General features: G+C 54.3%; 46 protein-coding genes and 1 tRNA gene. 24 read left to right on the top strand and 23 right to left on the bottom strand.

All coding sequences use genetic code 11. The features are described 5' to 3' along the window. Positions 1-67 precede the first annotated feature (67 nt). On the top strand, positions 68-1,741 hold the full coding sequence (locus HP566_RS11695) for a ShlB/FhaC/HecB family hemolysin secretion/activation protein (RefSeq protein ID WP_249977442.1): 1,674 nt from the start codon (positions 68-70) through the stop codon (positions 1,739-1,741). A gap of 103 nt (positions 1,742-1,844) precedes the next feature. On the opposite strand, the gene HP566_RS21750 is transcribed toward HP566_RS11695, so the two are convergent. The 10 genes from HP566_RS21750 to HP566_RS11645 all read right to left on the bottom strand — a co-directional run bounded on the left by HP566_RS21750 (position 1,845) and on the right by HP566_RS11645 (position 16,777). Further along, positions 1,845-3,653 (bottom strand): sensor histidine kinase, encoded by a 1,809-nt coding sequence (locus HP566_RS21750; protein WP_249977441.1) that lies wholly within the window; start codon positions 3,651-3,653, stop codon positions 1,845-1,847. Between the two features lie 92 nt (positions 3,654-3,745). After that, positions 3,746-4,456 (bottom strand): response regulator transcription factor, encoded by a 711-nt coding sequence (locus HP566_RS11685; protein ID WP_249977440.1) that lies wholly within the window; start codon positions 4,454-4,456, stop codon positions 3,746-3,748. 109 nt (positions 4,457-4,565) lie between these two features. Continuing rightward, positions 4,566-5,540, bottom strand: a complete 975-nt coding sequence (locus HP566_RS11680; protein WP_249977439.1) for a branched-chain amino acid transaminase — start codon at positions 5,538-5,540, stop codon at positions 4,566-4,568. Then, complete coding sequence (locus tag HP566_RS11675; RefSeq protein WP_249977438.1) at positions 5,537-6,640, bottom strand: class II histone deacetylase; 1,104 nt, start codon at positions 6,638-6,640, stop codon at positions 5,537-5,539. The genes HP566_RS11680 and HP566_RS11675 overlap by 4 nt, the downstream gene beginning before the upstream one ends. Further along, positions 6,637-7,677 carry a histone deacetylase family protein gene (locus tag HP566_RS11670; RefSeq protein WP_249977437.1) on the bottom strand — a complete coding sequence of 347 codons (1,041 nt, stop codon included), beginning with the start codon at positions 7,675-7,677 and terminating at the stop codon, positions 6,637-6,639. Before HP566_RS11670 ends, HP566_RS11675 begins: the two co-directional genes overlap by 4 nt. 45 nt (positions 7,678-7,722) lie before the next feature. Continuing rightward, a complete protein-coding gene (locus HP566_RS11665; protein WP_249977436.1) occupies positions 7,723-8,673 on the bottom strand; it encodes an ornithine cyclodeaminase family protein in 951 nt (316 codons plus the stop codon). Between the two features lies 1 nt (position 8,674). After that, positions 8,675-9,031: a RidA family protein gene (locus tag HP566_RS11660; protein ID WP_249977435.1), complete on the bottom strand. Its 357-nt coding sequence runs from the start codon at positions 9,029-9,031 to the stop codon at positions 8,675-8,677. Positions 9,032-9,143: 112 nt separating this feature from the next. After that, a complete protein-coding gene (locus HP566_RS11655) occupies positions 9,144-9,911 on the bottom strand; it encodes a helix-turn-helix transcriptional regulator (protein WP_249977434.1) in 768 nt (255 codons plus the stop codon). A 113-nt stretch (positions 9,912-10,024) separates the two neighbouring features. Next, entirely contained in the window at positions 10,025-16,414 is a 6,390-nt protein-coding gene (locus tag HP566_RS11650; RefSeq protein WP_249977433.1) for a calcium-binding protein, read from the bottom strand. A gap of 276 nt (positions 16,415-16,690) precedes the next feature. Beyond that, positions 16,691-16,777: transfer RNA gene (locus HP566_RS11645), tRNA-Leu, on the bottom strand. A gap of 114 nt (positions 16,778-16,891) precedes the next feature. Here HP566_RS11645 and queA point away from each other — a divergent pair. The 5 genes from queA (at position 16,892) to secF (ending at position 22,457) form a co-directional block, all read left to right on the top strand. After that, positions 16,892-17,923, top strand: coding sequence for a tRNA preQ1(34) S-adenosylmethionine ribosyltransferase-isomerase QueA (gene queA / locus HP566_RS11640; protein WP_249977432.1), 1,032 nt, complete (start codon positions 16,892-16,894; stop codon positions 17,921-17,923). Between the two features lie 66 nt (positions 17,924-17,989). Then, positions 17,990-19,108: a tRNA guanosine(34) transglycosylase Tgt gene (tgt, locus tag HP566_RS11635; protein WP_425348191.1), complete on the top strand. Its 1,119-nt coding sequence runs from the start codon at positions 17,990-17,992 to the stop codon at positions 19,106-19,108. A gap of 73 nt (positions 19,109-19,181) precedes the next feature. After that, positions 19,182-19,508 (top strand): preprotein translocase subunit YajC, encoded by a 327-nt coding sequence (gene yajC, locus HP566_RS11630; protein ID WP_249977430.1) that lies wholly within the window; start codon positions 19,182-19,184, stop codon positions 19,506-19,508. A 134-nt stretch (positions 19,509-19,642) separates the two neighbouring features. Continuing rightward, positions 19,643-21,496, top strand: coding sequence for a protein translocase subunit SecD (gene secD / locus HP566_RS11625; protein WP_249977429.1), 1,854 nt, complete (start codon positions 19,643-19,645; stop codon positions 21,494-21,496). Between the two features lie 34 nt (positions 21,497-21,530). After that, positions 21,531-22,457, top strand: coding sequence for a protein translocase subunit SecF (secF, locus tag HP566_RS11620; RefSeq protein WP_249977428.1), 927 nt, complete (start codon positions 21,531-21,533; stop codon positions 22,455-22,457). Positions 22,458-22,540: 83 nt separating this feature from the next. On the opposite strand, the gene HP566_RS11615 is transcribed toward secF, so the two are convergent. From HP566_RS11615 to HP566_RS11575, 9 genes are read right to left on the bottom strand one after another with little or no spacing between them, the layout of a single operon-like run. Continuing rightward, positions 22,541-23,752, bottom strand: a complete 1,212-nt coding sequence (locus HP566_RS11615; RefSeq protein WP_249977427.1) for a M20/M25/M40 family metallo-hydrolase — start codon at positions 23,750-23,752, stop codon at positions 22,541-22,543. A gap of 11 nt (positions 23,753-23,763) precedes the next feature. Further along, positions 23,764-25,212, bottom strand: a complete 1,449-nt coding sequence (locus HP566_RS11610) for an amidohydrolase family protein (RefSeq protein WP_249977426.1) — start codon at positions 25,210-25,212, stop codon at positions 23,764-23,766. 60 nt (positions 25,213-25,272) lie between these two features. Then, positions 25,273-26,289 carry an ABC transporter substrate-binding protein gene (locus tag HP566_RS11605; RefSeq protein ID WP_249977425.1) on the bottom strand — a complete coding sequence of 339 codons (1,017 nt, stop codon included), beginning with the start codon at positions 26,287-26,289 and terminating at the stop codon, positions 25,273-25,275. A gap of 24 nt (positions 26,290-26,313) precedes the next feature. Next, the gene (locus HP566_RS11600) at positions 26,314-27,093 is read right to left on the bottom strand and encodes an ABC transporter permease (RefSeq protein WP_249977424.1); all 780 of its coding nucleotides are present in this window, start codon (positions 27,091-27,093) and stop codon (positions 26,314-26,316) included. Positions 27,094-27,103: 10 nt separating this feature from the next. Next, positions 27,104-27,967, bottom strand: coding sequence for an ABC transporter ATP-binding protein (locus tag HP566_RS11595; protein ID WP_249977423.1), 864 nt, complete (start codon positions 27,965-27,967; stop codon positions 27,104-27,106). Continuing rightward, on the bottom strand, positions 27,961-29,412 hold the full coding sequence (allB, locus tag HP566_RS11590) for an allantoinase AllB (protein WP_249977422.1): 1,452 nt from the start codon (positions 29,410-29,412) through the stop codon (positions 27,961-27,963). Before allB ends, HP566_RS11595 begins: the two co-directional genes overlap by 7 nt. A 12-nt stretch (positions 29,413-29,424) precedes the next feature. Further along, a complete protein-coding gene (locus HP566_RS11585; protein ID WP_249977421.1) occupies positions 29,425-30,219 on the bottom strand; it encodes an SDR family NAD(P)-dependent oxidoreductase in 795 nt (264 codons plus the stop codon). A 10-nt stretch (positions 30,220-30,229) separates the two neighbouring features. Continuing rightward, a complete protein-coding gene (locus tag HP566_RS11580; RefSeq protein ID WP_249977420.1) occupies positions 30,230-31,282 on the bottom strand; it encodes an ABC transporter substrate-binding protein in 1,053 nt (350 codons plus the stop codon). Between the two features lie 40 nt (positions 31,283-31,322). Next, a complete protein-coding gene (locus tag HP566_RS11575) occupies positions 31,323-32,057 on the bottom strand; it encodes a cysteine hydrolase family protein (RefSeq protein WP_249977419.1) in 735 nt (244 codons plus the stop codon). Positions 32,058-32,164: 107 nt separating this feature from the next. Between HP566_RS11575 and HP566_RS11570 the strand changes: the two genes are divergently transcribed. Beyond that, on the top strand, positions 32,165-33,073 hold the full coding sequence (locus HP566_RS11570) for a LysR family transcriptional regulator (protein ID WP_249977418.1): 909 nt from the start codon (positions 32,165-32,167) through the stop codon (positions 33,071-33,073). A gap of 13 nt (positions 33,074-33,086) precedes the next feature. Here HP566_RS11570 and HP566_RS11565 read toward each other — a convergent pair whose 3' ends face one another. Together HP566_RS11565 and HP566_RS11560 are read right to left on the bottom strand one after the other, a co-directional pair. Next, the gene (locus HP566_RS11565; RefSeq protein WP_249977417.1) at positions 33,087-33,671 is read right to left on the bottom strand and encodes a TIGR00730 family Rossman fold protein; all 585 of its coding nucleotides are present in this window, start codon (positions 33,669-33,671) and stop codon (positions 33,087-33,089) included. Positions 33,672-33,802: 131 nt separating this feature from the next. After that, a complete protein-coding gene (locus HP566_RS11560) occupies positions 33,803-34,597 on the bottom strand; it encodes an inositol monophosphatase family protein (protein ID WP_249977416.1) in 795 nt (264 codons plus the stop codon). Between the two features lie 143 nt (positions 34,598-34,740). Between HP566_RS11560 and trmJ the strand changes: the two genes are divergently transcribed. The 15 genes from trmJ to HP566_RS11485 all read left to right on the top strand — a co-directional run bounded on the left by trmJ (position 34,741) and on the right by HP566_RS11485 (position 48,925). Continuing rightward, complete coding sequence (trmJ, locus tag HP566_RS11555) at positions 34,741-35,484, top strand: tRNA (cytosine(32)/uridine(32)-2'-O)-methyltransferase TrmJ (RefSeq protein ID WP_249977415.1); 744 nt, start codon at positions 34,741-34,743, stop codon at positions 35,482-35,484. A gap of 134 nt (positions 35,485-35,618) precedes the next feature. Then, positions 35,619-36,500, top strand: a complete 882-nt coding sequence (cysE, locus tag HP566_RS11550) for a serine O-acetyltransferase (RefSeq protein ID WP_249977414.1) — start codon at positions 35,619-35,621, stop codon at positions 36,498-36,500. A gap of 77 nt (positions 36,501-36,577) precedes the next feature. Continuing rightward, on the top strand, positions 36,578-37,045 hold the full coding sequence (iscR, locus tag HP566_RS11545) for a Fe-S cluster assembly transcriptional regulator IscR (protein WP_249977413.1): 468 nt from the start codon (positions 36,578-36,580) through the stop codon (positions 37,043-37,045). Between the two features lie 25 nt (positions 37,046-37,070). Further along, entirely contained in the window at positions 37,071-38,246 is a 1,176-nt protein-coding gene (locus HP566_RS11540) for an aminotransferase class V-fold PLP-dependent enzyme (protein WP_249977412.1), read from the top strand. A gap of 37 nt (positions 38,247-38,283) precedes the next feature. Then, positions 38,284-38,610 (top strand): HesB/IscA family protein, encoded by a 327-nt coding sequence (locus HP566_RS11535; protein ID WP_249977411.1) that lies wholly within the window; start codon positions 38,284-38,286, stop codon positions 38,608-38,610. A gap of 167 nt (positions 38,611-38,777) precedes the next feature. Further along, positions 38,778-39,203 (top strand): nucleoside-diphosphate kinase, encoded by a 426-nt coding sequence (gene ndk / locus HP566_RS11530; RefSeq protein ID WP_159341190.1) that lies wholly within the window; start codon positions 38,778-38,780, stop codon positions 39,201-39,203. A gap of 82 nt (positions 39,204-39,285) precedes the next feature. Further along, positions 39,286-40,470: a 23S rRNA (adenine(2503)-C(2))-methyltransferase RlmN gene (gene rlmN, locus HP566_RS11525; RefSeq protein ID WP_249977410.1), complete on the top strand. Its 1,185-nt coding sequence runs from the start codon at positions 39,286-39,288 to the stop codon at positions 40,468-40,470. Between the two features lie 144 nt (positions 40,471-40,614). Continuing rightward, a complete protein-coding gene (pilW, locus tag HP566_RS11520) occupies positions 40,615-41,319 on the top strand; it encodes a type IV pilus biogenesis/stability protein PilW (protein ID WP_425348189.1) in 705 nt (234 codons plus the stop codon). 30 nt (positions 41,320-41,349) lie between these two features. Then, the gene (locus HP566_RS11515) at positions 41,350-42,315 is read left to right on the top strand and encodes a RodZ domain-containing protein (protein WP_249977408.1); all 966 of its coding nucleotides are present in this window, start codon (positions 41,350-41,352) and stop codon (positions 42,313-42,315) included. Between the two features lie 8 nt (positions 42,316-42,323). After that, positions 42,324-43,439 (top strand): flavodoxin-dependent (E)-4-hydroxy-3-methylbut-2-enyl-diphosphate synthase, encoded by a 1,116-nt coding sequence (gene ispG / locus HP566_RS11510; RefSeq protein WP_249977407.1) that lies wholly within the window; start codon positions 42,324-42,326, stop codon positions 43,437-43,439. Between the two features lie 86 nt (positions 43,440-43,525). Beyond that, positions 43,526-44,821, top strand: coding sequence for a histidine--tRNA ligase (hisS, locus tag HP566_RS11505; protein WP_249977406.1), 1,296 nt, complete (start codon positions 43,526-43,528; stop codon positions 44,819-44,821). Positions 44,822-44,909: 88 nt separating this feature from the next. Further along, positions 44,910-45,569, top strand: coding sequence for a YfgM family protein (locus HP566_RS11500; protein WP_249977405.1), 660 nt, complete (start codon positions 44,910-44,912; stop codon positions 45,567-45,569). After that, positions 45,569-46,750 (top strand): outer membrane protein assembly factor BamB, encoded by a 1,182-nt coding sequence (gene bamB / locus HP566_RS11495; protein ID WP_425348190.1) that lies wholly within the window; start codon positions 45,569-45,571, stop codon positions 46,748-46,750. Before HP566_RS11500 ends, bamB begins: the two co-directional genes overlap by 1 nt. Further along, positions 46,747-48,150 carry a ribosome biogenesis GTPase Der gene (gene der, locus HP566_RS11490; protein WP_249977403.1) on the top strand — a complete coding sequence of 468 codons (1,404 nt, stop codon included), beginning with the start codon at positions 46,747-46,749 and terminating at the stop codon, positions 48,148-48,150. The genes bamB and der overlap by 4 nt, the downstream gene beginning before the upstream one ends. Before the next feature lie 160 nt (positions 48,151-48,310). Beyond that, the gene (locus tag HP566_RS11485; protein ID WP_249977402.1) at positions 48,311-48,925 is read left to right on the top strand and encodes a hypothetical protein; all 615 of its coding nucleotides are present in this window, start codon (positions 48,311-48,313) and stop codon (positions 48,923-48,925) included. A 14-nt stretch (positions 48,926-48,939) separates the two neighbouring features. On the opposite strand, the gene HP566_RS11480 is transcribed toward HP566_RS11485, so the two are convergent. Beyond that, a complete protein-coding gene (locus HP566_RS11480) occupies positions 48,940-49,809 on the bottom strand; it encodes an ATP-binding protein (RefSeq protein WP_249977401.1) in 870 nt (289 codons plus the stop codon). Between the two features lie 99 nt (positions 49,810-49,908). Here HP566_RS11480 and HP566_RS11475 point away from each other — a divergent pair, with 99 nt between their 5' ends. Then, positions 49,909-50,712, top strand: a complete 804-nt coding sequence (locus tag HP566_RS11475) for a M48 family metallopeptidase (protein ID WP_249977400.1) — start codon at positions 49,909-49,911, stop codon at positions 50,710-50,712. A 22-nt stretch (positions 50,713-50,734) separates the two neighbouring features. Further along, complete coding sequence (locus HP566_RS11470; RefSeq protein WP_249977399.1) at positions 50,735-50,992, top strand: hypothetical protein; 258 nt, start codon at positions 50,735-50,737, stop codon at positions 50,990-50,992. A 144-nt stretch (positions 50,993-51,136) separates the two neighbouring features. On the opposite strand, the gene HP566_RS11465 is transcribed toward HP566_RS11470, so the two are convergent. Further along, a partial coding sequence (locus HP566_RS11465) for a hypothetical protein (RefSeq protein ID WP_249977398.1) occupies positions 51,137-51,323 on the bottom strand: 187 nt, incomplete at its 5' end.

The following is a 51,323-nucleotide window of genomic DNA, read 5'->3' as shown; positions in this document are numbered from 1 at the left end:
TCAGTGACATACAGATATCCGTACAACGAGCTATGTCGCTGGCCCAATTACCTAAATGGAATACAAAATGAAACAGAGATACTTTCAGATTATGGTTATTGCTCCCCTCACTTCCACCATCCGCCAGCTTAAGTATACTTTACCACTTTGCGCTGGTGTGTTATCAAGTGGTAACACATTGGCTCAATTGCCGCCTGATGCAGGACAGATACTACAACAAAGCGAGCCACCCGTTGCGAGCCCTCAACCGCCGTCTATACAGCTTAACCTCCAAGGGCAACCACTTTCTGAGGCTGTGCCAGGTGGACAGCGCATCAGTCTGAACGCTGTTCATCTTGAAGGTAACAGTCGCTTCACCACGAACGAGCTTCTCCAACTCGTTCAAGACCAGATAAGCAGCCCGCAGGATTTAGCAGGCATACAGTCAATTGCAAATCGAATCAGTCAGTATTACCGCGATAACGGCTACCCTTTTGCACAAGCTCTTATTCCTGCGCAGTCATTGGCTGATGGGGTACTTGAGCTGCAAGTAGTTGAAGGGCGCTATGGCCAAGTGGCCGCCACCAGCGACAACCCAACTCTAGCCGCAGCTGCCAGCCCCTGGTTATCCTCTTTACGTACAGGAACCCCGATTGAGTCTGCTTATTTGGAGCGCAGAATACTACTGCTGGGCGATCTGCCCGGCATATCGATCACCCCCATTATGCGTCCTGGAATTAATCAAGGTGAGGGCGATTTGGAGGTTCAGGTACGTAGCCGTCAGCGTGTCACAGGTAGTATTGGAGCAGATAACCATGGTAGCCGATTTTCTGGTGAGTACCGTGGCCGAGCTAGCCTTTCAGCACATCATTTAGCGACGTTGGGCGACGAGTTAAACCTCACCAGTCTTTACTCTAACGAGAGTACCTGGCTAGGCGATATACGCTACTCAATCCCATTGGGCACCCATGGTATGCGCGGTGAGCTAAATTATACTTACACTGATTATGCTCTTGGCAAAGGTTTTGAAGGGTATACCGGCACAGCCGATGTGTACGCTGCAGGTATCTACTATTCACTCGTTCGGCGCCAACAATCTAATGTGTCATTAAGCGCTCGATATCTCTATAAAGACCTGGACGATGATATTGAGCTCTTTAACTATCGCCGAGCCACTAGCAGCCATAGCGTACCATTGGGTATACGCTTTGATCACCGGGATGCTTTAGGTGTAGGAGGCATTACCTATGGTGCAGTGACACTGACGCCCGGCACACTCTCCCAAACACAAACAGAATTGGAAGATGCTGACTACGGCTTTACTCACATAACACTGGATATAGCCAGAATTCAGGCACTTGGCAGTGGCTTTGAGCTTTACGGCCGCACCCATGCGCAATGGGCGGATCTTGACAACCTTGACGGCTCAGAAAGCTTTTTTTTAGGAGGACCGTACGGAGTACGCGCCTATCCAGTTGGCGAAGGGTCAGATAGCCGTGGCTGGCTAGCTCAATTAGAGGCTCGTTACCATGTGGGCAATGGCATGGTGCCCTATGTATTCATAGATGGCGGACGCACCCCCAGCGGCGGTAATGACGACAATGCGCGATCACTTTCAGGAGCAGGGGTTGGGCTACGTTACCAGCAGGAACGCGTCAGTTTGAATGTTAGCAGCGCATGGAGGTTAGATGGCGACGATGCCCAAGCCGATGACCAACAACGCGACCCCACCATTTGGGCTTCGGCAAATTATCATTTTTAATGACTCTCGATACAGTTGGCAAGGCTTTGATGGCCACTAAACGAAGCCTTGCCAGTTATAACTTATCCACGCAGCCAAGCCTGTGCAGAGCCGGAGCCGAGTTTTATCTTACTGATGTTCCCCCCCTTCCCCCCTTACTCGGCGTACGTACTACTATGCGAGTGGTACCAGGGTGAGAGTGAACCCATAAATGCCCCGACTGTTCCTTAGCACGGACCTGCATACTTTGAATACCAACGCTAAAACCTGCCTCTTTTACTAGCGACATATCAAAGCCAATACCATCATCTTCAATCGCCAGGAGTAAGCTTTGCGTATTTTGACGCATAGTAATCCTCGCCGTTTTTGCACGACTATGCTTGATAATGTTAGTAAGCGCTTCTTCCATGATACGTGCTAGCGCCATGCATCGCTCTGCGGAGGGAGGCTGCTGCCAACGGGCTGGAACACTCCAAACCAACCGCATACCCAGTTCATCAAATAATGTACTGTAACGCTGCCTAATAGGGGCAATCCATGGCCCGGGCTCTAAAGAGGCCAACTGAGAAGAGGTAAACGCATTATCAATAATATGGCGGAGGTCGTTGCGTAGCAGCTTGAGTGTAGCAAGAGCAATTCGATATGTTTTGGCATGATGAAGAGAGCCTTGATGCCTCTCCATACGAGCGATGGCACTCACCAGCGAACTTCCTAAACCGTCATGAAGCTCACGTCCTAACCTCAAGCGCTCATGAAGTTTTGAGTTAGCGATTTGCAATCGTTGCTGATCTTCCATTTGCTTTTGTAACGTTTGGCGCGCCACCTCAATTTCACTTTCCAACTCTGTGTTGAACGATGTTAGCAGTTGGATAGTGCGTCTGCTAACAAAAGTCATCACTAATGCCATGCATATAGCTGCAGGTAACGTAGCATAGGGAGCCCATATAGTGGGCTCTCCTCTCTCGGTAGGGACAAAAACCCAAGAAAGGTCATGGAGCATAATCACGACAAAAAAAATTAAGGTAACAGAAACAATGACACGCTCCGTGCGAGGATGTGAAACAGTAAAGGTAATAAACTGGATGAACACACTTAAAAGCAGAATAACGAACAGCGGAAGCACCACAACATCAACGACGGGCCTTAAGGAGGGACTCGGTACATAGAGCAGTACTACACTGGCTATTGCCACACATACCCATAAACTGGACTCCAAGCGTGGCGACTGTCGCTCGGCAAACCTCCATAGCAACATGCAAAAGCAAGCAACATAGAACACAAATGCTATGTGGCTAACCTGTAATATCGCCAGTGTACTAGGCAGTGGCCAAGGATCCTGTAACTGTAATACGCCATAAAAAAGTACCCAGGCTAAATTAACAGCGCCATACCAGAAAAACACTTTCAACTGTCGATTCTTCAGCCATACCACTAGACTTGCCAACCCAAAAGCACACGAAACCATAATACTCATCCAGGGAATGCGTACTTTGCTCCACAGCCAAGCGTTATAGGTAGGCATGGCCTCATGGTAGGGCGCAATGACTACGCTACCCAGCCCTGCTGGTATACGCTGGGGAACCCCTTTCACATAAACATGCAGAGTATTCAATTGATCAGTACGGCTAGCTAAGCTTGTTAATATCCAGTGGCGCGGCGTATTTACCCCCTGAGTTAATGGTTCGCTCAACGCAATATCACGATGCAGTAACTGACCATTCACATAGACGGCGCCAGCGGCGTTCAGATAGCTGATCACTAGTGTTAAAGGATCATCCAATTGCCTCTCTTGAAAACAGTCAGCCTGGAATGTCACACGATACAATGCCCACCCTTGATAATCAGGCCAGCGCTCATACCAGTGAAGGTCGGGTAGACTAACGCCAACCCAGGCATCATCAGGCGTATGCTGTGGAACCGGAATAGAAGGCACCCTAGCGACCTGAGCACTAACAACACCTTCACTACAGGACGGCAGGCCGTGCTGAGCGGCAAATAGCGGTGAAGAGGCTAGATAGCTCCAGATTATGAGAGCAGCCCCAAGGAACGTGCGGCAGTAACTGCAGAAACACGGTTGCATACAGTAAGCTTTTGATAAATATTTTTTATATGGCTTTCAACAGTATACTTGGAGATGCACAGACGCTCACTAATTTCCCTATTGCTCAAACCATCTGCCACCAGCTGTAAAATACAAATTTGTCGTGAAGTAAGCACATCATGGCCTTCCGATGTAGCATACGAGTCTTCCCCATTATGATAATCCTCCCCCTTCACTTTACTCGTATTTAAAGGGATAAAATCTTCGATAATACTTCTAGCCAGAAAAGGATCAATTGGCGCCCCACCCCGCATTACACAGCGGATAGAAAGCATGATTTCAAGATCATCCCGTTCTTTTAGTAAATACCCATTGGCCCCTGCTATCAGCGCACCCAATATAGCTTCCTGGCTGCTCATCCCAGAAATGACCAAAATCAGCATAGCGGGGTTGTGCTGGCGAAAGCGTGTAATTACCTCAGTACCACTGCCATCAGGAAGACCGAGATCTACAAGTGCCAGAGAGGGTATCTGACTGTGCAGATACTCCAAAGCACTGCCCACAGACTCAACATGATCAATGGCTGATTCGTGATAGCCAATATCGCACAAAATACGCGTTGAACGTAAACACATTTCTGGTTCATCTTCGACCAGCAACAACGGCATAGGTAGCAACTGCTTACTAGTTGTCATGACACCCTATCCTCGGTATGCGGGACGCGATCAGGTTAATATAGGCGCGATTACTACCTCTTCACATACCTGAAAGCAGTGATTTTGAGCCATGTAAAGAGTTGGGCGACTAACTCACCCCTTTACATGGCACCGCTGTCAGCCAGTGCTGGAACTCTTTAAGCTCGCCACGCACCGCCTGGCGATAGAGACGCTGTAGCTGCGCGATAACACTATGGGCAGCAATCGGCTCACTGGGTGGCGGCGCTCCGGTGCGAGTTCCAATACGACGCCCGTCCAGCTCTCGCAACGGCAATATTTCAGCGGCGGTGCCGGTTAAAAAAGCTTCATCGGCGGTGTACAGCTCGTCACGGGTAATACGCCGTTCCCGAACCTCAATACCCAGTACGTTACGGGCAAGCTGAATAACGCTATCCCGGGTAATGCCCTGCAGGCAGGAGGTGACTTCTGGTGTATGCAGCACGCCATCGCGCAGCAGAAAGACGTTTGCCGCCGACGCCTCCGCCACATAGCCTTCGGGGTCCAGCATGATGGTTTCATCAAACCCGGCTTTGACGGCGGTATTAAGCGCCAGCATTGAGTTTACATAGTGGCCGCTGGTTTTTGCACGGCACAGGCTGATATTGACATGATGGCGCGCCCAGGAGGACGTTAAGGCGCGTAGTCCATGGGTGGCGGCATGAGGGGAAATATAAGGCCCCAGGTCCCAGGCAGCGACCATGATATGGGTTGTCAGCCCCTGCGCTCTTAGCCCTAACCCTTCTGCACCTAAAAAGACCGTCGGTTTCAGATAAGCACTGGTCAAGCCGTTCTTAGTCACGCTTTCACACTGAACCTCAATCAGCTCGGCTTCACTGAACGGTAGGGGAATATCCAACGCATGAGCACTTTCCACCAAACGACGAGTGTGCTCCGCCACACGAAACAGATGGGTACCCGCAGAGCCTGCATAAGCTCGCACGCCTTCGAAGCAGCCCATGCCGTAATGCAAGGTGTGACTAAACACATGCACCTTTGCCTCACGCCACCGTTGCCATTCGCCATCCTGCCAAATCCAACCCTCGCGGTCATATAGTGGTGTCATTGCTTGCGTTGCTCCCACTGTTGGCGCCAATCGTCAATCAGCGCCTGTTGATACGGCTGTATAGCCTGATACCCCCAGGCAGCAATCTCATCGTTTTGCGGGTCGGGCACAGTAATGGCACTGCCCGCCAGGGTTTGGATAACCGCGTGACCGCATAGAGGGGCATAGCCTTCTGAATAGCCACCTTCGTGTACAAACACCAATCTGCCATTGCAACATCGCTCGGCCAGCACTTTCAGTTGGGCGGTCATGTGGGCAAACGCTCCGCTATTGAGCAGCATTTTGCCTAATGGATCTTTGGCACAGGCATCATAGCCACAAGCCACCACGATCAGCTCAGGCGCAAAGGCTTCCAGCGCGGGCAAAACCAGGCGCTCCATGGCGTACTGGTATGCCCCCAGGCCACTGCCCGGTGGTAACGGAAAGTTAAGATTGGCCCCCAGGCCCGGGCCTTCCCCCTGCTCTTCAAAGCTGCCTGTCTCCAACGGATAATTGGCTGCCTGATGAATAGAGATGGTCAACACATCAGGCTCACGATAAAACGCTGCCTGCTGCCCATTACCGTGGTGTACATCCCAATCCAGTATCGCTACGCGCTTAACCTGTCCTAACGCGCGGGCACGCATTACCGCTACCGGAATATTGCCTAACAGACAAAACCCACGCCCCTGATCCGCCTCGGCATGATGCCCCGGAGGGCGGCAGAGCGCGTAGGCATTACTAACCTGCTCCAGTGCCACAGCTTCCACTGCAGCCATCGCCAGCCCCGCTGAGTAAGTGGCCGCCGCCCAACTGCCCGGCATAAAAGGAGCACAATCACCACCATCGCCTCCCCGCCCCCGGTCGCCCTCTTGTAGCGCTTCCAGATAGCGTGGAGTATGGAACCGTAGCAGATCCTCCAGTGAGGCTGGCCCCGGCTTCACCAAATGGAGTTCATCAATAAGGCCACTGACTTCAAGAATATTTTTTAGCCGCCGCTTGCTCTCTGGGCTTTCAGACGCCGCCTGGGGTTGTAAAAACTCACCCGGCGTTGAGAATACGCCTATCGCCCCCTGATCGTGCCAAAAGCAGCGCTCATGCCAGTAGAAACCGGTCTTCATGCCGCCGCCTGCTGATACCCGCGCATAAAAGCGGATAGGTTGGCACTGAGATGCTCAGTGGGATAGCCTCCCTCCTGAATAATGACGGTTGGCAGCGACAACGCCGCCAGCCGTTTGCCCACGCCGATAAAAGCATCCGTTTCCACGGCAAGGCCGGCAAGCGGGTCATCTTTATGGGCATCCAGCCCCAGCGCCACCACCACAGCCTCTGGCTTGTAACGCTGCAGGTGGTCAACCAGTACCGCCAGAGCATCCAGATAGACGTCGCTATCACCGCCGACAGGCAACGGCAGATTAACGTTAGCCCCTACTCCCTCCTCACTGCCCTCTTCATCAGCGCCGCCCCAGAAAAACGGGTAGAAATCGCTGGGGTCGGCGTGTAGCGAGCCTGCCCAAACATCGTTTCTGGCGTAAAAGATATCCTGGGTACCATTGCCGTGGTGCAAATCCACATCAATGATCGCCACTTTGGCATAACGTTCACGTAATACGGTGGCAGCCAGGCCAGCATTGTTGAGCAGGCAGAAGCCGCCTGCCCGCTCCGGCCCGGCATGGTGCCCGGGTGGGCGGCATAGCGCGTATGCAGCGGCAGCGCCGTTTAGCACCTCCTCTGCCGCTGCCTCGGCAGTGGCTGCCGAGGCCAGCGCACCACGGAAGCTGGTCGCGCTTAATGGGCAGGCCATATCGTGAAGATGCCAGCCCGCCTGACCAATGGGGTGCCGTGGATAATGATACCCACCACCGCAGGGATGAATATTGGGTGCGACAAACTCTGCCGCATTGGGCAGCCTCTGCCAGCGCTCATAAATCGTTTCCAAAAACCGCAGGTAGCGGGGGGTGTGGATCTGCTCCAGGCGCTTGCGCAAAACAGGTGAATCCGCCGCCTTCGGCGCCGTCAGCTTCAACCCTGCGCCAGCCAGCCCCTGGGTGAGTAGTTCAGCACGCCGTGGGCCTTCCGGCGAAGGTGCTGGTTGGCCTCGCAACAGAAAGGTGGGCGGCGCATGGTAGGCCTGATCAGGATGATAAAAACACTTCATAATTCGCAGTCCTTGGCAGCTTCTATATCACAGAGCACTGACTGATTATGGTGCCGCGTCAGCATCAGGCAGTGACTCCCACAGCTCAATGGCAGCCGCTAAATCCTCCAGGGAGGCACCTACCGACTTGAACAGCGTGATGGCATCGTCCGAACGTCGGCCGGGCTTGGCGCCTGAGAGCACTTCCTCCAGCTCCGCTTTAATATCGGCAAAGTGGAAGGCTCCCTCATCAATAGCCTGAAGAATATCACCCGCTTCACCTTCGGCACCCGCATAGGTATCCACAAAAACCGCCGAACGGCGCAGGCACTCGGCATCGGCTTCGCGCATCTGCGGGCGGAAAGCACCGATCAAATCCAGATGGGTGCCCGGCGTCAGCCACTCGCCCTTAATCAAAGGCTCGGTGGACAACGTAACGCAACTGACAATATCTGCCTCCGCAACAGCGCTTGCCAAGTCACTCACTGTCCGGGTGTCAAAGCGATCGGCATAGACCTCGGCAATGGCGTTGGCTTTATCGGCATTTCTTCCCCATACCAACACGCGCTTGATCGGCCGTACGCTGGCATGGGCTTCAATCACCATGGGGGCCAGCTTGCCCGTCCCTACCACCAATAAGGTTTCGGACGTTGCTTTAGCCAGTACCTGGGCCGCCAGGGCTGACGCTGCCGCCGTACGACGCCGTGTCAATTCGCTACCGTCGATACATGCTAGCGGCTGGCCGTGCTGGCCTTCACTGAGTAAGTAAAGCCCAGAGATAGCCGGAATACCCTGGTCGGCATTTTGCGGAAACACGTTGACCATTTTGACGCCAATATAGCCTGCCGTTTCCCAGGCAGGCATCAGCAACATGGTGGCCTCTCCATCAGGCCGATGTATGGTGTGGTGATGACGTGAAGGAGACTCCACACCATTGACAAAGACCGAGTGTAGCCGCTTGATCAAGCCATTCCAGGCCAGGTAGCGCTCTACTTCTGCGGCAGCGACAACCCTCATATCAGGCCTCCGGGAGCGCGGCAACAACCATAATCTCTACTTTCCACTCGGGTTTGGCGAGCTTCGCTTCAAGCGCCGCACGCACGGGCGGGCGGCCGGGCACGACCCAGGCATCCCAGGCAGCATTCATTTGATCGAACTCCGCCATACTGGTTACCCAGACTTGCGCCGAGATAAGGTGCTCTTTCGAAGTACCTGCCTGCGCTAACAACTGGTCAATCCGCGCCAGTACCTGCTCTGTTTGGCCGCGCATATCAGCCGTTGCATCATTAGGTACCTGACCTGCGAGATACACGGTGCCGTTATGGATCGCCACTTGGCTCATGCGGGTGTTACTGTCCTGATAAATAACGCTCATTCGGTCTCTCCAAAAAAAGTAAGGGGGATATCGAGACTACGATGACAAAGAGTGATGTGCTAGCCCTAGACTCTGATAAATTTGCCCGAGAGTGAGGCAAACCACCCAATGGCTAACGATCAGATGAGGGGGCCATCTCAAAGTAACGCCGATACGCACGGGAAAAGCTTCCCTGGTCTCGAAACCCAACTAACATCGCAATGTGGCCAAGGCTCAGTGTACTGTGCCTAACCAGGGTGCGGGCATGCTCCAAACGCCTTCGTTGTACATAGGCCAGCGGTGTAACGCCGGTTAGCTCGCGAAAGCAGCTGTGAAAATGCCCTGGACTTAAGGCACAGAGAGAGGCTAGCTGCTCCACTCGTATCTCATCAGCCAGGTGCTGATCAAGCCAGGCATCCAGACGCTCCAGGTCAAGCCGTTCACTGATACAGCGAGCCCCAATCTGGCTGGCTACCTGTTTGGGTACATCCTGCAAGTACATATAGAGTGCACGCAACAGCAGGACGGCAATTTCATTCTGTAAGGCTGGGCACTGCTCCAGTTGATGCGCCAGTGCATGGGTAAGCTGGTTAAGGGCGGGTGGCACGGTGAAAAAGCGCGGTTTATCGAACATGCGTTCTATTTCAGCGCCTTTCTCCAGGATGGCGAGGTGCTTGACAGGAATATCCAGCACCAGTGTGCGGTTACTGCCATCACCCTGATACTCATGGTGGCGGGAAGAGGGAATTAAACAGCCACGGCGCGCCGTGATACGCTCCTCCTGCCCCTCCATCGCAAGTTCAGTGACGCCGCATGTCGCCAGAATGAGCTGGTGAAAGTCATGGGAGTGCCCTACCTGCTCTTGCGTCAGGTTGCGGCTATGCAGCTCAAACTGGGCCATGGGCATACCATTGGAGTGGTTCTATAAGAGTCCCTGCACTATAAAACGATGATCCATAAAAAAGCGAGGGCGCGTTAACGCTGGGTTAACGCCGCCCCCCTGGCACCACTGCATCAAGTAAAGCTGTAGTTGGTGTTCCAGTTCTCTTCCAGGAAACTATTGAGATCCAGGTTCTCGAAGGTAACCAGTGCTTGAGTATCAAATTCAGCACCGATGTCCTCAACGCGGAAAAGTTGAGCGTTGTCTCCACTGGCGTCTTCATTTGCCAGCAGATACACCACATCATCGTCCTCAAGGCCAAGGTCATCAAGCCAGCCAAGATCTGTAAAGCTTTCGGTGGTGAAAACCACAAAGGCTTCATCGATACCCAGGTTTTGCGCACTGCCATAGATATTGAAACCGCTGCCATCCCCGCGCAATGTGGTGAATTCCTCTGCGGTCAATTCAATAAACAGTTCATCAAAACCTGGATCATTGCCTACACGGAAGTCAGTGATCAGCTCTACTTCACCATCAGGCTGGCCAGCGATAATAAAGGTTTTGGAAAGCTGCTCAATACTGCCACCAGGCTCAGCCCCCGGCTGGTGCGTATAGCCGTTTACCGTAAAGGCAAGATTAAGATCCTGTTCGGCATCACCTTCCAATGGGTCATCGATAACAACAATACTGGCGGCATCACTGATAAGAAAATCCGCTGGCGTGCCACCGTTACCCGTGACATTTAGCGTATAGATATTTTCATAGGTATCCTGCACCGTCCAGGATGTTAGTGAAGAGAGCGCCACTTCACTATTGACCGCCCCATCAATCAGGGAAGTTGCCGTCTCAAATAGACGCTCGGCCGCTTTGGCATCCAAAGCACCCGCATTAAAAAATGCCGATGGATCTGTATCCAGCGCATAATTAACAGGAATAGCCCCCCCGCTGAGGAAACGTGCAACCAACTCGCCTAGCGGGTAAGAGACGGTTAAGCCATCCTGATCAAAATTATTGAGCTCACTTAAGGCTTCAAAATCGAGATAGCCAATTTCATCAGTATTCACCCGGACACTGCTCGCACTTAGGACAGCATCGCTGTCTATCGCTGCGATAATATTGGCGGCGCTATCTTCGACGACCCAACTCAACAACGTGCCACGATCCAGCTCATCAGCGTTGGTGGCGTCACCCAAAACCATTTCCACAACCGACAGCAGTTGCTCCGCGTTATCAACAGACAAAGCAGAAGCATTAAATAGCGACTCAGGATCAATTTGATAACTTCCTGGCCTTTCCTCAGTTTGCTCAGGCAGTACACCACCGTCATCTATAAGCGCCAAGGCTTCTTCCAGGCTATATCGCACCTCGACATCATCCAGGTCGACGTTACCTAATACGATGAAAGCTTCGTACTGTTCAGGCGTTAATGCATCCCCTGCGGCAAGGGCCAAGCTGATACTTTCAGCCCCCACGACCCAGGGGTCTGCTTGACCACTCAAGACGTTATCAGGCTGAGCATTTGTGATTGACCAGGTCTGCAATTCTTCAACTGAAATGTCGTTACGGTTCAGAGCCCCATCAACGATAGACTGGGTAGCTGCATAGCGTGCCGCAGCACTCTCCACTCCCTCTAATGCAAAGCTGGGTAGTGAAGACGCATTTGCCTCGATTTCATAGCTGCTCGCAATATTCTGTATTTGTTGCAGTGTCAGGGTCTGGGTGAAAATAAACCTGACAGGTGTATCACCAAGTTCAAAGCCAGGTATTCCATCAAGACGCTGGAAATCGGCAATGGTAAGAATGTCATCAGTCACAGATACCAGTTCGGCGCCTGAGATATAGTCGGGGAATTGAGTGCCATCTCGGGTAGCCAATATGTTGGCTGAACTATCTTCTACCTCCCACTGCAGAACAGCCTCTATAGTGGGAACCGTCGGGTTTGCACCACTTAGTGCTGCCTCGGCATTACTGACCAGCACTTGCGCGCCAGCGGCGGTAAACGTTCCCGCTGTAAAGATATCGCTACCAATGCGATAACCAACGCTATCGTCACCACCATCTCTATCAAGGCTGTCAACTCCCTCCTCGTCGATCACACCAAGCGCTTCCTCAAGGGTATAAAGCACAACAACCGGGGAGGAGGCATAGTCATAATTATCAAGCGCCGTAAGCGCCTGATACTGCGCATAGGTAATTTGCTGATCGGTAATCAGCACGTCATCCGCCAAGGTGACATGCCCCTGGTTTATCGCCTGAATAATATTTTCTGCCGTATCCTCTACGGTCCAGTCAAACAGTGCCTGGACGGTTGCATCACTATTTTCCAGGCCATTGGCAGCGGCCAGTACGGTTCTCACGCTGGCCAGCGCCTCGGCTGCCTCAGTGACAGAAAGCTCTCCGGGCGCATAGGCCGTGGTGTCATCGAGTAGGCTAAAGCGCCCGGTTGGCGCCAACACCCCCACACTCTCGGCTCGCAGTGCATCGTTCATATCGGCGTAGGTAATGTCAGCCGTACTGCCCAGATCAAAGTTATCCAGCCCATTAACCAGCACTTCGTACTGCTCGGCAGTCAGTACTGTTTCCGTTACCTGAACACTTTCCGCAAGGCGTATGCCATCCGGCAGATCAGCGCCAATCTGCGCTTGAATATGGGTATAGCTATCCAGCACGCTCCAGCGATAGAGAGTTGCCAGTTCAACGGTATTTTCTGCACCATCGATTAATGCTTGAACCGTTGCCAAATCCGCTATCGCACTTTCAACCGTCAACGGTTCCGGGGTGAACTGCACGCTTTCATTAATGGCGTACTCGCTCTCCAGCTCCTGCGCTCCCAGGTCATACGCCTGCTCAAGGGTATATTCGACCCACTCACCGGAACGTTCATAGTTGGCTAAATTCTTCAGCTGCAGGAATTGTTCAATCGTTACCCGCGGATTATTAACATTAATCAGGTCTGCGCGTGCAAGGTGGGCTTCATCGCTCGCGTTGAGCACATTCGTAACACTATCCACAATGGTCCAATTAAAGAGTGTATCCGCGTCCAGCTGTTCTACATTGCCAGCCCCCGCCACAACATCATCGACACGCTCCAAGTTGGTACGCGAAGTATCGACCGATAACTCTCCAGCATCGTACACATCATTGGTAAGTATATAATTTTCAGCCAGATCAATCTGAGTAGCCACCGCTCCTTCGAGGGTGTAACTCACAACGGTATCGGCAAGTGAAAAGTTTTCCAGCCCCTGTAGCGCTTCATACTGAGCCTGAACAATCTGCGTTTCGGTAACGCGCACCTGATCTGCAAGGGTCACATGGTCGGCTGAAACGTCTGCAATAATCGTGTCCGCGTTATCGACCACCCTCCAGCTCAATGGTAGGTTCTCACGCAGCTCTGCACTGTTTTCGGCATTAGCGACTAACCCAGCCACCTGTGTATAGGCTTCGCGCGCTTCTGCTACGGTGACTTCACCAGCCTCCAGAATGGCATCCACGTTGATGGCATAGTTATTTAGCAAAGTATTGGAATCATCCGCCGCCATGGCTTCGGCCAGCGTATATTCGACTGTTTCCCCCGTCCGTACATAGTTACTCTCAAGGCCAATAAGGGCCTGATACTGCGCCAGCGTAATCAACTCATTGCTGACATTGACGACATCGGCACCCAGCATGTGAGAAACATCACCAGCAGCCAGAATCGCCTCCGCGGTATCCAGCACGGACCAGTTGAAAAGTTCATCCGCGCTGGGAGTTTGTGGATTAAGTGCATCTGCCAAAATACGTTCAACTGCCGCCAGCATATCCTCAGCGTCTGCCACACTGACACTGCCCGCATTGAATGGGGTTTCTGTATCAATCTCGTAATTGGCAGCAAGCGAATCTGAGCTAACCGCTTGTTCCAGGGTATAGCGAACAATGGTGGTGCCCAGCTCAAAGTTCTCAAGTGAGTTCAGTTGATCAAACTGAGCAGAGGTGATAACGCGGTTATTCACCGACACTTGGTTCGCTTCAATCACATGAGCCTGGCCAAGATCAGCGATAATGGCCTCCGCCGTATCGCGGATTTCCCAAACAAATAGCGTCAGCGGTGGCTGGTTGTTAGCCCCTTCTAGCACTCGGCTAACATCAGCAAAGTCGGTTTCTGCCTGGGCCACGGTCACCGTGCCCGCATTTAACACTTCCTGAAGGTCAATAATGTAGTTGCTGGCTAAAGGATCGGCATCCAGCGCTTCGGCAAGTGTGTAATCCACCTCGGTATCGCCGAGCACGAAGTTAACCAACGCATTGAGCTGCACAAACTGGGCGGGCGTGATGACCGCTTCCGTTACGCTAATGCTATTGGCTTCCGCAATTTGCGGGCGTGCTGCAGGCGTACCCAAAATCGTGTCAAGGCTATCGACAATATTCCACTCTAATAGCAGGTCGCGAGTGAGGTTATCGTTGTCGGTATTCTGGGCCAGATCCAGCAGTGCGCGCGTATTGTCGATTAGCTCAGCGGCTTCTCGTACGGTGAGATCTCCGGCTGAAAACTGAGCGCTAGGGTTTAGCGTATAGTTGGCAGGCATCTCATTGGTGGCGAGCGCCTCTTCAAGCGTATACGGAACAACCGTACTGCCCAAATCGAAATTATCTAACGTATTAAGGTCCGCAAACTGATCAGGACGAATAGTGGCATTCGTGAGTGTGACGCTCTGCGCACCAACCACCTCTGGGCGACCCAGACCACCACTTACCAATACGTCCTCAGCGTCAGCACGAACAGACCATGTATAGATATCGCCCAGGGCAATAGGCACAGTCGCAACATCAAAATCGCCCGCCAGTAACGTTTCGACCAGCGCCAATTGATTACCAGCAGCCGTTAGCCCTAATGTTCCAGCGGCAAACAGCTGATCCGGGTTAATCAAATATTGCGCAGGCAGCTCACCGTTTTGCGCAAGATCAACGGCTTCCTGAAGCGTCAGATAAGGGATATCCGCGCGGATAGCAATCGTATCTGAGAGGTCACTAGCTTGATCCTGCGCCTCTTGCTGAGCATCACGTAACGGATTACTCGCACCATCTCGATAAGCATCAAGATTTAACCCATCGCCAGCCTGATCGATAGCATCCAGGGCCTGCTTGACCTGCCCCGCAATTGAGGGCAACCCCAATGCATCCGCCATTTCCTGATTCGTCAGCGCACGCTCATCCTCGCTTGCCTGATTGAAAGCAGCGCCCAGAAGTGACAGTGCATCGGCATGACTGATCCCTGCAGTTGCAGCCATCGCCAGCAGGCTGGCTACCTTAACACCGGCAATTAACAGATCAATATTCGCAGCATCATCACTGAGAGGGTCAGTGGTCATTAAGTCAAGGCGGCTATCAAGCCCCAACGCCGTTTTAATGGCTGTTTGTGCGGCACTGTCATCCACCTCGAACTGCTCGGCAAGCTGCACCATCATCGTGGTTAACGGGGTAATAACCGTGGAGCCATCCGGGGCCCGCAACACACCGGTAAAAGGCAACCCCGTGGAGATATCAATACCACCGGTGGCCGTAATAATACCGCTGCCCTGTAAGCCTGAGAAAAAGCCAGTGCCGTCCGTGGTGACACTGTTAGCGTCAAACTCACGCGTCACAGTAGCACCGGAGATATAGCCATCAATAACATAGCCGCTGATGGTAGCAGGGCCAGCATCACCTCCGCCGCCGCCTCCACCGCCACCCGCTGCCGCCGCACCTACCGCCACAGCTCCACCGGCAATATAGAGCCACGGTGGAATATCAGCGAATGAGCTCACCGGGGCACTACTGCTTGTACTGGCCGAGCTGGCGCCGGATACAGCAGGTGAAAAAGAAGCGCTGGGTACAAACAGTAAATGGCCAAAATCAGCGCTATCCGCCACACCAGACTGCAACGCATTACTGGGGCTAATGAGCAGCATATCGCCCTGCTGCACAACCGCTCCCCGCACCAGGACCATCTGCGAACCGTCTGGACGGGTAATGAGCACGCTGTCATCCGCCATCAGCTCCCAGGTTTCAACCTCGGGAAGCTGGCTCAGCGGTACAAGCAGCCCACTATCATTGCCCAGTGCTTCCATCAGCGCTGTCATGTCCACGACGACACGCCCACCTTCGAGTGCAACATCCGCCGCAGCCAAATCGATGCGGTAGCCATTATTCATCAGCAGGGTCAGGCTACCGTCGGGCATACGAATAACTTCTGCCACGCCTTGCAGGTCATTAATGGCTACTTTTTGGTCAGCAAATGCCTGCTGAGCCATCAACGGCAACACAAGGGTTGCCGCCATGCCTGTGCTTTTCAGTGCTTTTTGGTTTTTTGCCATCCAGCGGCGCACAAACGCCACACGCGCCTGGGGATCAGCCGGTATTTCTATGCGCGCCACATCGCCCCGGGTATTGGCCAGGACCTGCCAGGCATCCTGGGAGTCTACGCTGCTGACCCTAACGCCACTGAGCAAGTGGCCACTGACCACTCCAGGCTGTGTCGACTTGAGCATATCGGCTGATGATATCGCCATTGAGCACATCTCCCCTTAAGGTTCTCAGGCGCTGCACGCCTGATATTTTTATTTCTGATCGGCATTCATTGCCTTTTGCGCCCCAGCAGTGAAAGGGAGGCAACTAGAAAAATAGCCTTAAGTATTCCATAAAGAAGCAGGAAATAAACCCGAAAAAAGAGCGCTTAATGACCGGTGACAAAGCATTAGATATGCAGGACGGCACACATACCGACATTAGGGAGGGTGGCATAACAAACAAGGGCCAGGCGATAAACGCCAAGCCCTTGATATATATGGTGCCGGTGGCCAGACTCGAACTGGCACACCCGTAAAGGCGGCGGATTTTGAATCCGCTGCGTCTACCAATTCCGCCACACCGGCAATGGCTGGGCATTATACGGAGATAACCCCACAGGTCAATCACATCGACTGACTTTATCCATCTAAAGCGCTATCCTATGCCGCCTGTTTGCAACACTGACAAGAGCGTCCCCCATGCAGCGCGCGGATTTTCATTTTGAGCTACCCGACGAGCTAATTGCTCGCTACCCTTCCGAGCAGCGTAGCGACTGCCGCCTGCTGTGCGTGGATGGTCAAAGCGGTGCACTTGAGCATCGCCGCTTTCCGGATTTGCTAGCGCTGTTGGAGCCGGGAGACCTGCTGGTATTCAACGACACACGCGTCATACCAGCACGCCTGCACGGCCATAAGGCCAGCGGTGGCAAAGTGGAAATGCTGCTTGAGCGGCCACTGGATAGCCACAGGGGGTTAGCCCATATTCGTTCGAGCAAGTCTCCAAAGCCCGGTACAGAGTTAATTTTTGAGGGAGATATTCACGCGGTGGTTGAAGGCCGCCGTGATGCGCTTTTCGAGTTGCGCTTTTTAGGCGACACCCCAATGATTGCGCTATTGGAAGAGCATGGCCACATGCCACTCCCGCCCTATATTACCCGGGAAGATGGGCTCAGTGACCGCGAGCGGTATCAAACGGTATACGCCCGCCGTGACGGAGCAGTAGCCGCCCCGACCGCCGGGCTTCACTTTGACCAGCCATTGCTGGATGCCTTGCAAGATAAGGGAGTAAACAGCGCCTTTGTCACATTGCACGTAGGTGCAGGAACCTTTCAACCCGTACGGGTGGATAACATTCTTGAGCATCACATGCACAGCGAATGGATTGAGGTGACTGACGCCACCTGCCAGCAGGTTCGCGCTACACGGGCCGCAGGCAAGCGTGTTATTGCCGTCGGCACCACTAGTGTGCGCTGTTTAGAGAGCGCCTGTGTGAAGAGCGGCGATGGGCAGATGGTCCCTTACAGTGGCGATACCGATATTTTTATCTACCCCGGCTATGAGTGGCGTTGTGTGGACGCGCTGATTACCAACTTTCACCTGCCAGAATCAACGCTGTTGATGCTGGTATCCGCATTTGCTGGCTACGACCACATAATGCACGCCTATCGCACGGCGGTGAACGAACACTACGCCTTCTTTAGTTATGGCGATGCCATGCTGCTTACCCGCTAGACGGCGACAGGCTACGCATGCCAACTGATTTCCAAACGAGTTATTTTGATGCGAAACGAATGTTTTATGCGCTTTGAGCGCCTGGCTGAAGATGGCCGTGCCCGGCGGGGCCGTCTCCACTTTCCCCGTGGCACGGTAGAAACGCCAGCCTTTATGCCAGTGGGCACCTATGGCACAGTGAAAGGCATGACGCCCGATTCAGTCAAAGAGATCGGCGCGGAGATTATTCTCGGTAATACCTTCCATCTCTGGTTACGCCCAGGCACCGATGTGATCAAAACCCATGGCGACTTGCATGATTTTGCACAGTGGGACAAACCTATTCTCACTGACTCCGGCGGCTTCCAGGTCTTCTCCCTGGGCGAAATGCGCAAAATCACTGAGCAGGGTGTGCACTTCCGTTCACCGGTGGATGGCAGCAAAGTCTTTATGGGTCCGGAAGAGTCCATGGCTGTGCAGCGCTCGTTGGGGTCAGACGTGGTGATGATTTTTGACGAGTGCACGCCCTACCCAGCCACCTTTGAAGAAGCGGAAAAATCCATGGAGCTGTCGCTGCGCTGGGCCAGGCGCTCACGCGATGCCCATGGTGACTCACCGTCCGCATTGTTTGGTATCATTCAGGGCGGGATGCACCCTGAGCTACGCGAGCGCTCGCTGAAAGGGCTACTGGAGATCGGCTTTGATGGCTTGGCGATTGGCGGGCTCTCCGTCGGCGAGCCCAAAGAGGAGATGATCAAGGTGCTCGATTACCTCCCCACCTGGATGCCCGACGAAACCCCGCGCTATCTGATGGGCGTTGGAAAGCCGGAAGACCTGGTGGAAGGCGTGCGTAGAGGGGTCGATATGTTTGATTGCGTGATGCCTACCCGCAATGCCCGTAATGGCCATCTGTTCACTTCAGACGGCACAGTGAAGATTCGCAACGCCAGGTATCGCTTCGACACTCGGCCTCTGGACGAAGAGTGCGACTGCTACACCTGCCAGAATTTCTCGCGTGGCTATTTGCACCACCTTGATCGTTGCAACGAGATGCTTGGCTCCATGCTCAATACCATCCACAACTTACGCTACTACCAGCGGGTGATGGCTGATTTGCGCGCGGCAATCGAAGCGGGTACATTGACGACCTTTGTGGAAGGCTTCTACGCCCAGCGTGGCCTGCCAGTGCCTCCCCTAGCGAATTAATTGCCGTCCGTTGACTGGCGGGCGGTTTTAAACGGTTCACCCATTGAGTGTTCTAACCCAGGAGTTCTCTGCAATGCTGGATTTCTTCATCTCACCAGCCCATGCCCAAGAAGCCGCTGCCGGCGGTGGCATCGCGCAAATCGTTATGCTGGTCGGCTTCGTGCTGATTTTCTACTTTCTGCTGTGGCGCCCCCAGGCGAAACGTGCAAAACAACACAAGCAGTTGGTAACCAGCTTAGCCAAAGGCGACGAAGTCGTGATCGGCGGCGGGCTCGTTGGTCGCATAACCAAAGTGAGCGATGAGTTTTTGACCCTTGAAGTGTCAGAAGGCACCGAAGTAAACGTGCAAAAAAATGCCGTGGCTGCCGTATTACCCAAGGGTACTATTAAGTCCATCTAACTCCTGCACTTGCCCCTGCCGAATCAGTGCCAGCCACCCCGGCAGGGGTGACATGGTAGCTACGATGGTGAACGTTGCTGTACATGGGCTGTCCGTGTACAGCAATTCCGTATGTAATTGAAGGCAGGGCTTGCATGCTCAACCGTTACCCCCTGTGGAAGTATCTGTTGATACTGGTCATCCTGGTGGTTGGCCTTATCTATTCACTTCCCAATTTATTTCCCGCAGATCCCGCTATCCAGGTCAGCAACGCTCAGGGCGATGCGCTGGATGAGCGCCAGTTGACCCGTGTTGAAGAAGCATTGGCCGAAAATGGCATCGCAATCAAAGAGATTGAGCAGGATAATGGCCAGTGGCTAATTCGCCTGCAGAGTGATGATGACCAGCTCAATGCCAGGGATATCGCCACCGATGTACTTGGCACCGATGCAACCGTCGCGCTCAACCTTGCGGAAGCCACGCCAAGCTGGCTACAGGCGTTCTCTGCCTCTCCGATGACACTGGGACTGGATCTTCGCGGTGGTGTTCACTTCCTGCTTGAAGTGGATATGGAAGCCGCGCTTACCCAGCGGCTGGAAGTCAATGCCAGCGCCATGCGCGAGCTGTTACGTGGTGAGCGTATTCGTTACCGCAATACGGAAGTGGCAGACCGCTCGCTCTCGATTGACTTCGCCAGTACCGAAGACCGTGATACAGCGCGCCGCTTGATTAGTCGTGATTTCCCCGACTTTGACTACAGCAGCGAAGGCGATGGCAGAACCGCCCGTCTGGTCTTGTCATTAAGCGATCAAACGGTCAACGAGATTCAGGACTACGCCGTTAATCAAAACTTGACGACGTTGCGCAACCGCGTGGATGAGCTTGGTGTTGCCGAGCCGATGGTTCAGCGCCAGGGGCCCAGCCAGATTGTGGTTGAACTGCCAGGCATTCAGGATACCGTCGCGGCAAAACGTATTGTCGGCGCAACGGCCAACCTGGAATTCCGCCTGGAAGCGCGTAACGACACCCCGGATGCCGAAACTGAGCGCCACACCTTCCGCAATGATCCCTCACGCTCAGCTGAATTGATGCGCGATGTGATTATTACCGGTGATAGCGTTTCAAGCGCCAGCCATAGTTTTGATGAAAACGGCCGCCCCCAGGTTAATATCAACCTGGATGGCACGGGGGGTACGCTGATGAACCGCGCCACACGCACCAATATCGGGCGCAATATGGCGGTGCTGTTTATCGAGCACAAAAGCGAGGATAGCGTGGCGATTGACCCGGAAACGGGCGAAGAAATCATCGTACGCGAACCCTATGTCGAGCGTGGGCTTATCAGTCTTGCCACCATACAAAGTGCCTTGGGCAATAGTTTCCGCATTACAGGACTCGATTCTCCAACGGAAGCGGCCGAACTGGCACTTCTGCTGCGTTCTGGTTCATTGGCGGCACCGATTTACTTTGTTCAGGAGCGCACGATTGGCCCCAGCCTGGGCGCAGAAAACATTGAGCGCGGTTTGATGTCTGTTCAGGTTGGCCTGTTACTGGTCGTGTTGTTTATGCTGGTGCGCTACAAGGTGTTTGGCATATTTGCCAACATTGCACTTGCACTCAACCTGACACTGCTCGTTGCGGTGATGTCGATGCTTGGCGCCACCCTGACGCTCCCAGGCATTGCCGGTATCGTCTTGACCCTGGGGATGGCTGTTGATGCCAACGTATTGATTTTCGAACGAATACGTGAAGAGTTACGCAACGGCATGTCGATACATCAAGCGATCTTCGCAGGCTATGAGCGGGCCTTTACCTCCATCGTGGATGCCAACATTACCACGCTACTTGTCGCCGTGATTCTGTTCTCCATTGGTACCGGACCGGTCAAAGGTTTCGCCGTCACGCTATCAATCGGCATTTTGACGTCAATGTTCACCGCTCTGATGGTGACACGCGCCATGGTTAATCTGACCTATGGCAAAAGACCTGTCAAAAAGCTGTGGATATGAAACCCGCGCTCAGCCCAGAATTTAAGAGGTGGTAATGAAATCTATATCACACCTGCGAATCGACTTCATGGGACGGCGCAATATTGCGTTCATGATCTCAGCGGTAATGCTTATTGTGTCGATTGGCTCCATTATATTCCAGCAGCTAAACCTGGGGCTGGACTTCACCGGTGGTACGCTGATCGAAGTGCGCTATGGCGCCGCGCCGTCACTTGATGCTATCCGCCAGTTGCTCGAAAACAGCGGATTCCAGGATGTATCGGTGCAAACATTTGGAGCTTCAACAGAAGTCCTTATTCGTTTGCAGCAAGCATTTGACCCCGAGGTAGGGAACGAAGTCGTTAACCTGCTTCGCGCCGATGGCGATGATGTTAACCTGGTTCGCGCCGAGTTTGTTGGCTCCCAAGTAGGGGATCAACTACGCGACCAAAGCGGCCTGGGGCTGTTGGTCGCCCTCGGTGTCGTCATGGTCTATGTAGCATTTCGCTTCCAGTATAAGTTTGCTATCGGAGCCGTGTTGGCCCAGCTCCACGATGTCATCATTGTGGTGGGGGTCTTCTCTCTCTTCCAGCTTGACTTCGACCTGACCGTCCTGGCAGCGGTATTGGCAGTGATTGGCTACTCATTGAACGATACGATTGTTGTCTATGACCGTATTCGGGAAATGATCCGAACATCGCGCATTGACAATATGTCGCAAATTTTCAACGAAGCCATCAACGCCACTCTCTCACGTACACTCGCTACCTCTGGCACTACCATATTGGTCCTGTTAGCCCTGCTGGTGCTGGGTGGCGATATGATTGAAAACTTTGCCATTGCGCTCCTGGTAGGCATTGTGGTGGGCACCTTCTCCTCTATCTACATTTCAGGTGCCCTGCTGATTCCTCTCAAACTTTCGCGGGAGGACCTCATTCCCACCAAGAAAGTATCCGAGGACGAGGAAGAAGAGCTGCCTTAAAAAAGCCTCGCACTACACGCAAGCAAATGCCCCGGCCTTCATCGGCAGGGGCATTTTTATACCTTGCAGCAGTGCCGCCTACGTTAGGTCAGTAACCGCTTTAGGCTGTTGGCAACCACTAATGCAGCATTGGTGACAAGTTGGACAGGTACTCGCTCATCCGCCCGGTGACCATTGGCATCCAACGGGTTACGTGGACCAGCCCCGTACATAATCGTGGGCACACCAGCCTCACTGTAATGACGTGCATCGGTATAAAGCGGCATGGCACCAACACCTACTGGTTCTCCTAACACCTTTTGCGCCTCAACGGCAAACATCTCAGCCAGCTGCTCTGAAACAGGTGTCGAGGTAAAGGGTTTAGCCAGTAGGCGCTGAGTCACATTCAGACGAATGCCGCTATGGCTTGAGGCGGCCTCAATCAGCGCACGCAGCTCCTGCTCTACCGCTTCCGGCGACTCCTCCGGAATAATCCGACGGTCAATAGTCAAGGACACCCGGTCTGGCACAACATTCGTATTGATGCCCCCCTCAATCGTTCCAATCACCAGTGAAGGAGAATCCACCCCAGGATACTCCGACACCCGCTCTTTGAGGGTTTCCCGATAACGATATAAAGCACTCAGAACCGGCAGACTCGCTTCAATAGCATCGATACCGGTATGGTGCCATGCCGCGTGGGCAGAGCGGCCCTCAATGGCCACCTCCAGATGTAAGCAACCATTGTGTGCGGTGATTACCTGATACGAAAACGCAGCACAAACTGCATAGTCCGGCTGGGAAATCCCTTCTGACAACAGCCATGCCGGGCCAGTAAAACCGCCGGTTTCCTCATCATAGGTAAAATGCAGCTCAACACATCCAGCCGCTAACTCCCCTGTTTCAATTAATGCCTTGAGTGCATAGGCATAGGTAACGAAGTCACTTTTCGATACGGCGGCGCCACGTCCATACAGCCAGCCCTGTTCAATCTCGCCCCCATAGGGGTCTTTGCTCCAGCCACCACCGGCCGGTACGACATCTCCATGTGCATTCAATGCGACGGTCGGCCCAGAGCCAAAGCGATGTCTTACCACCAGGTTCATCACCTTCTGAAGACCGTACTGCCGACATATCGCATCCGGCACAGGATGCTGCTCCACCTCAAACCCCATCTGCTCAAGCAGTTCAGTAGCACGTAGCGCGTGGGCAACCCCATCGCCGGGAGGGTTATCGGAAGGCACCTGCACCAACTGCTGCAACATACTGACTTGCTCATCAGCGCGACGATCAAGCCATGTCTTTAGCTCATCCATTTACTCGCTCCTTAGCAGCATCCCAAGCGATCACGATAGAAAGCCGCTACGTGCTGCTCGATCGCAGGCCAGGCGTTATGCAGGTCAGAACGCTGGTGTAAGGCGTGGCGATACATATTACGCAACTCAATATGCACGGCCTCCAGGTCCAGCGTTATCAGCTTGCCTTGCTCGACAATGGGGCGCCCACCTACAACAAGGCTATCAAGATGGCGGCGTGTCGCTCGCGCAAACAGAAGGTCTTCACTGTTCACTGGCAGTAGATCGTCGACGTTTAGCTTTTCAAGATCCAGTGTCATCCAGTCTGCATCATCCCCCTGTTCCAGTAGGGCAAATCGCTCACGCCCCAAAGAAGCACGCCCCGTTGTGGTGGCAGCGGTCAGCATACGGGTACGTATTGCATCATCGGCATAACCGGGTTGAGCATGGAGTAGCGTGTTAAGCCTAATTTCTCTCAGTGCATCGTCATCTTCATCAAGAGCACAACCATCAATACCCATTGCCACCTTACAACCAGCTTTCCACATCGCTGACACTGGCGCATGCCCTGAGCGTAAATGCAGATTCGAACTGGTATTAATCGCAATCGTGGCACCCGAGGCAGCAATTAACTCAAGTTCATCAGGACGCGCCCAAACACAATGAGCTAGCGTTAAACGAGGTGATAACAGGCCTATATCGTGCAGGTAGCGAACAATGCCTTCGGGAAATTGTTTATCAGCCCACTCCCTCTGGTAGCGCGTTTCAAGCAGGTGCATATGAACCCGGCGGCCAGTCAGTGCGGATGCTGCTGCAATTTCGCGCAGCAATGCATCAGAGCACCACTGAACTCCCGTCGGCCCAAACTGGATATTCACCCCTAGATCGTCCACTGCACCCGCCACCTCCTCAACTTGTTTAAGCTGCTCTTTAGGCGTCAGTGTGGGCAGTCTGAAGTATCGCTCAACGACGCTTCGCTCCTCAGCACTAAGCTGGGTCGTTATCGCTGTCTGGTCACCATAGACCAGCGGATTTTGATCGCGCATCCCCACTGCAAACGTTAAGCGTATTCCTACAGCGTTTGCGGCCTTGGATACCTTTGTGACTTCATCCACTAAGGTATCCAGCCCTTGCGGACGGGTGCAGTGCATCATGACAGCAGCACACCCGCCTTCTGCTGCGCGTCCAAAAGCAGCACAAGCCGCAAGGTAAGGGTCAACAGAAGGCATGACAGCAAGACGCAGCAACCATGTTTCCAAAGGTTTTCCAGCGGCTCCAAACGAGCTGGTAGATAAAGGGCGTCCATGATCATGGGCGTTTGAGAGTGCCGGTAATGCTAATAAACGGCCTGGAGACTGAGATGATTGAGCGGCTGAATGCTCCACGTCAGTAATGACACCGCCGTTAACACTAACAGCGCAGGGGCCATCCAACTGAAAACGGCTGCCGCGTATCGCGGCAGCAAACCTATAATGTGTCATAAATACTTCTCGCCTACACGGCCTGTTTATTAGCCGCGATTTAACGTTCATTAGAGGAAGTTATAGCGTTCTCTCATCCAGAGGCGGCAAAAACTCAGCAGTGTAAACGTCAGCGACGGAAGGGGTACGCGGCAGCTCGTAAAGCTCCACGATGGTGTCAATCGAGCGCGCGAGTCGCTCTTCGTCAAGCGCGCCCATACCCAATGCCATAGATTCATCGGAAATAATCACATTATCGAGCGCAAACTGAAGTCGCTGCGTTTCCGCTTCACCATCCAGAAACCCTTCTATCTCAATCAGCGCTGCTATACCCGCTTGTGGATCATCGATAACATCTTGAACAGCGCGGTTAATGGCACGCACAAGCCCAGCGACTGCCTCTGGTTGCTCCTCTATCATGGAGCGCGAAACCATCACACCATTAGAGTAGACTTCGACACCATAATCACCGTAGGGAAACCAGCGATACTCTGTATCCGGATCGTGTCCCTGCGATACCAGGTTCATATAGCTGGTGACATTAAAGACCAGCGACCCATCGACATCCCCACGATTGATTAGTTGTTCCTGGAGATTGGGTGCCACGTTAGTGATTTCGACGTTTTCAAGATTGATACCGGCCGCTTCAGCAAACGCAGGGAAAAGTCGTGTCGAGGCACTGCCAGCAGGGGCGCCAAGTGTCGAACCTTCAATATCTTCAATACGTTGGATAGGTCCATCTGCCTTGGTTAACAGTGCAAAGGGAGGCTGGTTGTAAATCTGATACACCATGACCGGGGTTTGTTCAGGCCGTTCCGCAGCATTCTGGATAATCGCATTGATATCGCCAAACCCCGCATCGTAAGCCCCCGACATAATTCGGCTCACCGTAGCGGCAGACCCATCCCCCTGATCAATACGGACATCCAGCCCCTCCTCCTCAAAATAGCCTCTCTCCTGAGCCAAGAAGTACCACGCGTGCACCCCCTGAAAGCTCCAATCCAGCGTAAAGTCGATTCTTGTTACATCGGCTTTGGCCACTAATGGCGCAAACGTGCACGCCAGCAATAAACAGTGAATTGATTTGAAAAATTTCATGTAAAGCTCCTTTAGTAGGATGATTTAAGCCGCTGGCAGCTCCGATTTGCGCATCGCCCAGCCGGTTACCTTGCGTTCAATCAGTGAGAAGATGAGATAAAGCGTGACGCCCAGAATGGCGAGCAGAAATAGCCCTGAGAATACGAGGGGAACATCAAAGCTGGAGGTGGCGATCATCATGACATTGCCGATGCCACGGTTGGAGGCAATGGTTTCGGCCAGCACCGTACCCACAAAGGCCAGTGTGATAGCCACTTTCAGCGAGGCGAAGAAATACGGCATGGCGCGTGGAATCCCCACGTTCCACAGAATTTCACGCTTTTTAGCCCCCAGGGATTTGAGTACATCCTCCAGTTCCGGCTCGGTCGTCGCCAATCCCGTCGCCACATTCACCACTACCGGAAAAATACAAATAACGAAGGAAGTCAGGACGGCAGGTACCGTGCCGCTGCCGAACCAAAGTACAAAGATAGGTACAACAGCCACTTTGGGGATGGATGAAAAACCAACTAACAGTGGGTAGGCGGTATCGTAGGCCACTTTTGAAGAGCCAACGATAGCGCCCAGTAGCATGCCTACCGTCACCCCCATGGCAAAACCCGTTAGTGTTGTGCTTAACGTTTGAATGACGTGGGGCAGTAGCTGGGGAAAACGGGCGATCAAGGTGTCCATCACCTGAGAGGGTCTGGGCAGCACAATCTCAGGCACGCCGAACAGCAGGCAAATCAGCTCCCAAGCCACGAAAAACCCTAGAATCAGCGCAGCGGCTGCAACCTTTTGGCGCATTTTATCTACGAACTCCATGGGAATCCTCCTAGGCAGCATCCGGCCGGGTATGAGTGATCAGTTCACGCAGTTGCTGCGTTAACTGTACAAAGTCCTGCTCGTAGGTCATCGAAATGGTGCGCGGCCTTGGCAGATGAACACGCTGATCATCAATAATCTTGCCGGGTCGTGGGCTCATCACGCAGATACGGGTGCCTAAATAGGCCGCTTCCCTCAGGTCGTGGGTTACCAGCAGCACAGTGGGTTTGCTCTCCAACCACAGGTTTTGCAGGATTCCCCAGAGTTCCTCACGAGTGAACTGGTCCAAAGCACCAAAGGGTTCATCAAGGAGCAGCAATTCTGGATCATGGATCAAGGCACGGCATAGGGATGCTCGCTGCAACATCCCCCCAGAGAGTTGCCAGGGCTGTTTGTCGCCAAAGCCCTTTAGGCCCACCTTTTCCAGCAGTGCTTCCGCGCGATCTCTGAACTCGCCTTTACGCGCCTGACGGTAGCGAGAGCGAAAGGGTGGCACGATTTTAAGCGGCAACATGACGTTGTCGCGTACGCTGAGCCAGGGCAGCATGGTAGGGTTTTGAAAGGCCATGCCCACCCCCACACGCTTGGCCCCTACTTCACGCCCACCGACATGCACATTCCCTGATGAGGGTGCCAGCAAGTCGCTCACCAGTTTGAGAATGGTGGACTTGCCACAGCCGGATGGCCCCACCAAAGCAACGAACTCCCCCTGTTCAACCTTCAGATCAGTGGGCGCAAGCGCCTGAGTGGTTTTTTTGCCACGCCCATAAATAACCTCTGCACCTTCCAGCTTGATGGCTTCCCGGCCTTGTCCATCCTGCTGCTGATCCATTGCGGCAGCTGTCTGACGAGTATCCACGGACATGGTTAACATGACGTTAGCTCTCCTTGTTGGATGGGTACCTTAGCCACTTCGGCAGCCAGTGTTTTGTCACTGTTGGCGAGTGTGGGGACAGGCATCTGCTGAACACGCTTCACCGAAAGACCACTGCCTTTTGCGTCGGTTTGCAGGGTTTGGTCACGCATCACAAAACGGCCACGTACCAGGGTATGTATCGGTAGTCCCTGGATAGACCAGCCATGAAAGGGCGTAGCGCGGGCCCGGTGGGAGTGAAGCGCCTGCTGGTCAATCACTTCACGGCGTTCGAGGTCCACGATGGCAATATCAGCATCAGCCCCCACCACCAGAGCCCCTTTACGGGGATAAAGCCCCCAGGCCTTGGCCGGTGCAACGGCGCTGAGCCGAACGTACTCTTGAAGGGAGATTCGCCCCTCACTAACCGCCGTCAGCATCAGCGGCATCTGGGTTTCAACGCCAGGGAAGCCACAATCCGCTTCCCAAATAACCTCCTTATACTGTTCGTCCGGGGTATGGGGGGCATGATCAGTGGCAATCATATCCACAGTGCCGTCACGCACAGCCTCCCAGAGTGCCGCACTATCGCTGGCATCCCGAATGGGTGGGTTAACGCGCATTAAACTGCCCAGCGAGGCATAGTCGCTTGTGTCCATCATCAAGTAGTGTGGGCAGGTCTCGCTGGTGATATCCACACCGCGCTGCTTGGCCTCACGCATTGGCCGCAGCTCCGCTGCCGATGAAACGTGTAATACATGGATACGGGCACCCGTCCACTCCGCCAGAATCGCCGCACGGGACACCGCCTCCACCGCCACGACATCAGGGCGTGCCGCCACATGAGCCAGTGCATCATTTCGGCCAGCCTTGCGTAAACGTTCATAGCGCCATGCCATGATGGAGGCGGTTTCCGCATGGAGAGAGGTACGTAATCCATACGGCGCTACCCGTTCGAAAGCTTCCAGCATTGCCCCTGTTGAGGGTGATGGAAGGTTACCGAAGGTATTGCCCATAAAACATTTGAAGCCAATAACACCGCTTTCTGCCAATGCCTCAAGTTGATCGACATTATCTTCCGCCATCAGACCATAGATACCGAAGTCGACATAGGCTTGCTGCTCAGCGAGCGCCAGTTTATCGGCAAAGGCATCAGGTGTTGCAGTTGGCGGGTTGGTATTGGGCATATCAAAGACAGTGGTAACACCTCCCATCGCTGCGGCAGCGGTGCCGCTCTCCCAGGTTTCCTTATGGGTGTAACCTGGTTCGCGAAAATGGACGTGTACATCAATGGCGCCAGGCAACAAGTGCAGTCCTTTGGCATCAAGTACCTCTTTGGCAGGTGGCATACCGCTCTCTTCACCAACCGCGACGATCTTCCCGTCGCGAATGGCTAACGCGGCTTGCTGGGTCATTTCGTGGCTAACGATCTGACCATTGATAATCACGAGATCTGCTTGACTCATAACTCTGCTCCTTTAAAGCGCGGCCCAGCCGCCATCCACGGGTAAGTCGGCACCGGTAATCTGGCGTGAACGGTCACTGGCCATAAACAGGCAAGCGTCGGCAACATCCTGGGCGGTGGAAATACGTTGCAGGGCATAATCCTCTGCATGCTTTTGGGCAGCCTCTGCTTCGCTGATGCCCAGCTTTGCCGCCATATCCGGACACACCTTGGTGCGAAAACGCTGTCCATCGACCATACCCGGCGCAACAATATTGATGTTGATGTTGTAGGGGCCTGCTTCGAGGGCCATGCTTTTGGTAATCCCCCGAAGCCCCCATTTGGATGCGGAGTAGGCCATCCGTCCCGCTTTTCCTCGCATGCCAAAGGTACCGCCAACGTTGACGATCTTGCCGCTACGCCGCGCCATCATGCCCGGCAGTACAGCACGCATGGTGTTGAAACAGCCCGCCATATTGAGACGCACAATCTCATCGAACTCCTTAAAGGTGGTCTCAGCCCCCGACTTGCCTACCGGCCCTGAACCTCCCGCCACATTAACGAGTACATCGGGTGTGTCGCCAAAGGCTTCCTGGATATGGGCCATCGCCTGCTCACACTGTTCAGCCTGTGTGATATCGCAAGCTACCAGCACCACATCAACACCCTGCTCACGCAGCTCCTGCTCCAATCCTGATACCGCTTGGGTGTCTCTGGCCAGCAGCGCCAGCCTTGCCCCTTCGTCAGCAAAGGCACGGGTGATGGCCTCTCCCATTCCTTTTGCCGGCCCTGTGATAGCCACAATTTTGCTGGTTAGCATCAAATCCATGACGTTTTCCTTATTCGTATAGGGAGTAAATGCGTTCTTCTTCAGGCGGAAGGAAATCGGCATTAAAAACCGTCTCCAGGGCAGGGGTATGCTCAAGGCCATAGGCGGCGACCACGATATCGATGGCTTCCCTCATGCGGGTCTCGTCGATATTGCCAAGCCCGACATCCGCCAGTTCAGGATGATTCATCTCATCCTCAATGGTGGCTGCCAGACGCGCGGTCTCGACGTCCCGGTTGATCAGTGGCTCCTGGGCCATGACAGCATCCATACCCGCTTCAGGGTCGGCCAGCACATCGGCCACGCCACGGTTAATCGCCCGAACGAGCCCCTGGACCGCCTCTGGATTCTCATCAGCCAGTTGGCGCGAGACGATCAACGCATTGGAGTAGAGGTCCATGCCATAGTCGCCGTAGCGGATAAAGTGCAAACGCTCATCAGGGTCAATACCTGCCAGCATGGCGTTAAAGCGCACCGTATTAACAAAACCAAAGACGGCATCGACCTGACCACGGTTGAGCATCTGTTCGCGTAGTCGGGGCTCAATATTCATCACCTCGATGCTGTCAGTGTCGATTCCGGCCAGCGAAGCGAAGGCAGGAAACAGACGTAATGCCCCATCGTTGGCAGGGCCAGCAATGGTTTTCCCTTCAAGGTCGGCTGGCTCGTGAATATCACTGTCGGTGGTCACCGCAATAGTGAAAGGGGGGCGCGTATAGAGCATATAGACGCCCACCGGAGCATCATCGGGGTTATTCGAAGCGTAATTGATCAACGCGTTGATATCGCCAAACCCAACATCGTAGGCACCGGATGCAACGCTACCCACGGCGGCCCCCGAGCCGGAACCTTGATCAATCCTTATATCCAGCCCCTCCTCGGCAAAATATCCTCTCTCCTGTGCCAGGAAGAACCAGGCTTGTGGCCCCTGGTAAGACCAGTTCAGTACCATCCGCAAAGGGGTATCGGCGTAAGCCGGGGATAGCCAACAGATAGTGGTCAACAGTACCAACATGGCCCGCCGCCAGGCAGACACCTTGAAAAACGTTGTTAGTAAGTGCATGGAAAAACCTCCCGCGAAAAAGAGTGAGAAGAACACAGGGCTAGCCAGCAAGTGAGCAACCTGATGCTGTAAACCCATACAGTTGTCGAATCAACGTCAATGCTGCCTGACGTGACGCATCAGGCGACGGTGTTGCCACCGCCTCTTCCATGAGCACAACGTTGTAACCAAGAAAGGAGGCATCCTGGAGCGTTGCCATAACGCAACGCTCCGTGTTGATGCCAGCGAAAAGAAGAGTGGTCACATCCAGTCGACGAAGAATGGCATCCAGTTCGGTATGCCAAAATCCACTGAAGCGGCTTTTGTGCACGACGATGTCATCCGTGGCAGGTGCCAGCTCATCAACAGCCGCCGCCCCCCACTCATTGCGCACCAAAATGGAATGCCCAGACGTAGCGCGATCACCGTACCCTGGGCGCTCGCCAAACCGGTTGCCAAACATAAGCTGACCCGTACTCAGCTCTAACGTGTCGGCCCGTACTCCCCAGTGCAGATGAATCACCGGCACCTTGCGTTGCCGGGCACTGGCCATTAACCCTGCCAGATGGGGAATAATCTCTCTTGCATAAGCAATATCGGTGCCGCTGGTGGCAAACCAGCCATCGGGATGGCAAAAGTCGTTCTGCATATCCACGACCACCAGTGCACTCCTTGCCAGATCAATGGAAACCGGACAAGGGTCGGCTGCCAGGGTAAGCACGTTTGGTGCAGGTACTTCCCTGACCAGCGATACCGTGGATGGCCTTGCATGGGATGGTGAGTATTGGGGGATCATGGACGGCCTCCTTGATGACTGTCTTCAGACTAGCCCCGTTATTGCGATGATATCTATTGCTAAAAAATTCGGATAGTGTTCTAAAAAACTCAACGCTGGAGAAAACCATGAAGCATCTTCGCCTCTTCGAGTATATCGATGCCGTCGTCAGAGCCGGTTCAATCCGGCGCGCCTCCGAAGCGCTTTACATCACCCCCTCGGCTCTGGATCGGCGCATACAGCAGATAGAGGAAGAGCTGGGCACACAAATTTTTGAGCGCCACTCCAAAGGCATGCGCTTGACCGCCGCTGGGGAGATATTTCTGGATTATGTGCGCCGCCACATGGCGGACCTGGAACGGGTACGGTCAGAAATTGAGGGGCTTAAAGGGCTGCGTAAAGGGCATGTATCTCTAGTGGCCAGCCAGGCGTTGGCACTTAAGTTTTTACCTGAGCAAATCCGGTTGTTTCGGGAACGCCACCCAGGGGTTTCATTTACTATTCGTATTGCCGATCGCGGTGAGGCCCTGAAGGCTTTGATGGCTTTCGAGGCAGATCTTGCTGTTGTGGTATTCCCCAAGATGAGCTCGGAGGTATTACAACTGATCATGGTGGCCCAACCCGTGGTTGCACTCATGTCGGTGCACCACCCGCTGGCGACTCAACCTACCGTTCGGCTGAGTGAATGCTTGAATTATCCATTAGTGCTGCCGGACGCCTCACTGGGAGTGCGGGAGCTGTTAAGCCCCATTCTGGTGCGGCGTACCCACAAAGCCCAGATCAGTGCCGAAACCAACTCCTTTGAGTTGATGCGGGGGTTACTACAGGACCATCGCAGTGTTGGCTTTCAAATTGCCATTGGCACTCCCGACATTACTCAGGAGAGTTCGATTATCTCGCGCCCCATTGATGAGCGCGATGTGCCCACCGCCCCACTGATTTGTGCTCAATTACGAGGGCGCACCCTCTCCGTTGCCGCCGCACGCTTCGCCGACCAGCTTACCCAGCACCTGGATCAGATGGACATTACGTCATAGCGCTGAAGAAGCGCTAGGGTGAGGGTAGCCACTTGGGTACATCCGTGGGTTGATAGTGCTTAAGCCCTTCCAGCAATCGTTGGGGCTCGCTTTCCACCACGATCGAATGACGGTGTGCAGGGGGCAGGAAACGTTCGGTGATCATATGATCAATAAACGCCATAAAGGGGTCGAAGAAGCCATTGACGTTAAACAATCCAAGTGGCTTTTGGATTTCTCCGAGCTGATTCAATGTCCACACTTCCATGAACTCTTCCAGGGTGCCGATTCCACCGGGCAACGCAATAAACGCGTCCGACAGTTCAGCCATGCGCCCTTTACGCTCGCGCATGGTGGCAACCACTTCATGCTCCTGTAACCTGGGATGAAGGTGCCCCTTCGCATATAAGCGCTGCGTAATCACACCATGGGCATGACCCTGGCCTTCCAGTAACGCATCAGCCAGCACTCCCATCAGCCCCTTATGGGTACCGCCATATACCAGCTTGATACGGCTAGCAGCAAAACTGGCACCCAGTTCGGCTGCTCCACTGGCATAAACAGACGAACCACCTGTGTTAGAGCCACAAAAGACGGCAATGGCAGATAGTTGGTGCATACATCTTTTCCCGTTAATTATATTAGGGGGTCATCAGAGCGCTGAAACGCCGACAAATCAAGCCTACAACGTAAAACGCCCTGCCGATACCGGCAGGGCGTTGCGTACATCACATTTTGTGCCTCAGCACATTAAAAATGCGGTGCCAGCTGTTTAATCAAGGCTTTATAAAGGCGCGGCCCCGCGGCCATCAGCAGCCCTTCCGCTTTAACGCTCGGCTGACCATCCGGGGTTCCCATTAGCGCCCCTGCTTCTTTTAAAAACAGGGTACCCACCTGCATATCCTGCTCTTCAAGACCGAGCACAAAGACGCTATCCACGCGGCCAGTCGCCAGCTCACACATATCCAGCAGACCACAGCCGGTTGCCAGCAGCGTCTCCACCTGAGGGGCCAGCTGCTGGGTAATGGTCAGGTAGGCAGGTAAGTGACGGGGACGCAGCCAGGACTCCGGCAAGCTCATAGCGATACGAGTACCTGCAACAGCAGTGGGTTTACTCACCCGCATGCGCTTATCGTTATGCTGCGCGCCGCGCCCACGACTGGCAATATATTCGTCATCACCAAAAGGCGAGACCACTATTGCGTGTTCGGGGCGACCTTTAACAAGACACACCACTGAGAGTGCAAAGCCTTTTCCAGCCACTGCCAGGTTCGAGTAACCATGAAGTGGTTCAATCTTCCAAATGGTCTCTGCACCTTCGCCTTCACCCGCCTTATGGGGAGTATAGCGGCCGGCATGGCCATGGTGAGGGTAACCACGCTCCAACTGTTGAACAATTGTTGCCTCAGCCTTGCGGGCGGTATCTTCCAGCAGACGATCGAGGTTAAATTCTTCATGGGCGTTTTCAATACGCTCACGGACACGTAAAAAATGCTCAACAGCGCTACGCGCGGCGCGCAGCGTAAATTGGACCATCGGATTCATGATCGGGCCTTGTCACAGTGATGTTAAAGAACGGTGGGCAGCGACGGACTGCCTTTGGCGCGCAATTCTAGCAGAGCCCCCTCGGGCATGCCATCGACTCATGCTAAACTGCGTGCTTTCCGTACTTGATCACCGAGCCTATTATGCTTGAGCGCATCCGAATTGTTCTTATCGGCACCAGCCATCCCGGCAACATTGGTGGTGTCGCCCGTGCCATGCACAACATGGGCCTGGCCGATTTAGCCCTGGTCGCTCCCCGCTGCGACGTCATTACACAAGACAGTATTTCCCGGGCCTCTGGTGCCGACCATTTACTCCATCAGGCAACTCTCCATGCCTCTATTGAGGAGGCCATCGCTGACTGCACCTTGGCCGTTGGGGCAAGCGCACGCTCGCGCACGTTACCGTGGCCAATGCTCTCCCCCCGCGAGCTTGCCGCACGCTTGCCCCAGGAGTGTAAGCCTGATAATGCCAGGGTGGCTCTGGTGTTTGGGCGTGAGGACAGTGGGCTGACCAATACCGAACTACAGCGCTGCCATGCCCATGTGCATATACCCACTAATGCAGATTTCAGTTCATTAAATCTTGCGGCAGCAGTACAGGTTCTGGCCTACGAATGCCGTATGGCATGGTTAGGCCAGATAGAGCCGCCCACAGTGACCGATGAACAAGATGAGCGAGCTACCCACGAGGAGCTGGAGCGCTACTTTGAGCACCTGGAGCGCACTCTGGTGGCAATTGAGTTTCATGACCCGGATCAACCGAGGCAGTTAATGGCCAGACTGCGCCGTCTCTATTTACGTGCTCGTCCGGAAAAAATGGAAATGAATATCTTGAGGGGGATTCTTTCAGCAACGGAAAAAGCGGCCCTCCCCAGGCAGCGCTAGGGTGGCAAGCAGGGGCTCGGCGACTACCCTAAACTTGAAGTTACAGCGGCATGCCCCAACATCGCTATCCTGCTTACGATATTCCAGGGTATCCGGCTACTTTGAGGCCATACCCTAACGCCCAAGGATTACCCATGTTTCAACGCCTGCGTGAAGACATTAACAGCGTATTCGACCGCGATCCTGCGGCACGTAATTTTCTTGAGGTGCTGACCAACTACCCTGGTCTTCACGCGCTCCTCCTGCACCGTTGCAGCCATTGGCTATGGGTGAAAAACGCCAAGTGGCTGGCCCGCACACTGTCGACATTCTCCCGATGGTTAACGGGTATTGAGATACACCCTGGTGCCACCATTGGCCGTCGTTTCTTTATCGACCATGGCATGGGTGTGGTGATCGGCGAAACCGCACTGGTGGGCGACAACGTAACGCTTTACCAGGGCGTGACATTGGGTGGCACCAGTTGGAATAAAGGCAAGCGGCACCCCACCCTTGAAGATGGTGTGATTGTAGGCGCGGGTGCCAAAATTTTAGGCCCATTTACCGTGGGGGCTGGGGCGAAAATTGGCTCCAATGCAGTGGTGACCAAAGAAGTACCCGCAGGAGCTACCGTGGTGGGTATTCCAGGCAAGATCGTCAAGCGTGCCAACCCTGATGTTGAGGAAGCACTGAATGTGGACCCAGCCCGGCGGGAAGCTATTTGCCAGAAATTTGGTTTTGATGCTTACGGTGTCAGCCAGGATATGCCAGACCCCGTTGCCCGTTCCATGCAGGCAATGCTGGATCATATGCATGCCGTGGACGAACGCATAGAGCGTATGTGCGCCACACTGCGCAAGCTGGACGCCAGCTATCGGGATGGGCAACTACCCGCGCTGCGGGATGAAGATTTTGCCGATATTCTCGATGAAGAGGACACCGGTTGCCCTGGCCTTGGCAACTCCACCCGCGAAGCCAAGGTACAAAATCCGACAGCTGACGCAACCTCAGATACACCCAACTCGCACAATAGTTGACCAAAGCACTCAGGATTTCCATAATGGCAGTACATTTGCCGTAAGTACGCTGAGAAACCAGCGTCGAGGTACCTGTCATGCGCTTGACCACAAAAGGTCGTTACGCTGTTACTGCCATGCTTGATTTGGCGCTGAATGTTCAGCACGGCCCCACCAGCCTGGGCGATATTTCACAACGCCAGGAGATTTCCCTCTCCTACCTGGAGCAGCTGTTTGCCCGTCTACGCCGTGCTGGGCTGGTTACCAGCGTGCGCGGGCCCGGTGGCGGTTACTTATTGGCGAGACACCCAGAAGAGATCAGCGTATCCCAGGTGATTGATGCCGTAAATGAAACGGTCGATGCGACACGCTGCCAGGGCCTTTCTGACTGTCAGCAGGGCAGTACCTGCTTAACCCACCACCTGTGGTGCGAACTATCGGGGCAAATTCGTAACTTTCTCGATGGCATTACCCTTGCCCAACTGATGCAACGCCCCGATGTTATACGTATCGCTTCCCGGCAAGAGCATCGCGCAAAAGTTAGTATTCTTACTGTATCTCCTTGAATATCAATACCACACGCTGGAACCCATGACTTCAACAACCTCACCTTCGCTGCCCATCTATTTAGACTATGCCGCCACCACGCCGGTAGATGCCCGTGTGGCAACGGTGATGCAGCGTTACCTGACGGTTGATCAGCTATTTGCCAACCCGGCTTCGCGCAGCCATATGCTGGGCTGGCAGGCAGAACAGGTAGTTGAACAGGCACGCCGCCAAGTGGCCGATACCATTGGCGCCGACCCGCGTGAGATTGTCTGGACCAGCGGTGCAACGGAAGCCAATAATTTGGCGCTGATTGGCTTTATGCGTGCCAATCGCGAACGCGGGATGCATCTCGTCACCTCCAAAATCGAACACAAAGCGATTGTGGATACCGCGAAAGCACTTGAAAGTGAGGGGTTTGAAGTCACGTGGCTCACCCCGGATAAAGATGGCCGGATTTCACCTGAACAGCTACACGGTGCAATGCGCGATGATACTGCCCTGGTCTCGCTGATGGCGGTGAATAATGAGCTGGGCAGTATTCATGATCTTGCAGCACTGGCGGAAGTTGCCCACCAGTTTGGCGCCGCCTTTCACACTGATGCCGCCCAGGCAGTCGGCAGGGTCCCTTTAGATGTGGCAGCACAGCAGATTGATCTGATGTCTTTATCAGGTCACAAAACCTATGGCCCCAAAGGGGTGGGCGCTCTGTATGTGAAACGCCACCCGGATATTCGCGTTGAGGCGCTGATCCATGGTGGAGGGCATGAACGGGGCATGCGCTCAGGTACGCTACCCACTCACCAAATTGCTGGCATGGGTGAAGCATTCTTATTGATGCAGCAACAGCACCAGACAGATCAGGCCCATATCACACACTTGCGCAAACGCTTTTTGCAGGGGCTTGAAGACATCGATGGCATTATTGCCAACTCCCCCGTTACCCATGCAGTACCCAATATTCTCAACATTGCCTTTGAAGGCGTGGATGGTGAGTCACTGCTGATGGCACTACGCGACATCGCTGTATCGACCGGTTCGGCCTGCAACTCGGCAAGCGTTGACCCTTCCTATGTATTGTTAGGCATTGGTACTCCACGCGCGCTTGCCCTTTCGTCACTGCGTTTTAGCTTTGGCCGCTTTACCCAAGACGCCGATATTGATCATGCATTAAGTCTTATTCGTCATGCGGTGAGCGGACTACGCTCGCCTGCTCGCTAAGCGGCTGACATTAAGGACTTCCTAAAGGAGGACGCTCATGGCAACACTTTCCATTACGCCCGCAGCAGCCCAACAGATTCGTCATGTACTTGACGAGCGTGGTCAAGGGCTGGGCCTGCGCGTTTCCGTCAAGCCCAGTGGCTGCTCAGGCTATAGCTATGTACTCGACTTTGCCGATGAGGTGGAGGACGAAGAGATCCGCTTTGAGGAGCACGGTGCCAGCGTTTACGTTGCTCCCGACGCGCTGGATATGCTGGACGGCAGTGAGGTGGATTATGTAAGCGAAGGACTGAATCGCTTTTTCCGCTTCAACAACCCCAATGTAAAAGACCAGTGTGGCTGCGGAGAAAGCTTTACTGTCTGAGCTTTCACGGCAATATCACCGGTATTCATCCCTACCTTGAAGCGCTATAATCGCGGCCACTCGGCATCCAGTGATGCATGCGCGACACTGCCGAAACATTTTTCTGCGCCGCCCCGGCCATCCGGGGCGGCAATTTCTGCTTTATCCCTCTTTAAGGAGATTTTTGCATGGCGACTGAACGTACCCTTTCTATTATCAAACCTGATGCGGTTGCTAAAAATGCTATTGGTGACATCATTGCCCGCTTTGAAAAAGCAGGCTTACAGGTGGTTGCTGCCAAGATGCTCCACCTTTCCGAAGAAAAGGCTGGGGGCTTCTACGCTGAACACAAAGAGCGTCCTTTCTTCAAAGATCTGGTAGGTTTTATGACGTCCGGTCCGGTGGTTGTACAAGTTCTGGAAGGCGAAGGCGCTATCGCCAAAAACCGTGAGCTAATGGGTGCCACCAATCCAAAAGAAGCCGCACCGGGCACAATTCGCGCTGACTTTGCGGAAACAATCGACGCTAACGCTGTCCATGGGTCTGACTCCCCGGAAAGTGCTGAGCGCGAAATCAGCTACTTCTTCGGTAACGACGAAATCTGCCCGCGCTAAACACCGCGCTGCCGTTTCAACATCCGTTGCCGGCCATTTTCGCGGGGGCTGTGCCCCCGCCTCTTTCTGAACGCTGACCGCCATGACCACCACCGTAGCTCAACATACGCCTGCCTCCCACTCCACCACCGAACGCGCACCTGCCGCCCATCCAGCGCCAGAGCGCCAGAACCTGCTTGGCATGTCCCGCGAGCAGATGGAAACCTTCTTTCAATCAATTGGTGAAAAGAAGTTTCGCGCCGCCCAGGTAATGAAGTGGATCCACCAGGAAGGTAGCGATGATTTCGCAGCGATGACCAACCTGTCGAAGCCGCTACGTGAGAAACTGGCAAAAGTGGCTGAGATTCGCGGTCCCGGTGTTGTCTATGAAGGCACCTCCAGCGATGGAACCCGCAAGTGGGTACTGGAGGTAGAAGACGGTAGCTATGTTGAGACGGTGCTGATTCCAGCCGAAAACGGCAAACGGCGTACGCTGTGCGTCTCATCCCAGGTGGGCTGTTCGTTGGACTGCAGTTTTTGTTCAACCGGCAAACAGGGTTTCCAGCGCAACCTCACTGCTGCCGAAATCATTGGTCAGGTATGGGTTGCTCAGCGCAGTGTAGGCCCCCGCCGCGACACGGCCAACCGCCCGGTAACCAACGTGGTGATGATGGGCATGGGCGAACCCCTGCTCAACTTTGACAACGTGGTTCCCGCCATGAAGCTGATGCTGGACGATAATGGCTACGGGCTTTCCAAGCGCCGGGTCACGCTCTCCACCTCAGGCGTGGTACCAATGCTGGATAAGCTGGGTGATGAGATCGATGTTAGCCTGGCCATTTCGCTACATGCATCAACTGACGAATTGCGCAACGAGTTGGTGCCGATTAATCGTAAGTACAATATTCGCGCACTGCTGGATGCATGTCACCGCTACCTGTCTAAATGCCCCGACAACCGTCAGGTCACCATTGAATATACGCTGATAAAAGACATCAATGACCAGCAGGAGCATGCGGAACAACTAGCAGCGCTGCTGAAAGAGCTACCTTGCAAGATTAATCTGATACCGTTTAACCCGTTCCCAAATTCCGGTTATGAAAAGCCATCTCGTAATCAGGTCATGCGTTTTCAGCAGTGGCTCTATGATTTGGGCTACAACGCCACCGTGCGTACAACACGGGGTGATGATATCGACGCGGCCTGTGGCCAACTGGTGGGACGTGTTAAAGATCGTACTAAACGCAGCGCACGTTACATTCAGTCAGTGCAGCTTGATGCAGACTAAGCCTACGTTATCTTGACTTCCACTAAGCACAGCGCTTTGATGGACACGGTTTTATTTGCCATAACGGCACTGGGTTTTCATAGCTACCGCAAGAGGGCGTACATGATCGGTTACTGCAGGTGCCTACCCCCATTCAGGGTACCCATGCTGTCTGCGCTTTTATGCAGCATGTGGCTTGCCGGCTGTGCCACAACAAATAGCGCCCCAGGCCAGATCAACCAAGAAGCGACGGATGCCTATACCCAGTTAGGCGTGGCCTATTTAGAGCGTGATAACCTGCCACGTGCGTTAAACGCGCTTGACCGCGCTCTGGAGATTAATCCTCGCCATTCTGAGGCACTTCAAGCCCTTGCGCTGGTCTATCAGCAGCAAGGGGAATATGAGCTTGCTGATCACTATTTCCAGCAAGCCGTAGAAGCGGCTCCCTCGTTTACCCGAGCACGTAATAATTACGCCGCGTTTTTATACCAGCAGGCGCAGTTTTCCGCAGCCTGTGAGCAGTTGGAAATCGCATCGCAGGATGCCCAGTACGCCAACCGCGCCCAACTATTCACTAATTTAGGGCAGTGTTACGTGGCACTGGAAGAGTTTGATAATGCGCGCGACGTATTTCAACGCGCACAAAGTATCGACCCGCGTAACCCACGTGGGTACTTAATGTTAGCCGAACTGGAAGTTTCGCAGGGCAATTACGATCGCGCCTGGGAGCCACTGCAAAGCTATTTGCAGTTGGCAGAACCAGACCCGGCGGCACTGGAAATGGCGATTGACCTCGCCCACGCCCGTGGCGATTACGCTGCGGCTGCCGATTACCAGCGCCTGCTGAATGCCGACTTACTGGCGCCCTGATCACCTATTTTTATTGAAGGATGCTCAGCCATGAGCGAGATACAGTCACAAGATAGTATTACCTCACACACTGCCACTCCTGGTGAGCTGCTCTCGCGCCAGCGCGAAGCATTGGGGGTACCACTTGGAGACGCCGCACGCGCGCTCAACCTTCGCCCTGCGGTAATAGATGGATTAGAGAAAGATAATTACGATGAAATACCTGTTACCGCCTACCGACGCGGCTATCTGCGTGCCTATGCCAAGTATTTGGGCATGGATGATCATTTGATACTGGATGCCTACCAGGAGCACCATGGTGTCGCCGATGCAGAGAGAAAAGTCACTCCTGTCGCGGTCACCCGACCACCTTCCAAGGTAGGCGCATGGCTGTTCAAACTGGTGACCTTATTGGTTATCGTTGGCCTGATTGCCGTCACCGTCATGTGGTGGCAAAGCCGTGGTGGTAGCGAGCCCCCCAGCATGGGCGCCACCCCCACCATGGAAGAAGAGGGAGACTTCAACGCCACAATAGAGCCAGAGCCGACCCCCGTCGTTGAGCCAGCACCCGCCTCTACTGCTCAAACACCTGATGACATCGCAGCGGAGCCATTCAGAGAGGCTACAGAAGGCAGCGCCACAGCCGCCAGCACAGAGACCGGACCCGCAGCGCTCACGGAAGAAGCAACTGAGTCCGCCATACTGGCTGGCAGCGCATCAGCTACCCAAGAAGAAGAGCCGGAGCCGGAACCAGAGACTGCATCAACAGCAGATGCGAACACGCTGGAACTGACCTTTAATGAGCAGTCCTGGACAGAAATCTTTGATGCCAGCAACCAGAGAGTGTTTGTCGGCCTGCAAACGCCAGGCACCACCGCCTCAGTGGAGGGTGAGCCGCCCTTTCGCTTAACTATCGGTAATGCCACCGGCGTGGAACTGCGCTATCAGGGCGAGGTAGTTAACCTGCCCCAACGCGCAGGCGCTAACAATGTTGCCCGCTTTACTCTGGGAGAATGACTCATCTTATGCACGCCCCTTCCCCAATTAAACGCCGCCCGTCTCGCCAGATTCATGTTGGCAATGTAGCCGTAGGTGGCGATGCGCCGATCGCTGTTCAAAGCATGACCAATACCAACACACTGGATGTAGCCGCCACGGTGGCTCAAATTCAGCAGTTGGAAAAGGCCGGTGCCGATATCGTGCGCGTCTCGGTGCCCGATATGGATGCCGCCGAAACCTTTGGTCAGATAAAAAAACGGGTGAATGTTCCGCTGGTTGCAGACATCCATTTTGATTACAAAATCGCCTTGCGGGTTGCTGAACTGGGCGTTGACTGCCTGCGCATCAACCCCGGCAATATAGGTCGTGAAGACCGGGTTCGGGCAGTGGTTAGCGCCGCTCGAGACCACGGCATTCCCATTCGTATCGGTGTCAATGCTGGCTCGCTGGAAAAAGACCTCCAGAAAAAATATGGCGAGCCAACTCCCGCAGCACTGGTGGAGTCCGCCATGCGCCATATTGACTACCTGGATCGCCTGGACTTCCCAGAGTTCAAGGTCAGTGTAAAGGCTTCGGATGTCTTTATGGCGGTCGCCGCCTACCGCGATCTGGCCTCTCGCATTGAACAGCCCCTGCACCTGGGTATTACCGAAGCAGGCGGGTTGCGTTCAGGTACGGTTAAGTCTTCCATCGGGCTTGGCATGCTGCTCATGGATGGAATAGGCGATACAATCCGCGTTTCCCTCGCCGCCGACCCGGTGGAAGAGGTAAAAGTCGGCTTTGACATGCTGAAAAGTCTGAAGTTACGCGCCAAAGGCATCAACTTCATTGCATGCCCAAGCTGCTCGCGGCAAAACTTTGACGTTATCAGCACCATGAATCAGCTCGAAGAGCGCCTGGAAGATGTGATGACACCGCTGGACGTCTCAGTAATTGGCTGTGTCGTCAACGGCCCGGGCGAGGCAAAAGAGACCGATATTGGCCTTACCGGTGGCTCCCCTGCCAACTTGGTGTATATCGATGGCAAACCCGCCAGCAAGCTGCGCAACGACCATTTGGTGGATGACCTCGAAAAGCTGATCCGCGAGAAAGTACGTCAAAAACAGCAGCAGGAAAACGATATGATTGCTCGCAGCGTTTAACGCCGAGCCAGATTGCCCAGCCTGAACGTGCAGCATTTATCCATTCAGCCTGCCGCCAGCGCTGTCTCCCATACAAGGAGTTTTCATTGAGCAAGTCCGCCGCAAAAAAGATTCAAGCAATCCGTGGTATGAACGACCTACTGCCCAGCGAGAGCCCCCGCTGGCAATTTTTTGAGGCCAAAGTACGCCAGTTGATGCATCGCTATGGCTTTGATGAAATTCGCACGCCGATTGTTGAACAAACGGCACTGTTCGCCCGCTCGATTGGTGAAGTCACCGATATCGTCGAAAAAGAGATGTATACCTTCGATGATCGTAATGGTGACAGCCTGACACTGCGCCCAGAGGGCACAGCCAGCTGCGTGCGGGCAGCAATGGAACACGGCCTGCTACATAACCAAACCCAGCGGTTGTGGTATCAAGGCCCCATGTTTCGCCATGAGCGCCCGCAAAAAGGCCGCTACCGCCAATTCCACCAGGTGGGGGTTGAAACCTACGGCTTTGACGGCCCGGATATTGATGCCGAAGTCATTTTGCTCTCTGCCCGCTTGTGGAAAGAGCTAGGCCTTCTGGATCACGTAACGCTGGAACTGAACTCACTGGGTTCGAGTGAAGCACGCGCGGCCTACCGCGATAAACTGGTGGCTTATTTTGAGCAGCATCGCGATATCCTGGACGAAGATTCCCAGCGGCGCCTGACCAGCAACCCACTCAGGATTCTCGATTCCAAGAACCCGGCAATGGCCACCATGCTCGACAGTGCACCCCAGCTAATGGATCACCTGGACGACGATTCCCGGGAACACTTCGAACAGTTGAAAGCCATGCTGGATGCCGCAGGTATCCAATATGTGATTAACCCGCGTTTGGTGCGTGGGCTGGATTACTACTGCCGCACGGTATTTGAGTGGACGACTACCGCGCTGGGCAGCCAGGGCACCATCTGCGCAGGTGGACGCTACGATGGCCTGGTTGAACAGCTGGGCGGCAAACCTACGCCTGCCGTTGGCTTCGCCATGGGCATTGAGCGTCTTGTGCTGCTGTTGGAAACGCTCAATCTGGTGCCCGACGAAGCCCTGGGTGGTTGTGATGTTTATCTGCTACCGATGGACGACAGTGCCACCGTGGCAGCTCTGACCCTGGCTGAGCAGCTTCGCAACGAACTGCCCACACTGCGGTTACAGCTACACTGCGGTGGCGGCAGTTTCAAAAGCCGCATGAAGAAAGCGGATAAAAGCAATGCGCCCATTGCCGTTCTGCTGGGCGAAGATGAGTTGGCGAACAACGCGGCAACACTCAAGTTTTTACGTGAAGAGCGCGAACAACAGCAAGTGGCCCAAACTGACCTTGCCGCGACACTTCACAACTTAGTTTCCCATTAATATTACTGCCAAACCGACTGCGCTTTTTTGGCAGATGAATACTTGCTAGCCGCCCAAGTGGCTAAGCCAATAGAACAGGAGGCCGCCCGTGGCGGATCTAAGAAGCGAAGAAGAGCAGCTGGATGTCGTTAAACGCTGGTGGAAAGAGAACGGAACTTCGCTAATTGCAGGCGCTGTTCTCGCTGCGGCGGGGGTCTTTGGCTGGAACGCCTGGCAGAACTACCAGGAGGGCCAGTCCGAAGCAGCCTCCGTGCGTTATCAGCAGTTAGTGAATATGACCGCTGGCAATGCCCTGAATGAAGACCAACTTGCCAACGCAAGAGAGTTGATTAGCGAAATTAACGACGACTATGGCAGGACACTCTATGCTGAGCTGGCACTGTTACTGGATGCCCGTCTTGCCGTTCAGCAGGGAAATTTGGCAGATGCCAAAAGCGCCCTTGAGCAGGTTACCAATAACTCCTCACGCCGTTATGTGCAAAGTCTGGCCTGGCTACGCCTGGCACGTATCGAGGTAGCCGACGGTAATCCTGATGTTGCGCTGAACCTGCTTGATGAGCCGATTACCGACTCGCTCGCTGCCCAGCAGGCCGATATACGAGGCGACGCTTACGCAGCGTTGGGTGAAACAGAGCAAGCACGCGAGGCTTGGCAAACCGCACTGGAGCTGGCCCAACATCGGAATCAGCCGCTTTACGGCGTACAGTTAAAGCTTGATGATCTCGGCGCCGAGGAGGCGACACAATGATGACGACCAGCCTAACCAAACAGCTATTGTCCAAACAGCTTTTACGCATCACCCTGGGCGCGGTCGCGGTAGCGTTATTGGCAGGCTGTGCCAGTAAGGGCGAACCAGCGTACACCCCCAAAGAACTGCACAGCTTTGAGGAAACCTCGTCGCTGGACAACGTATGGCGCCGCAATGTCGGCGACGGCCTGGGTCGTGCCCGTTACCCCATCGCCCCTGCGCGTGAAGGCGATACCGTCTTCGCTGCTGATGCCACAGGCCTGGTGATGGCGTTAGATGCCGACACTGGCGAACGTGACTGGCAAGTCCAACTGGACACCCCCATTTCCAGTGCACTCAATGCCATTGCTGGCCACGTATATCTGGGCACCCAAAACGGTGAAGTGATTGCCCTTGACCAGCGTGACGGCAGCGTGGTCTGGCGCTCACGTGTCTCCAGCGAAGTGCTGGCGGCCCCACAGGCTAATCAACAACTGCTGCTGGTTCAGAGCATTGACGGCCAGGTAACCGCGCTGGATCGCGCCAGTGGTGAAGAGCTCTGGGTATACACCAGCTCTCAACCATCACTGACACTACGGGGTACGGGCACACCGATGGCGATTGATCCCGTCACCTTTGTCGGCTTTGCCAACGGCCGGTTAGCCACCCTGGATAACCGCAATGGGCAAGTGCTGTGGGATATGCAAATTGCAAACCCACGCGGTCGTAGCGAAGTGGAGCGTCTGGTGGATCTGTCCGGTCAGCCTATCGTAACCCCGGATGGGAGGCTGTTTGTAACCAGCTATAACGGCCGTGTTGTTGCGCTTGAAGCCACCCGTGGTGGCGTTCTGTGGGAAAGCAATCTTTCCAGCCGCCACACTCCCATTCTGGTAGGCGACTTACTGTTCGTCGTTACCGACGATAGCCATGTAGTGGCGCTTGATGCCAGCAACGGCCAGGAAATCTGGCGCAATGACGACCTGGAAGATCGCTGGCTAACCGCCCCGGCCTTTGCTGATGGCCGCCTGGTATTCGGTGACTTTGAGGGCTACGTTCATCTGATTGACGCCCGCGAAGGTAATCTGGTTGGACGCACACGTGTTCACCGCTCGGGTATCAGCGTGCGCCCGGTCACAGAAGGCAGCACCATTCATGTCCAGGCCAATAATGGCCGCCTGGAAACCCTGGAAGTAACTCCATGACACCCGTCATTGCTTTAGTCGGTCGACCCAATGTGGGTAAATCGACGCTGTTTAACCGCCTGACGCGTTCGCGTGATGCCCTCGTGGCCGACTTTCCCGGCCTTACCCGTGACCGTAAATATGGCAATGGCATGCTGGGGGGTAAAACGTACACGGTCATCGATACCGGCGGTATCAGTGGTGATGAAGAAGGGATTGATGCGGCTATGGCCGAACAATCCCTGGCCGCTATTGATGAAGCCGATATCGTACTGTTCCTGGTGGACGCACGAGCTGGACTCAATGTTGCCGATGAGGCAATCGCCAATCACCTGCGCGTCAACCAGAAAAAAACATGGCTGGTCGTCAACAAAACCGATGGCCTGGAAGAGCATTCGGCAATGGCCGACTTCTGGTCTCTCGGGCTTGGCGATCCATGGCCCATCGCCGCTGCTCATGGCCGCAATGTTTCACTGTTGATTGACACCGTGCTGGAACCATTTCCAGAACGTGACCCCAGCATTCCGGCCGATACGGGCACAAAAGGCATCCGCATTGGCGTCATTGGCCGCCCCAACGTGGGCAAGTCCACACTGGTCAATCGGCTACTGGGTGAAGAGCGCGTTGTGGTGTTCGATGAGGCCGGCACAACACGTGATGCCATAGAGATCCCCTTTGAGCGACGTGGCAAACCATATGTCCTGGTTGACACCGCAGGCATTCGGCGCCGGAAAAATGTCAGCGAAATTGCCGAGAAATTCTCAATTATCAAAACTCTCGACGCTATTAAAGAGTGCCACGTAGCGGTAATGGTGCTGGATGCGCGCAGTGGCTTGGTAGAGCAGGACTTGCACCTGCTGGATTACGTGCTTACCACCGGACGTGCGCTGGTGCTGGCAGTCAACAAGTGGGATGGCCTGGAAAGCGAAGCCAAAGAGAAGATGCGCGCGGATATCAAACGCCGCCTTGGTTTTGCCGACTATGCAGAGATGCACTTTATCTCGGCGCTGCATGGTACGGCCGTGGGCGATTTATACCCATCGATTGAACGCGCGTTCAACGCAGCCAATGCTCACTGGTCAACCAACCGCTTAACCACACTACTGCAGGATGCAGTAAGCCAGCACCCGCCTCCCATGGTACATGGGCGACGTATAAAGCTGCGTATGGCACACCAGGGGGGCAGCAACCCGCCTATTATCGTTGTCCATGGTAACCAGACCGAAGCCCTGCCAGAAGCCTATCGCCGCTACCTGACCAACACCTTTCGTAAAGTGTTAAAGGTGCAAGGTACCCCGATACGCTTCGAATTCCGCTCAGGCAACAACCCGTTTGATCATATGGCGGGAGCCAGCGATAAAGAAAAAGCCAAAAAACGTGAGCTGAACCGTACCAAAGAAGCACGTAAAAGTCGGCGCTAACAGCCAGTATCGATACGTAAGACGCCTGCCTGGACTCTCCAGCAGGCGTTTTTTATGCTTGGCTATGGCCCACAAATTTGCTTGACAGCAGCACGGGCTGGCACTCAAATAGCCGCGCTTTTCAACACCACCTTATTAGCCCTTCCTGGGAGGGAATCTTATGTTGAATGCCGTTAACCGCTGGCGCACATGCGTCATACTGGTCCTGGCAAGCCTGCTGGCGGGCTGCCTTGCACTGCCCCAAACGGGTTTGTTTGCGTTTCGACTGGCCGTTACCTCTCTGGGTATTGAAGAGGTCCGTATTGGCCCTTACGACCTTCAAGCAGGTCTTGATACCAGCGACCTGACCAGCCTGCTAGCCTCCAGCCTTGGGGCAGGTACCCTGCCAGTTCAAGCCACACTGGCGATGGGATTGGGGCTGCCTGCTGGCATGCCCGCCGTGGAAATGTCCGGGTTTCGCTGGACCCTGGATATGCCAGGAGTCGACCCCGTGCAAGGCCAGTACCAGCAGGACGTTACGCTGACGCCAGGGGATGATGCCAAGTTACGTTTACCTGTCGCGTTCGACATCCTGGCTACGGATACTCAGCGTATGCAACCCATGCTGGAACTTGCCAGCCAGTTAGCGTCACAAGGCGAATTGCCTGCAGGCAGTGAGCTGGCTATTACTCCAGGCGATCTGCGTGGCTTAGGCATGACCCTGCCATCAGGCTTACTGACCCCGACCATCCGCCTGAATGTGGGTGCCGATGGTCAATTAATCCCCCAGCGCTAACGCCTGTTAAACGACTAAGCCTTCTCATGCAACCGCTTGCGGCCCACCCACTGGGCTGCAAATTGCCATGCCGTACGGCCACTGCGCCCGCCCCTTAGCGTAGCAAAACGAACAGCTTCGGCTTTCGTAGCGTCATTCCAGTCTTGCGGTTCGCCAATGCGAGTCACCCAGTGTTCGCATACCTCCAGGTAGGTTGCCTGACTAAAGGGGTGGAACCCCAGCCACAGGCCGAACCGGTCCGAGAGGGAGATCTTTTCCTCTACCGCATCCCCATGATGCAGCTCATCGCCCACCAGTCGTGAACCACTGTTGTCTTCCATTGATTCAGGTAGCAAATGGCGACGATTAGAAGTGGCATATAACAAAACATTCTCAGGCGGCCCGGTTAAGGCACCATCTAGTACGCTTTTAAGCGCTTTATAGGCATCATCGTTCCCCTCAAAAGAGAGATCATCGCAGTACACTACAAAGCGGTGTGGCGCATTGCGCAGTTGCTCAACCAGCATTGGCAGGCTACTGAGGTCATGGCGGTCCACCTGAATCAACCTTAACCCCACACTGCTCAGCGAATTGAGCAGTGCACGTATCACCGATGACTTGCCGCTTCCTCTGGAACCCCACAGCAAAGCATGGTTGGCGGGCAGACCTTGTAAAAATGCGCGGGTGTTGTCGATTAAGGCCAGTTTTTGCCGTTCAATACCGAGCAGATCATCCAGTGTCATTGTATCGCGCGGCGGCACAGGTAACAGCCGCCCACCCAATGGGTGCCGCTGCCAGATAGCGGCAACATGAGTGTTCCAGTCCACTGGAACCGGCACTGACGGCAGCCAGTGGTCAACGTGATCCAGCAGGCGCATTAAACGTTGGGTTAATTCAGCATCCATAGTTGCTCTCAGACTGCGTTATGATAAGAGGGTTGATTTACCACCGACAGTGGTTATCTTGTGTGCAAGGATCCCTACTCGTCTATAAGGAAACCGTCTATGCGCTGGCTCCGACCCTTGGCTCTAACTGCTTTGTGTGCCTCAATCGCGGCATGTTCCACCTCCCCGACTGGCCGTTCGCAGCTGCTACTGCTGTCTAATGATCAGCTCAACCAAATGGGTCAGCAGGCCTTTGCTCAGTACCAGCAGGATGTTCCTGGCGCTGATCAGGCAAGCCATCGTTACGTTCAGTGTATTACGGATGCCATTATTGATGTACTGCCTTCCGAGCAGCGCAACCTCGACTGGCAAATTCGTGTATTCGAGTCTGAGCAGCCCAATGCCTTCGCTCTCCCCGGTGGTTACATGGGCGTGAATACCGGCATGTTGGATATCGCCACCAACCAGAATCAGCTCGCGTCTGTGGTTGGCCATGAAATAGGCCACGTGCTCGCCAACCATGCTAACGAGCGAGCTTCCACTCAAAGCGCTACCTCACTGGGCTTATCCGTCCTTTCCAGCACATCCGGTATGCAAACTCCAGGCGGCCAACAGCTAATGGGCGTGCTGGGCATGGGCGCTGAATACGGCATCGCGCTACCGTTTTCACGCCGACATGAAAGTGAGGCCGATGCGATCGGTCTTCAGCTAATGGCACAGGCTGGCTTCGACCCCCGTGAAAGCATTACCCTTTGGGAAAACATGCAGGCTGCTTCCGGTGGTGGTGCGCCGCCCGCCTGGATGTCTACCCACCCAAGCCAGGGGCAGCGTATAGAGGGCCTTCAAGCCAATATGGATCAAGCGCTGGCAAGCTACGAACAAGCACGTAATAGCGGCCAAACGCCTGACTGTCCACGCCCATAGGTGGCCTAACCCAGAGGTTTGAATGATCCGATTTGGTTTGTTGCTACTGGTTCTGCCCATCCTGGTGCTGATGGGCGTTTATTTCTGGGAACTAGGCGATGTACGTGCCTGCCAGTTGGAAGGCGGGCACTGGGATTACCTGGAAAGCGCCTGTCGCGACACACCGCAGCCGTTTGTTTCATGGCTTGAGCGCTCGCCACTGCTGGTAAACGGCGGCATGTTGCTTTCCGTCATGGGGTTAGTGATGTGCATGGTGGGATTCTATACCAAACGCCGCTAACCCCCTTCTGAAGAAGGGGCGACCGTACAGGGGCAGTCAATCAGGCTGCCCTTTTGCATAATATATTGTCAGCTGTCGCCGTACTTGCTATTCGTTCACCCACCTCTCTACCATGCTCTTTCCTACCCATTTGTAAGCTATTTCTTAAAATTTTGTACGATATCGCTTACATTGTTGTAAGACATCGCTGACACCTGCCCTCAAGGGGTTGTGCTTCGCTCCTGGCTCGTTATTATCACTGTTTCTCATTAACAGTTGATGATTCCAGGAGGGAGCATGGCACTCAGCACGGGACTGCACTTCACCATCACACTGCCCGGCGTGGATGAGA

The sequence above is a fragment of the Vreelandella olivaria genome, assembly GCF_023507745.1.
In the GTDB taxonomy this organism is placed as follows: domain Bacteria; phylum Pseudomonadota; class Gammaproteobacteria; order Pseudomonadales; family Halomonadaceae; genus Vreelandella; species Vreelandella olivaria_A.
The sequence above is the reverse complement of the archived record's forward strand: the minus strand, read 5'-3'. Positions and strand labels throughout refer to the sequence as shown.

Bases quoted from the DNA above. Each gene is read 5' to 3' on its own strand.
- iscR (WP_249977413.1), top strand. From the start codon at position 36,578: ATGCGCTTGACCACAAAAGGTCGTTACGCTGTTACTGCCATGCTTGAT.
- HP566_RS11570 (WP_249977418.1), top strand. From the start codon at position 32,165: ATGAAGCATCTTCGCCTCTTCGAGTATATCGATGCCGTCGTCAGAGCC.
- HP566_RS11665 (WP_249977436.1), bottom strand. From the start codon at position 8,673: ATGAGGGTTGTCGCTGCCGCAGAAGTAGAGCGCTACCTGGCCTGGAAT.
- HP566_RS11655 (WP_249977434.1), bottom strand. From the start codon at position 9,911: ATGGCCCAGTTTGAGCTGCATAGCCGCAACCTGACGCAAGAGCAGGTA.
- ndk (WP_159341190.1), top strand. From the start codon at position 38,778: ATGGCGACTGAACGTACCCTTTCTATTATCAAACCTGATGCGGTTGCT.
- HP566_RS11515 (WP_249977408.1), top strand. From the start codon at position 41,350: ATGAGCGAGATACAGTCACAAGATAGTATTACCTCACACACTGCCACT.
- HP566_RS11675 (WP_249977438.1), bottom strand. From the start codon at position 6,640: ATGAAGACCGGTTTCTACTGGCATGAGCGCTGCTTTTGGCACGATCAG.
- rlmN (WP_249977410.1), top strand. From the start codon at position 39,286: ATGACCACCACCGTAGCTCAACATACGCCTGCCTCCCACTCCACCACC.
- HP566_RS11600 (WP_249977424.1), bottom strand. From the start codon at position 27,093: ATGGAGTTCGTAGATAAAATGCGCCAAAAGGTTGCAGCCGCTGCGCTG.
- HP566_RS11470 (WP_249977399.1), top strand. From the start codon at position 50,735: ATGATCCGATTTGGTTTGTTGCTACTGGTTCTGCCCATCCTGGTGCTG.
- trmJ (WP_249977415.1), top strand. From the start codon at position 34,741: ATGCTTGAGCGCATCCGAATTGTTCTTATCGGCACCAGCCATCCCGGC.
- secD (WP_249977429.1), top strand. From the start codon at position 19,643: ATGCTCAACCGTTACCCCCTGTGGAAGTATCTGTTGATACTGGTCATC.
- HP566_RS11615 (WP_249977427.1), bottom strand. From the start codon at position 23,752: ATGGATGAGCTAAAGACATGGCTTGATCGTCGCGCTGATGAGCAAGTC.
- der (WP_249977403.1), top strand. From the start codon at position 46,747: ATGACACCCGTCATTGCTTTAGTCGGTCGACCCAATGTGGGTAAATCG.
- HP566_RS11660 (WP_249977435.1), bottom strand. From the start codon at position 9,031: ATGAGCGTTATTTATCAGGACAGTAACACCCGCATGAGCCAAGTGGCG.
- HP566_RS11680 (WP_249977439.1), bottom strand. From the start codon at position 5,540: ATGACACCACTATATGACCGCGAGGGTTGGATTTGGCAGGATGGCGAA.
- secF (WP_249977428.1), top strand. From the start codon at position 21,531: ATGAAATCTATATCACACCTGCGAATCGACTTCATGGGACGGCGCAAT.
- HP566_RS11580 (WP_249977420.1), bottom strand. From the start codon at position 31,282: ATGCACTTACTAACAACGTTTTTCAAGGTGTCTGCCTGGCGGCGGGCC.
- HP566_RS11565 (WP_249977417.1), bottom strand. From the start codon at position 33,671: ATGCACCAACTATCTGCCATTGCCGTCTTTTGTGGCTCTAACACAGGT.
- ispG (WP_249977407.1), top strand. From the start codon at position 42,324: ATGCACGCCCCTTCCCCAATTAAACGCCGCCCGTCTCGCCAGATTCAT.
- bamB (WP_425348190.1), top strand. From the start codon at position 45,569: ATGACGACCAGCCTAACCAAACAGCTATTGTCCAAACAGCTTTTACGC.
- tgt (WP_425348191.1), top strand. From the start codon at position 17,990: ATGCGCTTTGAGCGCCTGGCTGAAGATGGCCGTGCCCGGCGGGGCCGT.
- HP566_RS11685 (WP_249977440.1), bottom strand. From the start codon at position 4,456: ATGACAACTAGTAAGCAGTTGCTACCTATGCCGTTGTTGCTGGTCGAA.
- HP566_RS11575 (WP_249977419.1), bottom strand. From the start codon at position 32,057: ATGATCCCCCAATACTCACCATCCCATGCAAGGCCATCCACGGTATCG.
- HP566_RS11650 (WP_249977433.1), bottom strand. From the start codon at position 16,414: ATGGCGATATCATCAGCCGATATGCTCAAGTCGACACAGCCTGGAGTG.
- HP566_RS11535 (WP_249977411.1), top strand. From the start codon at position 38,284: ATGGCAACACTTTCCATTACGCCCGCAGCAGCCCAACAGATTCGTCAT.
- pilW (WP_425348189.1), top strand. From the start codon at position 40,615: ATGCTGTCTGCGCTTTTATGCAGCATGTGGCTTGCCGGCTGTGCCACA.
- HP566_RS11610 (WP_249977426.1), bottom strand. From the start codon at position 25,212: ATGACACATTATAGGTTTGCTGCCGCGATACGCGGCAGCCGTTTTCAG.
- queA (WP_249977432.1), top strand. From the start codon at position 16,892: ATGCAGCGCGCGGATTTTCATTTTGAGCTACCCGACGAGCTAATTGCT.
- HP566_RS11540 (WP_249977412.1), top strand. From the start codon at position 37,071: ATGACTTCAACAACCTCACCTTCGCTGCCCATCTATTTAGACTATGCC.
- HP566_RS11695 (WP_249977442.1), top strand. From the start codon at position 68: ATGAAACAGAGATACTTTCAGATTATGGTTATTGCTCCCCTCACTTCC.
- HP566_RS11585 (WP_249977421.1), bottom strand. From the start codon at position 30,219: ATGGATTTGATGCTAACCAGCAAAATTGTGGCTATCACAGGGCCGGCA.
- yajC (WP_249977430.1), top strand. From the start codon at position 19,182: ATGCTGGATTTCTTCATCTCACCAGCCCATGCCCAAGAAGCCGCTGCC.
- HP566_RS11485 (WP_249977402.1), top strand. From the start codon at position 48,311: ATGTTGAATGCCGTTAACCGCTGGCGCACATGCGTCATACTGGTCCTG.
- HP566_RS11475 (WP_249977400.1), top strand. From the start codon at position 49,909: ATGCGCTGGCTCCGACCCTTGGCTCTAACTGCTTTGTGTGCCTCAATC.
- HP566_RS11480 (WP_249977401.1), bottom strand. From the start codon at position 49,809: ATGGATGCTGAATTAACCCAACGTTTAATGCGCCTGCTGGATCACGTT.
- HP566_RS11560 (WP_249977416.1), bottom strand. From the start codon at position 34,597: ATGAATCCGATGGTCCAATTTACGCTGCGCGCCGCGCGTAGCGCTGTT.
- HP566_RS11670 (WP_249977437.1), bottom strand. From the start codon at position 7,677: ATGAAGTGTTTTTATCATCCTGATCAGGCCTACCATGCGCCGCCCACC.
- HP566_RS11595 (WP_249977423.1), bottom strand. From the start codon at position 27,967: ATGTTAACCATGTCCGTGGATACTCGTCAGACAGCTGCCGCAATGGAT.
- allB (WP_249977422.1), bottom strand. From the start codon at position 29,412: ATGAGTCAAGCAGATCTCGTGATTATCAATGGTCAGATCGTTAGCCAC.
- cysE (WP_249977414.1), top strand. From the start codon at position 35,619: ATGTTTCAACGCCTGCGTGAAGACATTAACAGCGTATTCGACCGCGAT.
- HP566_RS11605 (WP_249977425.1), bottom strand. From the start codon at position 26,289: ATGAAATTTTTCAAATCAATTCACTGTTTATTGCTGGCGTGCACGTTT.